This window comes from Curtobacterium sp. A7_M15, assembly GCF_030705415.1.
GTDB lineage: Bacteria > Actinomycetota > Actinomycetes > Actinomycetales > Microbacteriaceae > Curtobacterium.
Genome location: NZ_JAUZED010000009.1, coordinates 1 through 56,883, shown reverse-complemented (window position 1 = coordinate 56,883; position 56,883 = coordinate 1). Strand labels below are relative to the sequence as shown.

Genomic DNA, 56,883 nt, shown 5'->3' with positions numbered 1-56,883 from the left:
ACAGCCGTCGGGCGCTCGGCAGCACCTGCCGTTCGAGCGAGCCCACGAACCGGTTGTAGTCGACCACGGAGCCCCGGATCGACCGACCGAGCTTGTCGACGTGCCCGGCCATCGTCGACAGGCGCCCGTACAGCTCGCGCGACACCCGGAAGAGCTCCCGCGCCTCGGTCGTGACGACGTCCTGCTGCCACGAGAACGCCACGGTCTTCAGCACGGACCACAGCGTCACCGGCGAGGCGAGTGCGATGCGCTTGCGGAACGCGTGGTCGAGCAGCCCGGGATCGGCGGCGAGGGCACTCGACACGAGCGACTCGGACGGGATGAACGCCACGGTGAGCTCGGGTGAGGCGTCGTACCCGGTCCAGTACTCGCGTGCCGCGAGGGCGTCGACGTGCGCCCGCAGTGCCTTGACGTGCTGCGCCATGAGCGCATCGCGCCGGGCCCCCTCGGCGCCGGTCGCGGTCGCGGGGATCTCGGCAGCCTGCAAGTAGGCGCTGAAGGGGACCTTGGCGTCGACGGCGATGGTCTTGCCGCCCGGCAGGTGCACGACCATGTCGGGGCGTGCGGTGCCGGCGGTCGTGCTGACGGAGGACTGCACGTCGAAGTCGACGCGCTCGAGGAGTCCGGCCGCCTCGACCACGTTGCGCAGCTGCGTCTCGCCCCACACACCCCGCGTGCTGTTCGACGACAGGGCGCTCGCGAGCGTGTCGGCGGTGGCGCGCAGGCGTTCCTCGGACTCGGCAGCGGAGCGCAGCTGTGCGGAGAGGGCCCCGTACTGCTCGCTGCGGGACTGCTCGAGCTCGGCGATCTTGGCGCGCATGACGTCGAGCGTCTGGGCGACCGGGCTGAGCGCGGAGAGCACCTTCGATTCGCCCTGGGTCCGGGCGGCGTCGGCGCCGTGCATGCGCTGGACGAGGTGCTCGAGCTCGGCGGCGCGGCGTTCGAGCGAGTCGACCTGCCGCCGGTACTGCGCGTCCTGCGCGTCGAGGCGTTCCTCGGCGGCGGCCTGCACCGACGTGAGCTGCGAGCGGAGTGCGTCCGCGGTCGCTCGATCGGCTGCTGATGAGGCGCCGGCGCGGGACCGGGCGAGCGACCAGGCGACGACCGCCCCGACGGCGACGCCGATCACGAGACCGATGACCAGGGCGAGGATCTGCATGACGCGACCTTGGCAGGACCCACCGACACCGCGCCTCCTGGGACCGGTGGGCACCAGTCCGCCAATCCATGTCATGACATTAGGGCAAAGTGGGTGTACAGTCGTGATCGTCCGCCGATGAAGCCGCACGGAAGGTCCACCACGTCGCATGACGCACCGAGTTCCCCACGCCTACGACGTGATCACCATGGGTCGTGTGAGCGTCGACATCTACCCGCAGCAGACGGGTCCGCTCGAGGACGTCCCCACGTTCTCGAAGTCCGTCGGCGGCAGCGCGACGAACGTCGCGATCGCTGCTGCACGCCACGGTGCCGACGCGGCCGTCATCACCCGTACGGGCAACGACCCGTTCGGTCGCTACATCGCCCGCACCCTGCCCGAGTTCGGCGTCGCCAACGACTTCGTCGAGACCGTCGAGGGGCTGAACACCCCGGTCGCGTTCTGCGAGATCTTCCCGCCGGACGACTTCCCGCTGTACTTCTACCGGGCCCCGAAGGCGCCGGACCTCATGATCACGGCGAAGTCCCTGCCGCTGCACGAGATCGAGCGCGCGAAGGTCTTCTGGACGACGGTGACCGGCCTCAGCGAGGAGCCGAGCCGCAGCGCCCACCACACCGCCTTCGAGGCGCGGAGCGCGTCCACCAGCAGCACGAAGCTCCACACCGTGCTCGACCTCGACTACCGGTCCATGTTCTGGTCGTCGCCCGAGGCCGCGACCCGCGAGGTCGCCGTCGCCCTCGAGCACGCGACCGTCGCCGTCGGCAACCGCGAGGAGTGCGAGGTCGCCGTCGGTGAGACCGACCCCGTCCGCGCCGCCGACGCCCTGCTCGAGCGCGGCGTCGAGATCGCGATCGTGAAGCAGGGCCCCAAGGGCGTCCTGGCGAAGACCCGCGACGAGTTCGTCGAGTTCCGTCCGCACCACATCGACGTCGTGAACGGCCTCGGCTCGGGCGACGGGTTCGGCGGTGCGCTCACCCACGGTCTGCTGCAGGGCTGGAGTCTCGAGCGCATCCTCGCGTTCTGCAACGCAGCCGGCGCGATCGTCGCCACCCGTTTCGAGTGCTCCACGGCGATGCCGACGAGCGACGAGATCGAGCAGTTCATCCAGTCGAACCCCGCCGAGGGGCTCAGCCACACCGCCACCGACGACAGCACCGCCACCAACGACAGCACCGAGGAGAAGGTCGATGCCTGAGCTCAGCGCCGCTGACTTCCAGCGCCTCCGAGACGTCCGTGCCGCGCAGCCGGAGCTCGTCGCGAGCACCCTGGCCGCCCGCACGAGGCGGAGCCTGCTCGCCGACGACGGCAAGCTGTTCATCGTCGCGGCCGACCACCCCGCCCGAGGTGCCCTCGCGGTCCGCGACGACGAGTCGGCCATGGCGAACCGCTACGACCTGCTCGAGCGGCTCGTCGTCGCCCTCGGTCGCCCCGGCGTCGACGGGGTGCTCGGCACGCCGGACATCCTCGAGGACCTCGCTCTCCTCGGCGCCCTCGACGGCAAGGTCGTCGTCGGGTCGATGAACCGCGGCGGGCTGCGCGGCGCGACGTTCGAGATGGACGACCGTTACACCGCGTACTCGGCCGCGTCGATCAAGCAGGCCGGGCTCGACTTCGCCAAGCTCCTCGTCCGGGTGAACCTCGCCGACGCCGGCACCGCCCCGACGCTCGAGGCCACGGCGCGCGCCGTCACCGAGGCCGCCGAGCACCAGCTGCCGATCATGCTCGAGCCGTTCATGTCCCGGTGGAAGGACGACAAGATCGTCAACGACCTGACGGCCGACGCGGTGATCACCTCGATGGCCATCGCCGCCGGCCTCGGTGAGTCGAGCGCCTACAGCTGGCTGAAGGTGCCCGTCGTCGACGACATGGAGCGGGTGATGGCGGCGACGACGCTCCCGACGCTCCTCCTCGGCGGCGACCCGTCGAGCCGCCCGCTCGAGACGTACGCGAAGTGGGCCGACGCCCTCGCCCTGCCGGGAGTCCGCGGTCTCGTCGTGGGCCGCACGCTGCTCTACCCACCGGACGGCGACGTCGCCGCAGCGGTGGACGTGGCCGCGCGTCTCGTCCACTCCGGCAGCGAACTGCCCGCGATCGACAGCGAACAGCCCGCCCTCGACGGCGAACAGCCCGCCCTCGACAGCGAACAGCCCGTCAGCGCCTGAGACCCAGCGCGCCCGACGACCAGCAACGAAGACCTCCACCACACCGAAGGAAGCACGCATGACCATCACGGAGACGTCCACCACAACGGTCGGCCACTGGATCGACGGCGCGCGCGTCGAGTCCGCGTCCGGCAACACCGCTCCCGTGTTCGACCCGGCCCTCGGCGTCGCGACGAAGCAGGTCGCCCTCGCGAACGAGGACGAGATCCAGGCGGCGATCGCCAGCGCCAAGGCGGCGTTCCCGAAGTGGGCGAACATGTCCCTCGCGAAGCGCCAGGCGATCCTGTTCTCCTTCCGCGAGATCCTGAACCGCGACAAGGCGGAGCTCGCCGAGATCATCACGAGCGAGCACGGCAAGGTCATCGACGACGCCCTCGGCGAGATCGCCCGCGGACAGGAGGTCGTCGAGCTGGCCACGAACATCCCGAGCCTGCTCAAGGGCGAGTTCTCGGACCAGGTGTCGACCGGCATCGACGTGTACTCGATCCGCCAGCCGCTCGGCGTCGTGGGCCTCATCAGTCCCTTCAACTTCCCGGCGATGGTGCCGCTCTGGTTCCTCCCGATCGCGATCGCGGCCGGCAACACCGTCGTGCTGAAGCCGAGCGAGAAGGACCCGTCGGCGGCGATCTGGCTGGCCGAGAAGTTCACGGAGGCCGGCCTGCCCGACGGCGTGTTCAACGTCCTCAACGGCGACAAGCTGAGCGTCGACGGGCTCCTCACCAGCCCGGACGTCGAGTCGATCTCGTTCGTCGGGTCGACGCCGATCGCGCAGTACGTCTACGAGACGGGCACGAAGCACGGCAAGCGCGTGCAGGCCCTCGGCGGCGCGAAGAACCACATGCTCGTCCTGCCGGACGCCGACCTCGACCTCGTCGCGGACAACGCGATCAACGCGGGCTTCGGCTCGGCTGGCGAGCGCTGCATGGCGATCTCGGTCGTCGTCGCGGTCGAGCCGGTGGCGGACGAGCTCATCGAGAAGATCAAGGACCGCGCAGCGACCCTGCGCATCGGCGACGGCCGTCGCGGGTGCGACATGGGTCCGCTCGTCACGAAGCAGCACCGTGACAAGGTCGCCTCGTACATCGAGGTCGCAGAGCAGGACGGTGCGGTGGTTGTGGTGGACGGCCGCACCGTCCGACCCGACGGCGACGAGAACGGCTTCTGGCTGGGCCCGACGCTGATCGACCGGGTCCCCACCACGAGCCGCGTGTACACCGAGGAGATCTTCGGCCCGGTGCTGTCCGTCGTCCGGGTGCAGTCCTACGAGGAGGGCCTGGAGCTCATCAACTCCGGCGCGTTCGGCAACGGCACGGCCATCTTCACGAACGACGGCGGCGCCGCCCGTCGTTTCCAGCGCGACGTGCAGGTCGGCATGATCGGCATCAACGTCCCGATCCCGGTGCCGGTGGCCTACTACTCGTTCGGCGGCTGGAAGAACTCGCTGTTTGGCGACCACAAGGCGTACGGCGCCGACGGCGTGAGCTTCTTCACGCGGCAGAAGGCGATCACGAGCCGCTGGCTCGACCCGTCGCACGGCGGCATCAACCTCGGCTTCCCGTCGAACGGCTGACGCACCCGATGACGAACGACAACTGGTTCATCCCCGCGGGCTCCCGCCCCGAGGCGGGCTGGACGGACGTGGTGGACGGGCGGGTCCCGGGGTGGGCGCACACCGGTCTGCGGACCGGCGCCCTCCGCGACGGAGGCGAGCTGCGCCTCCCGTCCGATGCGGTGGAACGCATCGTCGTCCCGCTCGCCGGCAGCTTCACGGTGGCGTACGACGGCACCACGCAGGCCCTCGACGGACGCGCCAGCGTCTTCGAGGGTCCGACCGACGTCCTGTACCTCGGGTCCGGGACCGCAGCGACGATCACCGGAAGCGGCCGTGTCGCGGTGGCCGAAGCACCCACCGAGACCGTCGAGCCGACGACGTACATCGCGCGGCAGGACGTCCCGGTGGAGCTCCGCGGCGCCGGCCGGTCGAGCCGTCAGGTGCACAACTTCGGCACCCCGGCAGCGCTCGACGCGGCGAAGTTCATCGTGTGCGAGGTGATCACGCCGGCCGGCAACTGGTCGTCGTACCCGCCGCACAAGCACGACACGAACGTCCCCGGCGAGGAGTCGAACCTCGAGGAGATCTACTACTACGAGGCGGCTGTCGCCCGCGACGTCGTGTCGCGCGGGATCCCGGTCCCGGCCGAGGTGGACCCGTTCGCGCTGCATCGCACCTACGCCTCGGACGAGCGCGAGATCGACGAGTTCCGCGAGGTCCGGACCGGCGACATCGCCCTCGTCCCGCACGGCTGGCACGGCCCCGCCGTCGCCGCACCCGGCTACGACATGTACTACCTGAACGTGATGGCCGGGCCCGACCCGGAGCGCGTCTGGAACATCACCGACGACCCGGCACACGGCTGGGTCCGCCAGGCCTGGGAGAGCGAGCAGCTCGACCCGCGCCTGCCCTACGAAAGGAAGCTCGCGTGACCACCAACACGCGGAGGATGACCGTCGGCCAGGCCCTCGTCGAGTTCCTGGCCAACCAGTGGACCGTCGACGGCGACGTCCGCGAGCGCACCATCCCGGGGATCTTCGGCATCTTCGGGCACGGCAACGTCGCCGGCGTCGGCCAGGCCATCAAGCAGCTCCACGTCGAGCAGCCCGGCCTGCTGCCGTACCACCAGGCCCGCAACGAGCAGGCGATGGTGCACGAGGCCGTCGGCTTCGCCCGCATGCACCGTCGCCGTGCCACCTTCGCCAGCACGGCCTCGGTGGGCCCGGGTGCCGCGAACATGTTGACCGCCGCCGCCCTCGCGACGACGAACCGCCTGCCCGCGCTCCTGCTCCCGTCGGACACCTTCGCGACGCGCACCACGGACCCGGTGCTCCAGCAGATCGAGCTGCCGCACGACACGTCGCTGCAGGTCACCGACGCGTTCCGTCCGCTCTCGCGCTACTTCGACCGCGTCGAGCGTCCGGAGCAGCTGTTCTCGATCGCCCTCGCGGCCATGCGCGTCCTCACCGACCCGGCCGAGACCGGCGCCGTGACGATCGCCCTGCCGGAGGACGTGCAGGCCGAGGAGTTCGACGTCCCCGTCGCGTTCCTCCAGCCGCGCGAGTGGCACATCCGCCGACCGCTCCCCGAGCACGGCCCCCTGGCCCGCGCGGTGTCGGCGATCCGCGCCGCGAAGCGTCCGGTCATCGTCGCCGGCGGTGGCGTGCTCTACTCCGGTGCCGAGGACGAGCTCGCCGCCTTCGTCGAGGCGACCGGCATCCCCGTCGGCACCTCGCAGGCCGGCGGCGGCTCCCTCGTCTGGGACCACCCGCAGTACCTCGGTGGCATCGGCGCGACGGGCACCGCGGCCGCGAACGCCATCGCCGCGCGGGCGGACGTCGTGATCGGGATCGGGACGCGGTACAGCGACTTCACCACGGCGTCGCGCACGGCCTTCCAGGATCCGGACGTGACGTTCGTCAACGTCAACGTCGCGGCCTTCGACGCCTACAAGCACGGCTCGCAGCTGCCGCTGGTCGCGGACGCCCGGGAGGCGCTGGTCGCCCTCACGGAGCAGCTCACGTCGTACTCGGTGCCGGACCACTACGCGTCGGAGATCGCGGACCGCAAGCGTTCCTGGGACGAGACGGTCGACGCCGCGTTCGCGCCGTCCGGGCTCGCGCTGCCCGGCCAGCCGGAGATCATCGGTGCGGTGCAGGCCGCGACCGACCCGCGGGACGTCGTCATCCAGGCTGCGGGCTCGCTGCCTGGCGACCTGCACAAGCTGTGGCGTGTGCGCGACGCCCTCGGGTACCACGTCGAGTACGCGTTCTCGTGCATGGGCTACGAGATCGCGGGCGGCATCGGCGTCCGCCGGGGCGCCCCGGACCGCGACGCGATCGTCATGGTCGGCGACGGCTCGTACCTCATGCTCCACACCGAGCTCGTGACCGCGGTGGCCGAGGGCATCAAGATCGTCGTCGTCCTCATCCAGAACAACGGCTACGCGTCGATCGGCCACCTGTCCGAGACCGTCGGGTCCGAGCGGTACGGCACGAAGTACCGCTACCTCGACGAGACCGGTTCGTTCGAGGGCGACGACGTGCTCCCCGTCGACCTCGCCGCGAACGCCCGGTCCTACGGCGTGGACGTCATCGAGGTGCAGCCCGGGCCGAACGCCATCGAGGAACTCACGGCAGCGGTCCGCCAGGCGAAGGCGAACGACCACACCACGCTCGTCCACGTCCACTCCGACCCGCTGGTCTACGCACCCGACGGCGAGGGCTGGTGGGACGTCCCCGTCGCCCAGACCTCGACGCTGGAGAGCACCCAGCAGGCCCGTGCCGAGTACGAGCAGCAGGTCGCATCGCAGCGACCGCTGCTCGGCTGATCCGATCCGTCCACCACAGCAGAAAGCGACAGCGACGTCATGACCGACACCGCCACCCCGACCGGTAGCTCCGCAGCGGACACGCAGACCGCCCAGATCCGTATCGGCACGGCCCCCGACTCGTGGGGCGTCTGGTTCCCGGACGACCCGAAGCAGGTGCCGTGGCAGCGCTTCCTCGACGAGGTCGTCGCGGCCGGCTACACGTGGATCGAGCTCGGGCCGTACGGGTACCTGCCGACGGACCCTTCGCAACTCTCCGACGAACTCGAGTCGCGCGGCCTCAAGCTGTCCGCCGGCACCGTGTTCACCGGGTTCCACAAGGGCGACGACCAGTTCCAGCGCGCCTGGGACCAGGCCGTCGCGGTGGCGGGGCTCGCCTCGAAGCTCGGCGCCGAGCACCTCGTCACGATCCCGGACCTGTGGCGTTCGGACGCCACCGAAGAGGTCCTCGAGCCGCGCACGCTCACGGACGAGCAGTGGGAGCGCCTCGGCAAGGGGCACGACCAGCTCGGCAAGGCGCTGCTCGAGGAGTTCGGCGTCCACCAGCAGTTCCACACCCACGCGGACAGCCACGTCGGCACCTACAAGGAGACCGTGCGGTTCCTCGAGGTGACGAACCCCGAGTACACGAACCTCTGCCTCGACACCGGGCACTTCGCGTACTACGGCGGCGACAACCTCAAGCTCATCGCCGAGCACCCGGAGCGCGTCGGCTACCTGCACCTCAAGCAGGTCAACACCGACCTGCTGTTCGACGTGCTGAAGAACGACGTGCCGTTCGCCACCGCCGTGTCGCAGGGGATCATGGTCGAGCCGCCGTTCGGCACGCCCGACCTCGCACCGATCATCGAGGCCGTCGCGCGGATCAACCCGGACATCTTCGGCATCGTCGAGCAGGACATGTACGGCTGCTCGGTCGACACTCCCGGCCCCATCGCGGACCGTACCTTCAAGCACATCTTCGGTTCCACCTCCGCAGCCCGCGCGTCCTGACGTCGCCGTCCACGCAGCGCCACCCACCACAGGAGAAGCACATGAGCACCACCGGAAACCTCCGCGTCGCCGTCGTCGGCGCCGGCATGATGGGCGCCGACCACGTCCGCCGCATCACCGCCAAGATCTCGAACGCCGACGTCGTCGCGGTCGTCGAGCCGGACCAGGCGCGCGCCCAGGCGGCGGCCGCCCTCGCCCCGGGTGCGATCACCGCCGCGTCGTTCGACGAGGCCCTCGAGCAGACCGAGATCGACGGCGTCATCATCGCCACCCCGGGCTTCCTGCACGAGCCCATCCTGGTGACGGCGCTCGAGCACGGTCTCGCCGTGCTCTGCGAGAAGCCCCTCACGACGAGCGCCGAGGACAGCCTGCGCATCGTCGAGCTCGAGCAGGAGAAGGCCGACCGCCCGACGATCCAGGTCGGTTTCATGCGCCGCTTCGACGCCGGCTACCAGGAGCTCAAGGCGCTCCGGGAGTCCGGCGACAACGGCGCGCTGCTTGCCCTGCACCACGCGCACCGCAACCCGACCACCCCGCCGAACTTCAGCGAGTCGATGCTCATCCACGACTCGGTGATCCACGAGATCGACATCATCCCGTTCCTCACGGGCGAGAAGATCACGAACGTCGAGGTCAAGAAGCCGCGGAAGAACTCCCTGGCGCCGGCGGACCTGCCGGAGCCGCAGTTCGTGCTGTTCACCACCGAGTCGGGGATCCTCGCGATCGTCGAGATCAACGTGAACGCCCAGTTCGGCTACCAGGTCACGACCGACGCGGTGTTCGAGTCCGGTGTCGCGTACATCGGCCGCGAGACCTCGCAGACCATCGTGTCGGCCGGTGTCTCCGGCCAGGGCGTCACCCCGTCGTTCACGGAGCGCTTCGCTGCCGCCTACGACGAAGAGGTCCAGCGCTGGGTCGACGCCGCTCGCCTCGGTGGGATCGACGGGCCGAGCGCCTGGGACGGCTACACGGCGTCCGTCGTCGCCGAGGTCGCGGTCCGTGCGCAGCAGTCCGGCGCGGACGAGGCCGTCGAGTACGCGCTCGAGAAGCCCGCGTTCTACGACATCACCGCCGTCGACGAGCTCGCGGGGGCGTGACCGGTGCCGAAGATCGCACTCGACCCGACGCCGTTCCACCACGACCTGTCGCTGCTCGAGTTCCCGCGGAAGGTCGCCGACCTCGGGTACGAGTACCTGCAGCTGACCCCGCACAAGGACTTCATCCCCTTCTACACACACCCCAAGGCCGACGACGACCTCGTCGACGCCTTCGCCGCGGCGTCGAGGGACGCCGGCGTCCAGGTGGCGAGCATCCTGCCGGTCCTCCGCTGGTCGGGTCCCGACAGGGAGACCCGCGAGGCCGCGGTCAAGAAGTGGAAGCGCGTCATCGAGATCGCGAAGCGCCTCGGCGTCGACACGATCAACACGGAGTTCTCCGGCCGTCCCGAGCGCGCCGAGGAGTCCGAGGACCAGTTCTACTGGGCCATGGAGGAGCTCCTGCCGATCATCGAGGCGTCGGACATCCGCGTGCTCATCGACCCGCACCCCGACGACTTCGTCGAGGACGGCCTCGAGGCGCTCCGGGTGATCCGCGGGCTCAACTCGAAGCACGTCGGCTTCGTGTACGTCGCCTGCCACACGTTCCACTACGGCGGGAACATGGACGAGATCATCGACGCCGCGGGCGACTCGCTGCAGTTGATCCACGTCGCGGACGCCTACGACCACAAGCGGTCGCACGGCCTCCGGTACATCTCGAACCCGCCCGGCAACACGGCCCGCGTGCACCAGCACCTGCCGGTCGGCGCCGCCGACGTCGACTTCGACGCGTTCTGGGCCGCGCTCGACCGCGTCGGCTTCAGCGCCCGCGAGGACACCGTCGCCGTCTCGAGCGTGTTCGCCGAGGACGAGAACGCCGACGAGGTCTCCAAGTACCAGCTCGCCGAGATCACCAAGGGCCTCGGCCGGCAGTAGGACCCGACCGGGCCGGTGTGTTCCCGCACCGGCCCGGTGCACTTCCCCCGCACCACCAGCGAAACGCGGCAGTCCGACCCACACCACGGCGGACGCGAGAGATCGGAGAACCCATGACGACCACGTTGGAGACCCCGACGTCCACCGGCGTCGACACCCGCCCCGTCACCCTGCAGGCGGCGGAACAGACCGTGACCGCGCTCTGGAACGACTCAGCGGACCCGCGCGAGCTGTCCACCGCCATCCACGAGTACGGTGCCGTCGGCGCGACCTGCAACCCCGTGATCGCCTACACCTGCATCAAGCAGGACCCCGAGACCTGGGAGCCGCGCATCCGCGAGATCGCGGCCGAGAACCCGACCGCGGGGGAGTCCTGGATCGGCTGGAAGGCGGTCGAGGAGCTCTCCATCGCCGCCGCCGAGCAGCTGCTGCCGGCGTTCGAGGCGTCGGGCGGCCGCAACGGTCGCCTGTCGATGCAGACCGACCCGCGCTTCCACCGTGACCAGGACGCGCTCGTCGAGCAGGCCGTCCGGTTCTCCGAGCTCGCCCCGAACATCATCGTGAAGATCCCCGCCACGAAGGTCGGCATCGCCGCGATCGAGGAGGCCGCCTACCGCGGCGTCTCGATCAACGCCACCGTGTCGTTCACCGTGCCGCAGGTCATCGCCGTCGGCGAGGCCATCGAGCGTGCCCTCGACCGCCGCGCTGCGGAGGGGCTGCCGGAGCAGGAGTTCGGCCACGTCGTCACGCTCATGGCCGGCCGGTTCGACGACTGGCTCAAGACCGTCGTGAAGCGCGACCACGTCATGGTGGACCCGGGCATCCTCGAGTGGGCCGGCGTCGCCGCGGTGAAGAACGCCTACCGGGTCTTCCAGGAGCGCGGCTTCCGGTCTCGTGTGCTCGTCGCAGCCTTCCGGAACCCGCTGCAGTGGTCGGAGTTCCAGGGCGGGGACCTCGTGGTCTCGCCGCCGTTCCAGTGGTCGAAGGACATCAACGACAACGCGTTCCCGTGGCGTCCGGACGCGATCGACGACGAGGTGCCGGCCGAGGTCATCGCGGCGCTCCGTGCGGCGACACCCGAGTTCGCGCGCGGCTACGACGTCGACGGCATGACGATCGACGAGTTCGACCGCTTCGGTGCGACGGTGACGACCCTGCGCCAGTTCCTCGACGCGGACGCGAAGCTCGACGCCCTCGTGCGGGACATCATCGTCCCCGCCGTGTAGCGCGCAAGCCCTGCGACCTCACGCGCTGGGCGACAGTTCACGGGGCACGTCGCCCACGAACTGTCGTTCAGCGCGTGAAGTCGCTCCAGGTGCATGTGCTGACAAACGAGCGGCGCCGCGATAGACTCGTTGGCGCGCTCCAACCAGGGCGCCACGCGAACGAAGGAGTTCCCATGGACAGCATCGGCGTCGGCCTGATCTCGGTCGGCTGGATGGGCAGGCTGCACTCACGCGCCTACCGTGCCCTGCCCGACCACTTCCCGGAGCTCGGCATCCAACCGCGCCTCGTCGTCGCCGCCGACCCGATCGGCGCGGCACGCGAGCAGGCCACCACCCGGCTCGGGTACGAGCGCGCGGTCGCCGACCACCACGAGGTCCTCGCCGACCCGTCCGTCGACGTCGTCTCCATCTGCTCGCCGAACTTCCTGCACCGCGAGATGGCCGTCGCCGCAGCCGAGGCAGGCAAGCCGTTCTGGATCGAGAAGCCGATGGGGCGCTACGCCAGCGACTCCCGACAGATCCACGAGGCCGTTCAGCGCACGGGCGTCATCACCAGCGTCGGGTTCAACTACCGGCACGCGCCGGCCATCGAACGGGCACGCGAACTCGTGCGCACCGGTCGGCTCGGCCGGATCACGAACGTCCGCGGTGCACTGCTCGCCGACTACTCGTCCGACCCCGCCGCTCCGCTGACCTGGCGCTTCGAACGCGAGCGCGCCGGCTCCGGGGTCCTCGGCGACCTGCTCTCGCACGGCCTCGACCTCGCCCAGTACGTCGTCGGTCGGATCGCGAGTGTGACGGCGCTCGCCGAGACCTTCATCACCGACCGTCCGCTGCCGGGCGCCGGCATCGTCGACCGCAGTGCGGCCGCGACGGGGGAGCGGAAGCCCGTCGAGAACGAGGACTACGCGGCGCTGCTCTTCCGGTTCGAGGGCGGGGCGGTCGGCACGATGGACTCCAGTCGGGTGATGCGCGGCCCGCACGCCGAGTACGCGCTCGAGGTCTACGGCACGAAGGGTTCGGTCCGGTGGGACTTCCAGCGGCTGAACGAGCTCGAGGTGTACCTCGACGGCCAGGAGGTCGACGGCTACGCCACCCACTTCGTCGCACCCGGGGACGGCGAGTTCGCCCGCTTCCAGCCGGGGGCCGGCACCGCCATGGGCTACGACGACCTCAAGACGATCGAAGCGGCGCAGTTCGTCGCGAGCGTCCGTCGCGGGGAGCAGCTCGCACCCTCCGTGGCGGACGGGCTGGCGACCGCGTCGATCGTGGAAGCGGCGGAGGCCTCCCTCGCCGACGGGGCGTGGCACGACGTCGCGCGCGTCGACGGGACGCTCACCTACGACGCGGCGACCCCCGTGATCTAGACGCTCACCGGTTCGGACGGGAGGCGCGGTGCCAGCTGGCACCGCGCCTCCCGTCCGTCATATGGTGACTTCTGGGACGCCGCTTGTTAATATGTCCTTACAAATTCCCACACCAGCAGGAGGAACCATGCCGCTCGTCCGTATCGACCTCGCCACCGGCCGCACGCCCGAGGCGGTCCGTGCCATCGCCGACGCGATCCACACCGCCATCGTCGACGTGTACGGGATCCCCGTCCGCGACCGATTCCAGGTCATCACCGAGCACCCGGCGCAGCAGATCATCGCCGAGGATGCCGGCCTCGGCTTCGAGCGCACCGAAGGTGTCATCGTGATCCAGGTCTTCACGCAGCGCGGACGCTCGGACGAGGCGAAGACCACGCTCTACGCGGCGATCCACGACGCGCTCGCCGCGATCGGCGTGGCGTCCGAGGACGTCTTCATCGGGTACGTCGAGAACGGCCCGCAGGACTGGTCGTTCGGGTTCGGACGCGCGCAGTACGTGACGGGCGAGCTGGGGGTACCGGCGCTGGCGTGATCCCGAGCGGCGTCGGTCCGGCCTACTTGTCGACGAGGGTGACCTCGAACGAGTAGCGGTCGGGCCGGTAGCAGTGCACGCCGTACTCGACCGCTCGACCGGACGCGTCGTACGCCGTGCGGCTCATCGTCAGCACCGGGTCGCCGTCCTCGATCTCGAGCAGCGAGGCCTCCTCGTCGGTGACCGAGCGGGCGCCGATCCGCTGCTTCGCGACCCGCATCGTCACCCCGCGGCCACGGAGCAGCTGGTACAGGCCATGGGTCTGCAGGTCCTCGTCGGTGATCTCGAGGAACTCCGGCGGCAGGTAGTTCTCGAGGATCGCCATCGGCACGTCCTCGGCGAAGCGCACGCGGCGGATGTGGGCGACGGTGGTGCCCGGGGCGATGCCGAGCGCGTCGGCGACAGCGTCCGGAGCGGGGACGTCGTTGCGCTCCAGGAGCTTCGTCGCCGGAGCCTGCGACCCCTGCGCGAGGTCGTCGTACAGGCTCGTCAGCTCCACCTTGCGGGTCACCGGACCGTGCACGACCTGGGTCCCGATCCCGCGGCGACGGACGAGCAGCCCCTTGTCGACGAGGTCCTGGATCGCTCGACGGATCGTCGGCCGTGACAGCCCGAGGCGCTCGCCGAGCGCGATCTCGTTCTCGAGCCGGGCACCAGGGGGCATCGCGCCGGAGCGGATCGACTCCTCGATGCGCGAGGCGACCTGGAAGTACAGGGGCATCGGACCCGACCGGTCCAGGTCCAGGAACAGGTCGGACGGCAGCTGGCCTTCGTTGGTCATCGCGGTCCTTCAGCAGTAGGGATTGTCGTGACAATACCACCGGGGCTCGACCGGACCGGGCAGCGCCGCAGTGCGGCCGGCGTCGTCAGTCGGCGAAGATCATCGGGCGGTTCGACAGCCGGGGCTGCGGGGTCGATCGCGGCTTCTCGGCACGTGCCCGGACGGGAGCGATGGCGACCCGGACGGCCGCTCCGAGCGCCTCGACCGTGTCCGTCCCGTGGCGCCCCGCCGCGTGCACGACGATCGCCGCGCACGCCTCGGCATCGGCGGCGGCGTCGTGGTGCTGGAAGCCCTCGTACCCGGCGGCACGGGCAGCCATCGGCAGACGGTAGGAGTCGAGCGTGTAGGTCTTGCGGGCGACCTGCAGCGAGCAGAGCGAGTGGTGTTCCGCCAGGGCGATCCCCGTCGCCGAGCACCCGCCCGCGATCACGCCCATGTCGAACCGTGCGTTGTGGGCCACGAGGACGTCCCCCTCGGCGAACGCCACGATGTCCGGGTACTGCAGCTCCCACGACTTCGCCCCGACGACGTCCGACGCCACGATGCCGTGGATGCGGGTGTTCCACTCGAGGAAGGCGTCGTGCCCGACCGGCGGCCGGATCAACCACGACGCCCGGTCGACGACCCGGCCCGCGCGGACCTTGACGAGTCCGACCGAGCACGCGCTCGCGGGCGAGCTGTTCGCGGTCTCGAAGTCGATCGCGGTGAAGTTCAACGGCACGGTCCCGATCGTCGCACGCGGCGCCGACATCGCCGCCGAGCCGCCCCGGCGTTGCGGCCGGGTCGGCGGTGTCCGTCGTACGGTGGGCGCATGGGGAACCACGCTGACCGACCGCCGCTCGTCCTGGTGCTCGCCGGCTCCGGCTACGGGCAGCAGGCACCGCTGCTGTGGTGGTCCCGCGAGATCGCCGCGGCGGCGGGATGTGAGGTCGTCGCGCCCGGCTGGCTCGTCGACGACGGTGCCGCGGCCGACCCCGTCGGGTTCGTCGAGGCCGCGATCGAGGACGCGCTGGGTGACCGGCGGCCCGACCTCGTCGTCGCGAAGTCGTTCGGGTGCTTCGCCCTGCCCTGGGCGATCCGGAACGGGGTCGCCGGCACCTGGCTCACGCCGGTGCTCACCCACGACGAGGTCGCGCGGTCCCTCGCCGACGCGAGCGACGCGCACGTCGCGATCGGGGGTGGAGCAGACGCCATGTGGCGGCCCGAGCGTGCGTCGGGGACGGCTGCGCGCCTCCAGACCGTCGACGGTGCTGACCACTCGCTGCAGGTGCGCGGCGACTGGCGGCGCTCGCAACGGCTGCAGGCCGACGTCCTCGACATCGTGGAGCGCGAGATCACGCGCGTGGTCGGGCTGTCGGACTGGAGGCGCGGGTCGGCCCCGGCAGGCGGCCGCCGGTAGGCTGTCCTCCCGTGGCACTCACCATCGGAATCGTCGGTCTCCCGAACGTCGGCAAGTCGACCCTGTTCAACGCCCTGACCAAGAACCAGGTCCTCGCCGCGAACTACCCGTTCGCGACGATCGAGCCGAACGTCGGCGTGGTGAACCTGCCCGACCCGCGACTGGACCAGCTCGCGACGCTCTTCAACTCGGAGAAGACCGTGCCGGCCCCGGTGTCGTTCGTCGACATCGCCGGCATCGTCAAGGGTGCGAGCGAGGGCGAGGGGCTCGGCAACAAGTTCCTCGCCAACATCCGCGAGGCCGATGCCATCGCGCAGGTCGTCCGCGGCTTCACCGACGACGACGTCGTGCACGTCGCGAACAAGGTGTCCCCGAAGGACGACCTCGAGGTCATCAACACCGAGCTGATCCTCGCCGACCTCGAGACCATCGAGAAGGCGCTGCCGCGGTACGAGAAGACCGTGAAGCTCAAGCAGGCCGAGCCCGCCGTGCTCGCCGCTGCGCAGGAGGCCAAGGCCGAGCTCGAGAAGGGCGTGCTGCTCTCCGCCACCTCGGTCGACCTCGACCCGATCAAGGAGCTCGGGCTCCTGTCGGCCAAGCCGTTCATCTTCGTCTTCAACGTCGACGAGGCGATCCTCACCGACGAGTCGCGCAAGGCCGAGCTCGCAGCGCTCGTCGCTCCCGCCCAGGCCGTCTTCCTCGACGCCCAGGTCGAGTCCGAGCTCATCGAGCTCGACCCTGCCGACGCCGCGGAGCTGCTCGAGTCGACCGGGCAGACCGAGTCCGGCCTCGACCAGCTCGCCCGCATCGGCTTCGACACCCTCGGCCTGCAGACCTACCTGACGGCCGGTCCCAAGGAAGCCCGCGCGTGGACGATCGGCAAGGGGTGGAAGGCTCCCCAGGCTGCCGGCGTGATCCACACCGACTTCGAGAAGGGCTTCATCAAGGCCGAGGTCATCTCGTTCGAGGACCTCATGGAGGCCGGCTCCATCGCCGAGGCACGTGCGCACGGCAAGGCCCGGATCGAGGGCAAGGACTACGTCATGCAGGACGGCGACGTGGTGGAGTTCCGCTTTTCGAACTAGCCGCCCGACATCCCGAGGTCGGGTAGCGTCGCCCCCGTGGACACTTTATTCCAGCTCGTTGTCGGAGCGATCCTTCTGCTCTGGGGTGCTTTCGTGGTCGCCTTCCCGCGAGTTGTGATCAAACTCGCGTTGGCGGCCGAGAAGGCGGGCCTTGCGTGGAATCCGCAAGCTCGATGGGGCACTGCTTGGGTGCGGCTCTTGGGGGCGATGCTCGGCATCGGAGGTGTGATCACGATCGTGACCGCGCTGTTCGGGCTCCCTTCGCGCTGAGGTCGAGACGCGACGGAACGTGGTGGAGTTCCGCTTCAACAACTGAGCTCGGCTACTGACAAATAGATCGGCGTCTGCCGATGGGCCGGGCTCTCGACCCCATCATTAGCTCGCTGTACGCGTGTTCCTGTTCGTCGGAAGCGGTTTAGGCCGCTGGGGAGGGATTGGGCGTCGCGATGCACGAAATCGAGAACGACCACGCGACGTCTCTTCAAGTCAGGTTCGACGTGCGTTACATCGATCAGTGGACGATCTTCGGCGACGCGCTCCGAAACATCGTGATCAGCGATCGAGCAGGGTCGGTGGGAAAGCGTCCGAGAACAAACAGGCGCGCTCGTGCGTTTGGTCACGGCGCTGGCCGGAGACGCGACGATACTCGAGGACCGTACTCGCGGGTGTGCGGTGGCCAGGCATAGGGGAGTCGGTCGATCGCAGTAGCCTGCGAGGTGTGGACGTGAACTGGGCGCTCGAACAACTGGAGAACTACCTGACATTGATGGAGCGCGTGCCGTTGCCTCCCGAGGAGCGACGCAGCAACAAGAAGTCCAGGACCCGGGGGACAGAGCGCGAGATCAAGGAAGCGGAGCACGTTGTTTCCGCCATCGGGCAGGCTGTGTACGCCGAACCACCACGGTGGGTCAGCCGCGACCTGGTGATGCGTCTGCGATGGGAACTTACGCAGGGCGATGAGGTTCGGCGACGCCTTGGCCTGGATGGTCCGCCGCCTGCTTACTCGGGCGAGAGCATGCATCCGTGGGTGTGGGACGCCGCGAGCCCACATTGGTCTAGCGGGAACTTTGACGCGGCGGTCTGGGCCGCAGGGGTCAACGTGAACAGCAGACTGCAGAAGAAGACGGGGCGCAAAGACCTCGGTGAAGCGAAGCTCCTCGCCGAATCATTCAGCACTGAGGATCCCGTGCCTGGCCGGCCCCGCCTCCGACTCGTCGATCAATCGAACCCGGACCTCTTTAAGGACGTCCACGTTGGTGCGTCGCTGCTCGGACGCGGCCTGTACTCGGCAGTCCGGAACACGATCAATCACGTGGGCGCAGAGGTCCACGGTTTTGGGGAGACAGAGTCAATGGAGGCTCTGGCGGGCTTCAGCCTCCTTTCTCGATGGATCGAACGAGCCGATCTCGAGGAAGGATCCCTCGAGCCGTGACGCGCCCGGCGGAATCTTGTTCAATGTCCGTGGGATTTGAGGTGTCATAGTGCTTTGCTTTGCCGCCAGTGTCTGACGAAAGCGCCTCTGTGGACCCAGGGGTGAGCGTGCGGGTTCGATCTCGAAGCGCTTCGCGGACGAGGTAGGGTCACTGTGTGTTGAAGCGGGTATTGCTCGTAGCCGGTGCGGTCGCGGTCCTAGGGGTCTGGCTCAGCGGGAAACCCGTTTTTAGACGTTCCCGAGACAAGGTGCCTCAGGACATCCCGAACGCCGTTCGGCCCGGAGGGTCTGCAGGCACGTTCACAGGGTTGCGTGTCATCTTCGCAGTGATTGCGATCATTGGCGGGCTAGCTCTTTGGCCTGGATTTGGCAGCTTCTTACCGCAGCATGACCCTTCTGGCGGACTTCTGTTCGCTCGATCGGCGACAGGGGAGGCGGCTGGCATACAAGCGCCGACCGCAAGCGTAGACATACAAACATGGGATGCTGGCGCGCCGGGGATCACAATGCTGTCAATTGTGCTCGAGTTCGATCACCAGACCCCAGCGGGGAATGGTACGTCATAGCGTCAGGGGACTTCGCTGTAGCGCCTGGACTCGACCTCCCGCTTTACTGTAAATATGGACAAGGTAGGCGTGAATTGCACGGCGTTTCCTGCCCCGCCGTGTTGGACAATCAAAGAATGTCGTTCTCGTTTGATGAGGCCTTGACGAATGCCTACACGCGGGATGGTTCGCTTTATGGTGTGCGGAACCTCGACGGGTATGATTCACGATCTGTGACTGTCGTGCGAGGGTCAAATCCAACGGTCGATCGTGCAGGACACGGCCAAATCGAGGTGTTCCTGCCGGTGGCGCGCATCCCCATCGCCTCGGTTGGTGACGATCGACGCATTAGTCTACCTACGATCGGATTCGACTCGCTCACACAGTGGGCGCAAGGAGATCGTGTTTCCAATAGGTGTTCCGCCGAGGATCCGGAGTACAAGTTTGTCTTGGCGAGGAGTTGCAAGTATATAACACCGATCCGAACGACCTCTATTGACCTGACAGTCGGTCACGACATTGGTACTGGATATATCGAGGCGGCGTCGCCCGACACGTTGACCGATGATGAGCTTCACTGGCGGGCGGTTGCTTCGTTGCATCACCCGCAGGCCATCGTTGCAGATCCCTATTCACGTCATGATGAATCGATTCGTGCCTTCTTCGCTGCACTGATACTAAGTCTCGCGGCGCCTGTGGTTAGTCCTTTGGGTGGCAGGCTTCTGCACCGAATCAGCGAGTTTCTAAATTCAGCACGCGGCGCTAAGAAGAAACCTTCCTGATGCGATCGGGTTGCACAATTGAAAAACTGTTACCTGATTTCTCGCAGACGGATCGCTGTTTCGTGACATGCGCGGTTGTAGGACTATTGCTGCTCCAGTTGGGCGCGACTCTCCCGCCGATATCGCGGTCCGTGGCGGAGCTCTGCCCCAACTACTGAGGCAGTCGCGCCGGCGACCGGTCCCGGCAACCCCACGGAGCTCGCGCGCGCGATCAACGCCCAAGCGGCGCTCAGCTACCGACTGCACACGATCACCACGTTGTAGTCGGGGAGCGCGGGTTTGTCGGTGGTGAACGGATGCGAACGACGATTGTCTCTGAGATGCGGAGTTGGCACTTCGTCTGCTCGCGTAGCCACGCTAGGTTGGCGCTGACCGGTCAGTACTGAGGAGCAAGCAATGTCGTACGTCGTCGACTTCGAGCACGTGTCCACCGTCGGTCTGGAGTCCTCGCCGGTCGCCGACGCCCTCGCAGGGCTCCGAGCGAACGAGGCCCGATACTTCAAGAACAAGTACGACCACGTCTTCACCACCCACCCCGCCGCGGACGTGCCGGACCTGGTCGACTACGTCGCGAAGGTTTTGCAGGACGAGCGCGGGCTGGTCATCGCCTCGAAGCCACTCGAGGCCACCGAGGCCTTCGTCGACGGCATCCGCTGGACGCACGTGTTCTACGAGTCGGGGCTCGCGGTGAACGTCCTCTACACACTGGAGCCGGGCGGCAAGCGTGCGGTCGGGTTGAAGCTGTCCGACGGCATGGAGGTGCCGGAGGAGCTGGCGGACAAGTTCAAGTTCGCCCGGCAGAAGTCCAAGCTGGCGGGGACGATCCGCGGGTCGTACTTCGTCGTCAAGGGCGAGTACTGAGGCCGGTGCGCCCATCCGGGGGCAACGGGTGGTCAGTCGACGAGCGCGAGGATCACCGACGGGATCCGCTGCTCGATGACATCCCACACGATGTCCTTCCGCGCCTTGCGGTAGTCGTGCGAGAGGATGTTCCGCGTTCGGCGCACGGCGGCGAGGGACAGCCCGGCGGGGAGCCTGTCCGAGCGTGCCCCCGGCAGGCGACCCAGCAGATCGTCGAAGTGGATGATCACCGCTTCTGCTGCTCGGTACGTGAGGCTGCGCTGCGCTTCGAACTCCTCGCGGCCGTGCTCGACGATCATCGAGCACTCTGCGAGCAAGTCGAGCAGAGCGGCTTCGAGAGACGCCCACCGTTCACCCCCCGGCTCCGGAGACGTCGGGCGGCGCGGTAGCGGAGCGAAGCGATCCAGCGATGTCACAGCGGTATTGCCTCATCGAGTACGTGTCGGAAGTGGTCGTCGTCTTCCAGATCGTCCGTGAGGAGGTCGACCGAGAAACCGGTGATGTTCTCGACGGCATCGGCGAAGCCGCCGAGGTCGAACAGGGACGCCTCGGGGCCGAGGGAGATCAGGAGGTCGATGTCGCTTTCTTCAGTGTCCTGGCCTCTGACCGCCGACCCGAACACGCGCACGTTCTCGAGGTGGAAGCGTGCGGCCTCGACGAGGATGTCGTCGGCGTAGACCGCGAGCGGGATGCTCGGACGAGTGTGCGCCGCTGCCATGATCCGCTCGAGCGACTCGGGCCGTGGCCGCTTCTTGCCGCTCTCGTATGCCGAGATCGTCGGCTGCTGCATCTGGGCCGCCACGGCGAGGTCCGTCTGTGACAGACCCACGTCCTCTCGCGCGGCGCGGATGAGCTCTGCAGCGCGTTCGACTCGCATGATGTCCTCCTATAGTTCACGACTATACAGTCGCTACTGGCCACAGAACGCGTTCGTTGTGCCCACGCGCAAGGTGCCCTCCTACCGTCGACAGACGAGGAGGAATCGTGAAGTACATCCACTACGACGGCAGCCAGATCCTCACGGGGGACGCGATCGCCGATGCGGTCGTGGACTACGCGGCGGTCCTCGGCGCCAACAGCAGGACCGACACCGTGGCGATCCCGGCGGTCGCCGACGACGGGGCGGTGACCAAGACGACGGTGCTCATCGGCCCCGCGAGCGAGCTGACGGTGAGTGCCGCGCCGGACGACGAACTCGAACCGGAGGACCACGGGTTCATCCGACGCCTCCGCGATGCCGCTGAGCGTGCGGGAACGGAACGGCCCGTCGACGTCGACGGCGGGAACCGCTTCGTCGGCGCCGACCTCGACGAGACCGACTGACTCGGCAGGACCGGCCGAGAGCCGACGTCGACGGCAACACGACGAAGGCCGCCGAGCACTGCTCGACGGCCTTCGTGTGTGGTGCCCGGGTGTCAGGCGGCGAGTGCCAGCTCGCCGGCACGGACGGACCGTGCCTGCACGAGCGTGCGGCTCGCCTCGCCGCGCCACGAGCGACCGGGCACGGTCCAGCCGGCCTCGCCGTCGACGTCGACGCGGGCGCCACGGGTGATGAAGAGACCGAGGTCGTCGGCCGGGATGCGGACGAGGTACTCGCGCTGCGAGCGCTCGTCGCGCACACCGAACTCGGCGATGCGGTCGGGGGAGACGGTCGGCGCCGCGAGGGCGGTGCCGGTGATGGTGATTCGTTCGTTGCTGGTCATGGTGTTGCGGTACTTCCTGGTCGTTCGGCGCCCAGGGCGACCCGGTGTCGGCGGACGGCTGAGTCCGGCGCGACGCATCGAGTGCGGGGCGCGCACGTCGAGCTTCGACGTGCAGCTCGTCCGTTCGGATCGAGCGGTGGTCCCGTGGGAATGCGACTCGGGTGAGTCGGCTTCGAGACGGTTCGGTGTGCGCGAGTCAGATGGGTTCGCAGCAGTGCACCAAATGGGTACTCTACTCGCCCAGTGTCCGATTGTCCAGGAACGATGTCCATCGCGCCCCACCGGCGGCGACGTTGCCCGAGCCGTCGAGCCTGGCTGCGGACGAGGAGGGCTTGCGACCGGCCTGCTCGTGGATGAGCCCGTCGAACGCCTCGGAGAAGTCGAGGCGGGGGACCGCCTCGGTGACGGTACGGAGAGCGGCCGGGTCCCACCGCGAGAAGCCGACGCCGGACACATCGAGCGAGGTCGCGACCTCGAGCAGGTGCCCCTCGGCGTCGAGCGCGGGGTCGACCGACGTCCACATGTGGCGCTCGATCACCTCACCGACCCGGCGGGCACGAGCGCCGTCCCACCCGGCCCCGAGGGCGAACACGCTCCCGACCGCACCGCCGGCGTCCTCGAACGGCACGGCGTGGGCGTCGAAGGACGGCGTCACACCGAGGTCGTGCAGCATCGTCGCGACGAACAGCAGCTCGCGGTCCGGGGCGAGGTCGATCGTCGGCGCGAGCAGGGACGCCCAGGCCCACGAGCGCAGGCAGTGGTTGACCAGCGCCGGCGAGGACCAGGCACGGACGACGTCGAGCGCCCTTGCGGCCACGGGGGAGGGCGGTGCGAGCAGCGCGTCGACGTCCAGGGTCACGGCACGACGCTACCGGAGGTGACCGCTCCGGGCCTGGAGGCGCGGTGCCGGCTGACACCGCGCCTCCAGGCCCGCACCGCCGTCAGTTCAGGGCCGGGGTGTCCTCCGGCACGACGCCACCGCCGTACAGGTCGGTCGCCAGGTCGCGGAGCGCGCGCAGCGCGACGCGTTGCGTGAGCGGCCCGTACGAGATGCGGGCGACCCCGAGGGCCTCGTACTCGGCGGCGGGCAGCGCGCCCGGCAGTCCGATCACCGAGAGCTTGCCGCGGCCGAGCCCGTCCACGAGCTGCTCCACGACGTCGCGCTGGATCGCTCCCGGCACGAACACCAGCGCGGCGCCGTTGTCGAGGAACGCCTTGCCACGGGCGATCGCGTCGGCGATGCTCTCCTCGATCGGGCGGTCCCCACCGCGGGCGATGGCGTCGGTGCGGGCGTTGAGCTGGAAGTCGATGCCCTCGGCGCGGGCGGCGGCGGTGATGGCGGCGACACGGGCGACGGCCTCGTCGAACGGGCGGAGGCGGTCCTCGACGTTCGCGCCCACGATCCCTGCAGCGATCGCGCGGCGGACGGTCTCGGCGGGGTCCTCGTAGCCGTCGTCGAGGTCCGCCGTGACGGGCAGGTCCGTGGCGGCGGCGACGGTCGCGGCACCCGCCAGTGCGAGGTCGAGCGGCATCCCGCCGTCCTCGTACCCGTGGGAGGCGGCGATGGAGTGCCCGGCGGTGGCGATCGCCTTCGTCTCGGGCAGGTCGCTGACGACCTTCGCGGTGATCGCGTCCCAGACGTTCACGACGCGGAGGATCTCCGGTGCTTCGTGCAGCTGCTTGAGGGTGGTCGCCTTGTCGGCGGTGCTCGTGCTCATGCGACTGACAGTAGGCGGGGTGACGCCCCGCGTCCCAGGGTGACCGCAACACGACGCGGGATGACGGCCGGACTCGCGCCGCGCCTCCAGTCCGATGCATGCTGGGAGGCATGGCGCACGACGAGGAGGACCCGGTCGGCACGCTGCGTGGGGTCCGCACGAGCATCAAGTGGACGCGGTACGCGCCCGACGTGCTGCCCCTGTTCGTCGCCGAGATGGACCACGAGGTCGCTCCCGAGATCCGGCAGGCGCTCATCGAGCGGGTGCAGCAGTCCGACCTCGGGTACCTCGACGGGCCGGGCCCGCTCGCACCGGCCTTCGCGCAGTTCGCGGCGGATCGCTGGGGGTGGCACGTCGACCCCGCCCGGGTGTACCTCGCCACGGACGTGAGCGTCGGAATCGTCGAGTCGCTCCGGCTCGCGCTGCCGGACGGCGGCCGCGTGGCGATCACCCCGCCCGTGTACCCGCCGTTCTTCGAGCTCGTCGAAGAGGCCCGATGTCAGGTCGAGGAGGTCCCCCTGCTGGAGCAGTGGGGCGTGTACCGGCTCGACATCGAGGGCCTCGAGCGTGCCTTCGCCGACGGTGTCCGCGTCTTCCTGCTGTGCAACCCGCACAACCCGGTCGGCCTCGTGCACGACCACGACGACCTCGTGGCGCTCGCCGAACTGGCCGCCCGGTACGACGTCCTCGTCATCAGCGACGAGATCCACGCACCGCTGACGCACCCGGGCGTCCGCTTCACCCCGTTCGCCGCGGTCGCGGAACCCGCCGGTGCGCGCAGCATCTGCGTCACGAGCGCCAGCAAGGGGTGGAACCTCGCCGGGGTGAAGTGCTCGATCATCGTCGCGGGGGACGCACGGACGGCAGCGCTGCTCGACACCCTCTGGGAGGAGGTCGCCTGCCGCACGAGCATCCTCGGGTTGCACGCGAACCTCGCGGCGTTCAGCCTGGCGACGGACTGGCTCGACGACGTCGTCGCCCGGATCGTCGCGAACGAACGGCTGCTGGGGTCCCTGCTCGCCGAGCACCTGCCCGGCGTCGTGTACACCCGGCCGCGTGCCGGCTACCTGGCATGGCTCGACTTCCGCGGCATCGGGCTCGGGGACGACCCGGCCGTGCCGCTCCGGGAGCACGCCTACGTGGCCTTGAACTCCGGCCTCGGGTTCGGTTCGCAGGGGCGAGGGTTCGCCCGACTCAACCTGGCCTGTTCGCCGGACACCCTGCGCGAGGCGGTGCTGCGGATCGCTGCGGCCTACCCGTCGAGTGCGCAGGAAGGGTTGGTCTGGCACGTCGCGTGAAGGGGGCGGCCCGGGAGGCGCGGGTCGGCTCCAAGAGGCGGGCGTCAGGCCACGTACTGGTTGCGTCCGACCACGCGGATGGTCAGGTCGACCTCGCGCGCGGGCACTTCTTCGGTGAGCGCGATCCACTCGCGGGCGACGAACGCGACGGACGGCCACCGCGTGACCTCGGTCACCAGGAACCCGTCGATGAACACCTGCCACGCGCCGCGTTCGCGGACGGCCTGCACCTCGTGTGTCGCCATGCCGTGAGCGTACCGGCTGCCCGGTCGCGCCGGTCGGCCCGGTCATGCCCGTCGGGCACGTCGGGCCCGTCGGCGGGTCAGAGGTCGAGCGTCATGTGCACGTCAGCGCGCGCGTAGGGACTCGGGGCGATCTCGTCGTGGCCGAGGTGCCGGAAGCCGAACGCCTCGTACAGGTGCACTGCGCTCGTCAACTGTGCGTTGCTCTCGAGCACCACGCGGTGGGCGCCGAGGCTCCGGGCACGCTCAAGGGCCACGGCGATGAGCTTCCGGCCGGTACCGTGCCCCTGGTGCTCGGGCGAGACAGCCATCTTGACCAGCTCGAACACGCCTGGTTCGACGGGCGCGATGCCGACACAGCCGATCACCGGCCCGTCCGAGCCGAGCCGCGCGACGAAGGCAGCGCCGCCGGGTTCGACGATCTGGCCGAACGGATCGCCGAGGAGCTTGCGGTCCTCGTCCTCGAGCGTGAAGAACCGGCTGATCCACGCCTCGTTGAGGACGCGGAACGCCTCGGCGTCGGCGGCGGAGGCGATGTCGGTGATGAGGACGGTGTCAGTGGTGGTCGCATCGGGCATGGGTCCATCCTCGGACCCGGTGCCGAGTGGCGTCCAATACTCGTTCGCGCGGATCGATACGCTGGATGCATGGATCGCGAGTACGACGTCGACCTCCGGCACCTCCGTGCGTTCCTCGCCGTGGCGGACGAGCTGCACTTCGGTCGCGCTGCCGAGGTGCTCCGGATCGCCCAGCCGGCGCTCTCCCAGCAGATCCGTCGGACGGAGCGTGAGCTCGGGGTGGACCTCTTCGTCCGGACGAGTCGCAGCGTCGCGCTGACGCCGGCCGGCCGTGTCCTGCAGGGCCGCGCGAGGTCACTCCTGCAGCAGGCACGCCGGGACCTCGACGAGACCGTCCGGGTCGGACGCGGCGAGGCCGGTCGGCTCGACGTCGGGTTCGTCGTCTCGGCGCTGCCGCTCGGGCCGATCGAACGCGTCCAGGTGTTCCGGGAGCGCTACCCGTTGGTCCGCGTGGAGCTCACCGAGGGGTACTCGTCGACACTGCTCGCGCGGATCGTCCGGGGGGAGCTCGACCTGGCGATCGTGCGGGACCCCGACCCCGACCCGGCCGTGCGCTTCCTGCCGTTCCGCAGCGAGCGGTTCGTGGCGGCGGTCCCTCGGGAGCACCGGCTCGCGGCGCGGGCCTCGATCCGGGGACCGGAACTGCTCGACGACCCATTCGTGTTCTTCCCGCCGGAGGCCGGCGCGATCGCGACCGAACGCAACCTCGCCCCGGTGGTGTCCGGCGCACGTCGGCCCGTGATCGTGCAGGAGGCGACGACCTGGGCCACGGTGCTGCACCTGGTGGGTGCTGGCCTCGGGGTCACCGTCGCACCGGAGAGCGCCACACTCGCCGCGCCGGACACCGTCGTGCTGCTCCCGCTCGACGCGGACGAACACCGGAGCGAGCTCGTGTGGGCAGCCCGCGCCGACGACGACCGCGAGATTCTGCGGAACTTCGTCGCCGCGACGGAGTGACGTCGCGGCGCGGCGACGATCACGCCGTCGGCAGCACCGGTGCCCGCTGGTCGCCGAGCTCGTCCACTCGCCAGGGGCGCGCGCCGCGGAGCGTCACGCCGAGTTGCGCGAGCACGAAGTCCACGTGCGGCTCGACGTCCGGGTCCCACGGCCCCTCGACACCGAGTCTGAACGCGCCGAGTTCGTCATCGGCCTCGTCGCGCAGTGTCAGCCGCCAGCGACCGTCCCCGAGTTCCTCGACCACGGCCCAGCGCGCGGTGCTGAACCGGCTCACGCGGTCTTCGCCACGTCCTCGGTGAAGTTCCGCACCCGCTGCAGGAGCGCCTCACCGCGCATCGCGATCGTCGCCGGCGGATTGAGGTGCGGCGGCGCCGTGCGGATCAGCATCGGACACCCGAGGTCCTCGCAGATGTACGAGCCGATGGTGTTGCCGTTGCGTCCTGACTCGCCGGCACGGGCAGCCGAGAACAGGCGGACCTGCGTCGCCGGCTGCGGGGAGTGGCAGAACGAGCACATCGCGGCGATACCGGGTCGGAGGGACCCGCCGGCGGAGCGCACGACGATCCCGACGGGGCGGTCATCGATCCACGAGACGATGTAGCCGCGGCGGGCGGCCTGCGGGTCGCGCCAACCGAGGAACTCGCGCTCGTCCCACAGCGTCTCGTGCAGGCCGGGGACGGGGAGCTGGGCGAGTTCGTCCGGGGTGGCGTTGACGAACGACGAACGGATGTCTGCTTCGGTCAGTGGCTTCACGGTGCCATCACCATATGCCCCGCCACCGACACGCGTCAGGACCCCAGCCTGGAGGCGCGGATCGCCCCGAGCGCACTCGTCCCGTCGGCCACCAGGACGGCTCGCCGCAGCGCGTCACGTCCGACGCGCCTGGCGGCCGCGTCGTCGGCGGCGAACTCCACGAGGACGCGCGTCGAGCGCGCCATGGCGCGCGCACCGGGGACCCACGGGACCGCACGCTCGATCGACTCGGCGATCCCGACCGCGACCGCGTGGCGCTGGGTCAGGTGGGCGCGTTCGTGGGCGACCACCGCCTCCAGTTCGTCGACCCGCAACAGGTCCGCGAGCCCGGTGCTGACGAGCACCCCGCCGGACCGGCCGGGGACGGCGCAGGCGAGCGCGTGGTCCGCCTCGACGACGGACACCGGCGTGCCGTCGATCTCACGGTGCGGTGCCGCGCCGGAGCGCATCGCCTCTCGCACGGCGTCGTGCTCGGGGCCGGGTCGGACCCGGACCGCGATGACGAACGCGAGCACCGCGAGCAGGGCGACCCCGACGTTGAGCCCGCGGGTGGGGGAGCCGCCGAAGCCCATCGGGTCGTTGATCGGGCGGTTCGCCACGACGAGGAGCGTGATGCCGGCGACGAAGCCGACGACGCCGAGGAGCACCGCCACCGACCAGCACACCAGCGCGGTGCGGGGCCGGTCGATCGTCCACGCGGAGCGGGTCAGGACCCGGGGTGCGACGACCACGACCGCCAGGGCGAGCGCGATGAGGACGACTCCGGTGACGACCACGGCAGCGGACCGGTCAGGAACGGGCTCGGGCGTCGAGGGCGCGGCGGATGACGTCGAGGTCGTCGGAGGCGAGGGACCCGGTGAACTGCAGCAGCGCGGCTTCGCGGTCGGTCGCGGCGGCGAGGGCGTTCGACATGAGCGAGGCGGTCTGCTCCTCCCTGCTGTTCGTCGCGCGGAACGTGAGCGGGGCGTCGTCGTGCTGCTGTCGCTCCACCCGGCCCTTGCGGCCGAGGCGGTCGAGCACGGTGAGCACGGTCGTCAGCGCGGGTCGGGGCTCGGGGAAGGCGTCGAGCACCTGGCGTGCACTGAGCCCGCCGTCCGCCGACCAGAGCGTGTCGAGCACCGCCTGCTCGAGCTGCCCACGGGGGCGTGATCGCTGACCTGCCATCCGGGCATTCTACGAGACGTCGAACGGCCGCGCCCGACACATGCCGGAAACGCGGGGTCGGTATGATCGGCCCGGACAACTGAAGACCGGCCGTTCATCCGTCGCGGGAGACGTCGTGCGGTGCCCAGGGCACCTCGTACGGCACCGAAGGAGCAATCCCCCCGACAATCTCTCAGGTCCCACACCGCAGCGGACAGGCCACTCTGAAAAGCAGCCACGATGCCCCCAACCGGGTCGGTCCGCGGCTCGCCCACGGTGAAAGCCGCCGGACCTCACGGGCCGCGGTGAAACTCTCAGGCCCATGACAGAGGGGGAGTTCCGCCCGACGACGGTCGTCGGGTCCTGCCGACGCCAGGAGAACTCCGCCCATGCCAACGTCCCCACTGCGCTCGTCGCCGCTCGAGCCCGCCCACGAGGCCGCGGGCGCCACCTTCACCGACTTCGCCGGGTACCGGATGCCCGTCCGGTACTCGTCCGACCTCGCCGAGCACCACGCCGTGCGCCGGGCCGCCGGCGTCTTCGACCTCTCGCACATGGCCGAGATCGGCGTCACCGGTCCCGGGGCCGTCGCCTTCCTGGACCACGCCCTCGCGGGAGCGTTCGGAGCGATGACGGTCGGACGCGCGAAGTACTCGCTGCTCCTCGCCGAGGACGGCGGGATCCTCGACGACCTCGTGGTCTACCGCACCGGCGAGGACGTCTTCCTCGTCGTCGCGAACGCGTCGAACCGGCAGACCGCCGTGGACGCCCTGACGGCACGTGCCGACGGCTTCGACGTCCGGGTGTCGGACGACTCGGACACCACCGCACTCGTCGCGATCCAGGGGCCGGCCGCCGCAGGCACCCTCGACGCGCTCGTCGTGGCCGACCGCCTGCAGCCGGAGAGCCCCCTCGACGAACTCGGGTACTACCGGGCGCTGCACGCGGTGTTCGACGGCGCCGAGGTCCTCGTCGCCCGCACCGGCTACACCGGCGAGGACGGCTTCGAGGTGTACACCGACCCGTCGGTCGCCGGAGCGCTCTGGGACGCCCTGCTCGAGGCCGGCGCCGACCGCGGGGTGGTCCCCGCCGGCCTCGCCGCCCGCGACACCCTCCGACTCGAGGCCGGCATGCCGTTGTACGGGCACGAGCTCGGTACCGACGTCCGTCCCGCACAGGCCGGTCTCGGCCGGGTCGTGGCGACCTCGGGCTCGTTCGTCGGCGACGCCGGCGTCCAGCCCGCCGAGGGCGCCCGTGTGCTCGTCGGGCTCGTCACGGAGGGCCGCCGAGCTCCGCGTGCCGGGTACGACGTGGTGCACGACGGCGTCGTCGTCGGCACCGTCACGTCCGGAGCGCTCTCGCCGACCCTCGGCCACCCCGTCGCGATGGCGTTCGTCGACCCGACGCTCGCCACCGAGGGACAGCTCCTCCACATCGACGTCCGCGGAACGGCCATCCCCAGCACCGTGACCGCGTTCCCCTTCTACCGCCGCGCCTCGAAAGGCTGATGCAATGACCGACCAGACCGCACTCCAGTACACGGCCGACCACGAGTGGCTGCTCGTCGAGGGCGACACCGTCACCGTCGGCATCACCGACCACGCCGCCGAACAGCTCGGCGACGTCGTCTACGTCGAGCTCCCCACCGTCGGCACGGCCACCACCGCGGGCGAGCAGATCGGGGAGATCGAGTCGACCAAGAGCGTCGGCGAGCTCTTCGCCCCGATCGAGGGCGAGGTCGTGGCGATCAACGACGCCGTCGTCGACGCCCCCGACACCGTCAACCAGGACCCGTTCGGCGCCGGCTGGCTCGTCAAGATCAAGGTGGACGGCACCTCCTTCCCCGAGGACCTCATGGACCACGACGCGTACCGGGCGTCCATCGCATGACCGGCGACCTGCGGAACCTCCAGACGTCCTTCGCCGACCGGCACATCGGGACGACCCCGGCCGACCAGCAGACGATGCTCGACGCCGTCGGGCACGCGTCCCTCGACGCGCTCGTCCGCGCCGCCATCCCCGAGTCGATCCACGCGGCGCCGAACGTCCACTCGGGCATCCCCGCCGCGATCGGCGAGACCGAGGCGCTCGCCGAACTCCGCGCGAAGGCCGCCCGCAACACGGTCCGTCGCGCCATGATCGGGCTCGGGTACCACGGCACCCACACGCCCGCGGTGATCCAGCGCAACGTGCTCGAGAACCCGAGCTGGTACACGGCCTACACGCCGTACCAGCCGGAGATCTCGCAGGGCCGTCTCGAAGCGCTCATCAACTTCCAGACGATGGTGTCCGACCTCACCGGCATGGCCACCGCCGGTGCCTCGATGCTCGACGAGGGCACCGCCGTGGTAGAGGGCATGCTCCTCGCCCGCCGCGCGTCCAAGGTGAAGGGCGACGCGTTCCTCGTCGACGCCGACCTGCTGCCGCAGACACGTGCGCTGCTCGACCACCGGGCCGGGGCCGTCGGCATCGCGCTGCGCGAGTTCGACGCCGTGGCCGGGCCGAGCGACGAGCAGCTCGACGGCGCGTTCGGCGTCATCGTGCAGTACCCGGGGGCCTCCGGCCGCATCGTCGACCCCTCCTCGGTCATCGAGCGTGTGCACGCCGGCGGCGGCATCGCCGTCGTCGCGGCGGACCTCCTCGCCATGACGCTCCTCGCCAGCCCCGGTGACCTCGGAGCCGACGTCGCCGTGGGGACGAGCCAGCGCTTCGGCGTGCCGCTCGGCTTCGGGGGCCCGCACGCCGGGTACCTCGCCGTCCGGGCCGGTCTCGAACGGCAGCTGCCCGGCCGACTCGTCGGGGTGTCCTTCGACGCCGACGGGCAGATGGCCTACCGTCTCAGCCTGCAGACCCGCGAGCAGCACATCCGCCGCGAGAAGGCGACGAGCAACATCTGCACCGCGCAGGTCCTGCTCGCCGTCATGGCCTCGATGTACGCCGTCTACCACGGTCCCGAGGGGCTCCGCTTCATCGCGGACCGCGTCGCGAGGACCGCTTCGGCGCTCGCCGCGGTCGCCCGCGACGCCGGGCTCGAGGTCGTGCACGACGCCTTCTTCGACACGCTCACGCTCCGCGCCCCCGGACGCGCCGAGGCACTCGTCGACGCCGCACGCGACGCGGACCGCCTGCTGCACCTCGTCGACGCCGACACCTTCCAGCTGTCCGTCGACGAGACGACGACGCCGGACGACGTGACGGCGCTCGCCCTGGTGTTCGGCGCGGCGGAGGCGACCGTCCCGGCGACGGAGACCGCCGTGCGGGACGCGGCCACGCGCCTCCCGGCCGCCCTCGAGCGCTCCAGTGAGTACCTCACGCACCCGGTGTTCAGCGCCCACCGCAGCGAGACCCGGATGATGCGGTACCTGAAGCACCTCGCCGACAAGGACTACGCGCTCGACCGCGGCATGATCCCGCTCGGCAGCTGCACGATGAAGCTCAACGCCGCGACGGAGATGGCAGCGGTGACGTGGCCGGAGTTCGCGAACGTGCACCCGTTCGCCCCGCGCGAGGACGTCGTGGGCTACCTCGACATGATCGACGACCTCGAGTCCTGGCTGGCCGAGGTCACGGGGTACGACACGGTCTCGCTGCAGCCGAACGCCGGCAGCCAGGGCGAGCTCGCCGGACTGCTGGCGATCCGCGGGTACCACCGGTCCCGCGGTGACGAGTCCCGCACCGTCTGCCTGATCCCGTCGAGTGCGCACGGCACCAATGCCGCGTCGGCGGTCCTCGCCGGCATGCGGGTCGTCGTGGTGGCCTGCGACGAGAACGGCAACGTCGACCTCGACGACCTCCGCGCGAAGACCGTGCAGCACGGCGGAGAGCTCGCCGCGCTGATGATCACCTACCCGTCCACGCACGGCGTCTACGAGCACGACATCCGCGAGATCTGCGCTGCCGTGCACGACGCCGGCGGACAGGTCTACGTCGACGGCGCGAACCTCAACGCGCTGCTCGGCCACGCCAGGTTCGGCGACTTCGGCGGGGACGTCTCCCACCTCAACCTGCACAAGACGTTCTGCATCCCGCACGGCGGTGGCGGACCCGGCGTCGGACCGGTCGCGGCGAAGTCGCACCTCGCGCCCTTCCTGCCCGGACACCCGTTCGCGCAGGACGCCGACCGCCGCACGGGATCGTCCCCGTCGTCGTCTCCGGACGGTCGCCTGGCCCACGCCGGCGGCCCGGTCAGCGCGGCGCCGTACGGCAGCCCGAGCATCCTGCCGATCACGTGGACGTACGTCCGGATGATGGGGCTCGAGGGGCTCACCCGCGCGACCGAGGCCGCGGTGCTCGGGGCGAACTACATCGCGGCACGCCTCCGCGACGCCTACCCGGTGCTGTACACGGGTGAGTCGGGTCTGGTCGCGCACGAGTGCATCCTCGACCTCCGTCCGCTGCGCGACACGACCGGCATCACGGTGGACGACGTCGCGAAGCGCCTGGTCGACTACGGCTTCCACGCGCCGACCATGTCGTTCCCCGTCGCCGGCACGCTCATGGTCGAGCCGACCGAGAGCGAGGACCTGGCCGAGCTGGACCGCTTCGTCGACGCGATGCTCGCCATCCGCGCCGAGGCCTCGGCCGTCGAGCGTGGCGAGTGGCCGGCGGACGACAACCCGCTCGTGCACGCCCCGCACACGGCGTCGTCGGTCATCTCGGGGGAGTGGGCGCACGCCTACACCCGCGAGCAGGCGGTCTACCCGCTGCCGGGCATCAGCGCCCGGAAGTACTGGCCGCCGGTGCGCCGCATCGACCAGGCGTACGGCGACCGGAACCTCGTGTGCGCCTGCCCGCCGGTCGAGGCGTTCGCCTGAGTCCCGACCCGAGTAGCGTGTGCCCCGTCCGGTGATCCGGGCGGGGCACCGTGCTGTGCGGTAGCGGGCAGGCGGCTTGCACAGAGTTGTGCGTCGATGCAAGCAATTCGATGCAGTTGCAACAATCTCGCCCGCGCCTCTGAGATCCGCCCGAATCTTGCATCCTCTCGCAAGGATCGTGCAACTTGGTTTCCGATTTGTAACCGATCTCCCCTGGGCTTGGTGAGCGCTCCCCGCACTGCCTACAGTGCAAAGGTCAAACGTGGCGAGTGGGCACCCGTGCGCCCGCCGCGTCCCATGCACCAGGAGGAATCTTGATCAAGAAGCGCGCTGGGCTCGCAGCCCTCGCCGTGGTCGGGGCCACAGCAATCGCCCTGGCCGGCTGCTCGAGCAACAGCAGCAGCGGAGGTGACAAGTCGGGCTCGACGAACGCGTCCGGCATCGTCACCACCAACGGCAACGAGCCCCAGAACCCGCTCATCCCCTCGAACACCACCGAGGTCGGCGGCGGCAAGATCATCGACTCGATCTTCGAAGGCCTGGTGTCGTACGACGCCAAGGGCAAGCCGGTGAACGAGGTCGCGAAGAGCATCGACACCGATGACTCGAAGACGTTCGACATCAAGCTCAACACGAACTACACCTTCACCAACGGCGAGAAGGTCACGGCCGAGTCGTTCACCAAGGCGTGGGACTGGGCGGCCAAGTACTCGAACAAGCAGAGCGCGAGCTACTTCTTCGAGAACATCGAGGGCTACGACGCCACGAAGGACTCCGACCTCACCGGCCTCAAGGTCGTCAGCGACGACGAGTTCACCGTGACGCTCAAGTCGGCGCAGTCGGACTTCCCGCTGTCCCTCGGCTACTCGGCGTTCGTGCCGCTGCCCTCGGAGTTCTACAAGGACACCAAGGCCTTCGGCGAGAACCCGATCGGCAACGGCCCGTACAAGCTCGACGGCAAGGGTGCGTGGACGCACAACCAGTCGATCAAGCTCGTCACCAACAAGGACTACGAGGGCAAGCGCAAGCCGAAGAACGGTGGTCTGACGATCACGTTCTACACCTCGCAGGACACCGCGTACTCCGACGCCCAGGGCGGCAACCTCGACGTCCTCGACGCCGTGCCGGACAGCGCCTTCGCGACCTACAAGTCCGACTTCCCGGACTCGAACGTCAACCAGGCCGCCGCGATCTTCCAGGCGATCTACCTGCCCTACTACCTCGACCACTGGAAGGGTGAAGAGGGCAAGCTCCGCCGCGAGGCGATCTCGATGGCGATCAACCGCAAGCAGATCACCGACAAGATCTTCGACGGCACCCGCACCCCGGCCAAGGACTTCACCTCCCCGGTGATCGCCGGCTGGAACGACGACCTCGAGGGCTCGGACGTCCTGACCTACGACAAGTCGAAGGCCAAGGAGCTGTGGGCCGAGGCCGATAAGATCTCGCCCTACAACGACACCCTGACCGTCGCGTACAACGCTGACGGTGGCCACCAGGCCTGGGTGACGGCGGTCACGAACTCGATCTCGAGCACGCTCGGCATCAAGGCCGAGGGCAAGGCCTACCCGACCTTCGCCGAGGCGCTCGCGGTCCAGACGGACAACAAGCTCACCGGTGCGAGCCGCACCGGTTGGCAGGCCGACTACCCGTCGCTGTACAACTTCCTCGGCCCGACCATGGGCGACGGCTCGTCGAGCAACTACTCGCGCTACGACTCGGCCGAGTACAACGAGCTCCTCCAGAAGGGCCGTTCGGCCGCGACCGTCGAAGAGGGCAACAAGTACTTCGACCAGGCGCAGGAACTCCTCTTCAAGGACCTGCCGGAGATCCCGCTGTGGTACTCCAACGTCACCGGTGTCTGGAACGCGGACAACGTCTCGAACGTGAAGTTCGGGTGGAACTCGGTGCCGCTGTACTACGACGTCGAGGTCAAGAAGTAACCACAGTCTCCTCGTGAGACACATCGCGGACGGGTATCCTGCTCCGCGACCACCGGACGGGGGTTCGGGAGCCCACCAGGCTCCCGAGCCCCCGTACCACGGCGGCAACACCTTCCCCCACCACAGCGGGCGCCGCCGCCCGCACCGGACTCCCGTGCCGACCCGCGGACCGTCCACCCCTCACGACATGAACCTGAACGACATGCGCGTCCCGAACCAGGCAGGGATCTGATGGCCTGGTACCTCGGCAAGCGCCTCCTGCAACTCATCCCCGTGTTCTTCGGGGCCACGTTCCTCATCTACTTCATGGTGTTCTCCCTGCCGGGTGACCCGATCGCCGCACTGTTCGGCGACCGTCAGCCGTCCCCGCAGGTCATCGAGCAGCTGCGCCAGCAGTACAACCTCGACAAGCCGTTCATCATCCAGTACCTCCTCTGGATCGGCGGCGTGTTCCGCGGCGACCTCGGTCTGACCTACTCGGGTCTGCCGGTCAGCTCGCAGCTCGCGCAGGCCTTCCCGATCACGGCCCGCCTCGCGATCCTCGCCCTGCTGTTCGAGTCGATCGCCGGCATCGTCGTCGGTGTCGTCGCCGGGCTCCGCAAGGGCAAGATCTTCGACGCGACCGCCCTGGTCGTGAGCCTCCTGCTCATCTCGGTGCCCACCTTCGTGGTCGGCTTCCTGCTGCAGTACGTCTTCGGCATCAACCTCGGGTTGTTCCGCGTGACGGTGTCGAGCGATGCGCCGTGGTCCGAGCTGGTGCTGCCGGCGATCGTGCTCGCGACGGTCTCGTTCGCGTACATCGTCCGACTCACCCGTGCGAGCGTCGCCGAGAACGTGTCGGCCGACTTCGTCCGCACCGCCACGGCGAAGGGACTCCCGCGCCGCCGCGTCGTCGGCGTGCACATCTTCCGCAACTCGCTCATCCCCGTGGTGACCTACCTGGGCGTCGACATCGGCAACCTGATGGTCGGCGCGGTCGTCACCGAGGGCATCTTCAACATCCACGGTGTGGGTGGCACGGTGTTCCAGGCCGTCAAGCTCGGCGAGGGCCCGACCGTCGTGTCGTTCGTCGCCGTGATGGTCATCATCTTCATGCTCGCCAACCTCCTGGTCGACCTGCTCTACGCCGTCCTGGACCCGAGGATCCGCTATGCCAAGTAACACCGAACCCCGCTCGGCGACGCACTACGTCGCCCCGATCGAGGAGACCCCGCTCCAGGCGGTCGACCAGGTCAACGAGGACGAGAAGACCCGTTCGACCTGGAGCGACGCCTGGGACGCGATGCGGGTCCGCCCGATGTTCTGGGTGTCCTCCGTCCTGATCCTGCTGATCATCCTCGTGGCGCTCTTCCCGGGTCTTTTCGCCCACGTCGACCCGCGTGCCGCGAACCTGGCGAAGAGCAACGAGGGGTCCGAGCCCGGCCACATCCTCGGGTTCAACCGCCAGGGCAACGACGTGTACGCCCGCACCATCTGGGGTACGCGCAACTCGCTCATCGTCGGCGTCGTCGCGACGGTCCTGGTGTCGATCGTCGGCATCGTCATCGGCGCCCTGGCCGGTTTCTTCGGCGGATGGCTCGACACCATCGTGTCCCGCATCGGTGACATCTTCTTCTCGATCCCGACCGTCCTCGGCGCGATCGTGATCATGTCGGTGCTCCCCGCGCGGAACGCCCTGACGGTGTCGCTCGTCCTCGCGGCGTTCGCCTGGCCGCAGATCGCCCGCATCATGCGCGGCGCGGTGCTCAGCGCGAAGCAGTCCGACTACGTGACCGCCTCGGCGGCGCTCGGCGTGAGCCGGTTCACGACGCTGGTCCGGCACGTGGTGCCGAACTCGCTCGCGCCGGTCATCGTCGTGGCCACGGTGTCGCTCGGCACGTTCATCGTCGCCGAGGCGACGCTGTCCTTCCTCGGCATCGGTCTGCCCGACTCGGCGCTCAGCTGGGGTCAGGACATCGGCAACGCCCAGGCGTCGATCCGCACCGCGCCCTCGACGATCTTCTGGCCGTCGGCCGCACTGTCCATCACCGTGCTCTCGTTCCTCCTCCTCGGTGACGTGGTCCGCGACGCACTCGACCCGAAGGCGAGGGCCCGCCGATGAGCGAGACTCTGACCCAGCCGAACGCCAGCCGCACCGGCGGCACCGGCGCGCCCCTGCTCGAGATCACCGATCTCGAGGTCGGCTTCAAGACCCAGAACGGCTTCGTCCAGGCGGTCCGCGGCGCGAGCTTCACCCTCGAGCAGGGCGAACGGCTCGCGATCGTCGGTGAGTCCGGCTCCGGCAAGTCGACGAGCGCCCAGTCGATCATCAAGCTGCTGCCCGGCACCGGTCAGGTCACCGGCGGTTCGATCAAGTTCAACGGGCGTGAGCTCGTCGGGCTGAGCGACAAGGAGATGTCGGAGATCCGCGGGAAGGAGATCGGCTACGTCCCGCAGGACCCGATGTCGAACCTCAACCCGCTGTGGTCGGTCGGCTTCCAGGTGGAAGAAGCCATCAAGGCCAACGGCATCGCGACCGGCAAGCACGACATCCGCGCCCGCGCGATCGAGGTCCTGCAGGAGGCCGGCCTCGGCGACGCGTCGACCCGCCTCAAGCAGTTCCCGCACGAGTTCTCCGGCGGCATGCGGCAGCGCGTGCTCATCGGCATCGGTCTGTCGAGCCGCCCGAAGCTGCTCATCGCCGACGAGCCGACGAGTGCGCTCGACGTCACCGTGCAGCGCGTCATCCTCGACCACCTCGAGACCCTCACCCGGGACTTCGGCACCTCCGTCCTGTTCATCACGCACGACCTCGGCCTCGCCGCCGAGCGCGCCGAGAAGCTCGTCGTGATGTACAAGGGCCAGGTGGTGGAGGCCGGGCCCTCGAAGGAGATCCTGGCGAACCCGCGGCACCCGTACACGCAGCGCCTCGTCGCCGCCGCCCCCTCACTCGCGAGCCGTCGCATCCAGTCGAAGGTGCAGCACCAGCGCGTCGACATCGCGGACGTCGGCAGCGACGACGCCGAGCTCCTCGCCCGTGCGCAGGAGCGCGAGCACGCACCGGCGGAGGACCTCATCGTGGTGAAGAACCTCGAGAAGGTCTACAAGCTGCGCGGCAAGAACCTCGCCACCCGCGAGCTGAAGGCCGTCGACGACGTCTCGTTCTCGATCCCGAAGGGCACCACCACGGCACTCGTCGGCGAGTCCGGCTCGGGCAAGTCGACCGTCGCGAAGCTCGTCCTGCAGCTCGAGGACATCACCCGCGGCACGGTCCAGTTCGACGGCATTGACATCGGCGCGCTGAAGGGCAAGGACCTCTTCGACTTCCGTCGCCGGGTGCAGCCGGTCTTCCAGGACCCGTACGGTTCGCTCGACCCGATGTACAACGTCGGGAACACGATCGCCGAGCCGCTGAAGACGCACAAGGTCGGCGACAAGGACTCGCGCCGTGCGCGTGTGCTCGAGCTGCTCGACCAGGTCGCACTGCCGAAGTCGATGGTCAACCGCTACCCGAACGAGCTCTCGGGCGGGCAGCGGCAGCGCATCGCCGTCGCACGGGCGCTCGCGCTCAAGCCCGAGGTCATCGTGCTCGACGAGGCGGTCTCCGCGCTCGACGTGCTCGTGCAGGGCCAGATCCTCGACCTGCTCACCGAGCTGCAGTCCGAGCTGGGACTGACCTACCTGTTCATCACGCACGACCTGGCAGTCGTCCGCCTGGTGGCGGACAACGTCTGCGTCATGCGCAAGGGGCAGATCGTCGAGAAGGCGACCACCGACGAGGTCTTCGCCAACCCGCGCGAGCAGTACACGAAGGACCTGCTCGACGCCATCCCGGGCGCCGGGTTCGAGTTCGGACGCTGATCCCGCTGGACACGAACGAGGCCGGACGCACCGTCGTCCTCCGCGCGGGCCGCGGAGGGGCGGTCGCGTCCGGCCTCGTCGCGTTCCTGGCGCTGTTCATGCTCGGCGACGCCGCGGTGCGGGGGAGCTGGGACGTCGTCCTCCACGCGGTCGGCCCCCTCGCCGCGCTCGTCTGGGTGCTCTGGGTGCTGACCTTCCGCCCGCACGTGCGGCTCGCCGACGACGCGGTCACGGTCGTGAACCCGCTCCGGTCCACGACCGTCCCGTGGGGCGCCGTCGAGGACGTCAGGATGCGCTGGCAGATCGTGCTCGACCTCTCCGACGGCCGTCGGCTCACCTGCTGGGGCGGACCGTCGTTGCCGCGGCCGAAGCCGGCCCGACGCGGGGAGCCGCGCGTGCTGCGGCAGCCCGACGAGTTCGTCGCGGTCCGCAACCGCTGGTCCGAGCGACACGGGGTCACGCCCGACGCCCCCGTCGTCCGGGGCTGGGACGCACCCGCCCTCGCGTCCGGCATCGTCGTGCTGGCGTGCTGCGTGCTCGCCGTGCTCGTCTGACGCGAGCGCACCCACGGCTGCCACAGCAGCGTGCGAGGTTCCGTGCACCGTGCCGGGTCATCGCGCCCCCACAGCGAGCGGAACCTCGCACGCTGTGGACGTGGGGAGCGGACGGACGGGAGGCGCGGTGCCAGCTGGCACCGCGCCTCCCGTCCGTCAGGTGGTGGCGTCCTGTCAGGCCGCCGCCGACACGCGCTCGGTGAGGAGCGGGTTCTGGTCGGTCTGGATGCAGGCGACGCCGCGGCCGTGCACGTCCTGCAGCCGGGGGTCCACGGAACGGCACTGCTGCTGACGGCCCTCGTCGAGGAGCTGGTACAGCGGGCAGCGGGTGCGGAAGCGGCAGCCCTCGATCCGCTCGGTGGGGGAGGGGAGGTCGCCGTCGAGCAGGATGCGTCCGCGCGCGGCCTCGGCGAACGGGTCCGGCACCGGGACCGCGGACAGCAGCGCCCGGGTGTACGGGTGCTGCGGGTCGTCGAAGACCCGGTCGCCCTCGCCGTACTCGACGATCCGACCGAGGTACATCACCGCCACGTCGTCCGCGATGTGCCGGACGACGGACAGGTCGTGCGCCACGAACAGGTAGGACAGGCCCAGGCGGTGCTTCAGGTCCTCGAGCAGGTTGATGACACCGGCCTGCACGGACACGTCCAGAGCGGACACGGGCTCGTCGAGCACGAGGATCTTCGGTTCGACGATGAGCGCGCGGGCGATGCCGATGCGCTGGCGCTGCCCGCCGGAGAACTCGTGCGGGTACCGGTCGATGTAGCTCGGTTCGAGGCCGACGAGCTCGAGGGAGTCCCGGACGCGACGGCGGATCTCGTCCTTCGGCACGCCCTGCACCGTGAGCGGCTCGCCGATGACGGAGCCGATGTCGAGTCGGGGGTCGATGGAGGCCATCGGGTCCTGGAAGACGACCTGGATGTCGCTCCGGAGTGCCCGGCGGTCCGCTTTCGAGAGCGTTCCGGTGTCGACGCCGTTGACCTTGATCGTGCCCTGCTGCGCCCCGGCGAGCTCGAGGATCTCCATGATCGTCGTGGTCTTGCCGCAGCCGGACTCCCCGACGAGTCCGAGGACCTGTCCGCGCTTCAGCGTGAGGGAGATACCGTCGACCGCGTGCACCTCGCCGATGCGTCGGCGGAAGACGGCGCCCTTCGTGAGCGGGAAGGTCTTGACGACGTCGTCGAGCTGCAGGACCACGTCGTCGCCGTGGTCGGTCTCGGACTCGGGGACGTCCTCGGGGCGCGGGAAGATCTCGGACCGCGCGAGCGTACCGGCGGCGATCTCGTCGCGGCGGATGCACGCGGCGGTGTGCTCGTCGTCGAAGGCGCCGTTCGTGATGGTCGGCGTCGCACCCGTGAGGACCGGGTTGTCGTCGCTCGGTGCGACCGAGGGTGCGATGAGCGCCGGCTCGGCCTCGCGGCAGGCGTCGAGGACCGCGGGGCAGCGGTCGGCGAACGGGCAGCCGGTCGGCTTCTGGGTGAGCAGCGGCGGTCGACCCTCGAGCGGGACGAGCCGTTCGGAGCGGGCCGACGCCATGTTCGGCATCGAGCGGAGCAGACCGATCGTGTACGGCATGACCGGTTCGCGGAAGAGCGGCTCGACCGGAGCCGTCTCGACGATCCGCCCGGCGTACATCACGGCCACGCGGTCCGCGTTGCCGGCGACCACGCCGAGGTCGTGGGTGATGAGCACGACGGCGGCGCCGGTCATGTCCTTGGCGGTCTGCAGGACGTCGAGGATCTGTGCCTGGATCGTCACGTCGAGCGCGGTGGTCGGCTCGTCCGCGATGATCAGCTTCGGGTCGTTCGCGATGGCGATCGCGATCATCGCCCGCTGTCGCATGCCACCGGAGAACTCGTGCGGGAAGGCGTCGAGCCGACGCGTCGGGTTCGGGATGCCGACGACGCGCAGGAGTTCCTCGGCGCGGGTCCGGGCGGCGTGCGCGGTGAGGTTCCGGTCGTGCAGCCGCAGCCCCTCGATGATCTGCTGGCCGATCGTGTACACGGGCGTCAGCGCCGAGAGGGGGTCCTGGAAGACCATCGCGATGTCGCCGCCGCGCAGCTTCGACATCTCGCGGTCGTTCAGGCCGAGCAGCTCGCGGCCGTCGAACCGGATGCTGCCCTCGACCTTCGCCGACGACGGGAGCAGGCCCATCACGGCCATCGAGGACACCGACTTGCCCGACCCGGACTCGCCGACGATGCCGAGGAACTCGCCCTGGTTCACGGAGTAGTCCACGCCGCGGACGGCGTACACGGGCTTCGAGCCCGGGTTGAACGTGACGGCGAGGTCGGAGACGGTGAGCAGCGGCTCAGTCACGGTTGGCTCCCGAGGTGGGGTCGATGGCGTCGCGCAGGGCGTCGCCGAGCAGGCTGGTGGAGAGGACGGTGGCCACGAGCGTCGCGGCCGGCAGGACGAACAGCCACGGCCGTGTGACCGCGGACTGGCTGCCGGCGGCGAGCAGCGTGCCGAGCGACACGTCCGGCACCTGGATGCCGAAGCCGAAGTAGCTCAGGGCGCTCTCGGACAGGATCATTGCGCCGACCCCGAGCGTGGCGTCGATGATGAGCAGCGAGGCGACGTTCGGCAGGATGTGCCGGCGGATGATCGTGAACGACGGCACACCCATGAAGCGGGCGGCCTTGACGTAGTCGCGCTCCCGGAGGGACATCGTCTGACCGCGGATCACGCGGGCCATGATCATCCACCCGAAGATCGCCAGACCCACGATGAGCGCCAGCCAGCTGAGGTTCTTGAACAGCGGGCTGAGGAGGACGAGCGCGTAGAACGACGGGATGACCAGGAGCAGGTCGATGCCCCACACCAGCGCCCGGTCGACGAACCCGCCGAAGTACCCGGCGATCGCACCGACGATGCCGGCGATGAGGGTCGCGGCGGGACCGGCGATGAGCCCGATCAACAGCGACTTCTGCAGGCCGACGAGCGTCTGCGCGTAGATGTCCTGGCCGATGTCGTTCGTCCCGAACCAGTGGGACGCGCTCGGCGGCATGCCGAAGGCGAGCCCGTCGGAGTCGACGGCGTTCCAGTGGTAGAGGTAGGGGCCGACGAAGGCCCACAGCAGGATGAGGAGCAGTGCGCCGCCGCCGATGCGGGCACGCCAGGTGCCGAACACCTTGCGCCACAGCGGGGTGCGCCCGCCCTTCACCTCGACGACGTGCGCCGGCTGCCCGGCGTTGCCGTCGCCGGGGTCACCGGCGGTGGTCGTGGTCGTGGGGTCGAGAACAGACACGGGTCACACCCTCACTCGCGGGTCGAGCGCGGCGTAGAGCAGGTCCGCGAGGGTGCCTGCGATGAGCACGAGGATCGCCGTGAAGAGGATCGTGCCCGCTGCCGCGTTGATGTCGTTGTTCGTGATGCTCTGGATGAAGTACTCACCCATGCCGTGCCAGCTGAAGACCAGTTCGGTGATGCTCGCACCCGTCAGGATGAGGCCGAACGAGTACGCGAAGAACGTCGACATCGGGATGAGGGCGACGCGCACACCGTGGCGCATGATGGCCGATCCACGCGTCCGGCCCTTCGAACGGGCCGTGCGGATGAAGTCGTTCGAGAGCACGTCGAGCATCGCGGAGCGCTGGTACCGCGAGTACGACGCGACCGCGCCGACCGTCAGCGAGATCGTCGGTAACAGCAGGTGCACCAACCGGTCGCCGAGGACGGGGAAGAACCCGCTGACCCCGGGCGTGTACTCACCGGTGAAGCTGATCACCTGCGTGCCGACGAGGTTGTTCAGGTTCGTGGCGAGGATCATCAGGACCACTGCGATGACGAACGGCGGGGTCGCCAGCACCGTGAACGACGCGTACGTCGACACCTGGTCGGACGTCCGGTACTGCCGGACCGCGTTCCACACGCCGAGCAGCACACCGAGGACCGCACCGAGCAGGGTGCCGATCACGAGCAGCCGCAGGCTCGTCCCGGAGCGGGCGAAGATGTCCGCGGTGACCTCGGTGCCGCGGGCGCTGATGCCCAGCGAGCCGTGCGTGACCAGGTTGACCCACCAGTTCCAGGTACGAACCAGGAGCGGCGTGTTCGGGTCGGCGCCGAGCTTCTGCAGCGCGGCGTCGATCGAGCTCTGCGGAACCGGTGGGTTCTTGCCGAGGTACCGGGCCATCGGGTTGAGCGTCGCGCTGGCGAGGATGTAGCCGAGCGTCGTCGCGACGATCGTCAGGATCACGTAGTTGACGATCCGCTTCGCGAGGAAAGCAAGCATGTACTGGGACCTCAGTGGGGTGCGGCCGTCCGTCCGGACGGCGTTATTCGGTGGCGACAGGTTAGCCGCTCCCGAGCCGGGGTGGGTGATCCCTGTTGACGCTATGCAACATTCGTTACGAGCATGTTTCGATTCGGTACAGCAGCCCTTGTGCGACCTTCGGATGTGACTAGGGTTCTCAACCAACAGGCGCGGCGACGGGGGTCGACGCGTCCCGGCGCTCCGGCGCGAACCACAACGAAAGGGAATCCTCGCCATGCGAATGAGGATCAAGACGACGGCCGTGCTCGCCACAGCAGCCGCCGCGGCACTCGTGCTCGCGGGCTGCTCCGGCGGCGGGTCCGCCGGACAGAGCAGCTCGGCCGTCGCCACGTCGTCGCTGAAGTCGACGGGCTGGACGGTCGCCGACCGCGACTCGATCAAGGACGGCGGCTCGCTCACCCTGCCGATCGACTCCGCACCGGCGAACTGGCAGCTGTCGAACCTCGACTCCGGGACGGTCGACGACAACACGATCGCAGGCACCTACCTGCCCGGGTTCATCCAGTTCAAGGCGAACGGCGAGTGGGAGGCGAACAAGGACTACGTCGACTCGATCGAGCTGACGAAGGACTCGCCCCAGACCGTCGAGATCAAGATCAACCCCAAGGCGGTCTGGTCCGACGGCACCCCGATCACCGAGAAGGACGTCGAGGCGAACTGGAAGGCGCTGAACGGGACGAACAAGGCGTTCGCACCGCTCGCCACCAACGTCTGGGAGGACGTCGACTCGGTCAAGCAGGGTTCGGACGAGCGCGACGTCATCGTGACGTTCTCGAAGACGAACGCCGACTGGCCGAGCGTCTTCACCGCGATCTACCCGTACTGGGCCGTTGACACCCCCGACCACTTCAACAAGTCGTGGGCAACGGGCCCGTACGCGGCCGACGGCAAGACCTACGTCTCCGGTGGTCCGTACATCCTCAAGTCCTTCGACGCGAACGGCGGCGTCGTGACGTTCGAGAAGAACTCGAAGTGGTGGGGTGACGCACCGAAGCTCGACACGATCGTCTTCAAGACGGTGTCCCGCGACGGTGTCGCCCAGGCGTACGCGAACAAGGAGTTCGACGCCTTCAACCTGAACGGCAGCGCGGACAACTTCAAGACCGCGAACACCCGCTCGGACTCGAAGATCGAGCGCTCGCTCGGCACGACCCAGCGTCAGATCACCCTGAACGGCACGTCGGACGTCTTCAAGGACCAGACGGTCCGCCAGGCGTTCGCGCAGGCGATCAACCGCCAGGTCGTCGCGCAGGCGATCCTCTCGCCGGTGAAGAGCCCGGTGCAGGTCCTCAACAACCTCGTCTACCTGCCCGGTCAGAAGGGCTACCAGGACAACGTCTCGTCGGTCTACGGCTACAGCACCGACAAGGCGAAGAAGAAGCTCGAGGACGCCGGCTACACGATCGGCTCGGACGGCTACGCGACGAAGGACGGCAAGACGCTCGACGTCCGCTTCGTCATCCCGTCGGACAACCAGAACTCGGCGAACGTCGCGCAGCTCGTGCAGCAGCAGACGAAGCTCGCCGGCTTCAAGGTGACGATCGACACCGTCCCGACCGACGACTTCTTCACGAAGTACATCACCACCGACGGCCGTGACTTCGACGCGACGTACTTCGCCTGGCAGGGCACGCCCTTCCCGGTGTCGTCGCTGAAGTCGATCTACTACCCCGCCGACGCCGGCCAGAACTACACCGGCGTGACCGACGACTCGCTCGGCGCGGCATGGGACAAGGCGAACGCCGAACTCGACGCCGACAAGCGCATCGAGGACGCGGACGCGATCGACAAGAAGATCGTCAAGGTCGCGGGCACCATCCCGCTGTTCCCGGAGCCCTACGCCTGGGGCGTGCGCAAGGACCTCGTGAACTACGGTCCGGCGCAGTTCCAGCAGTCCTCCGTCAAGTGGCAGGACGTGGGCTACAAGAAGTAGTCCGCAGCAGTCGCTGAACGAACGACATCCCCGACGTCGCACGACGTCGGGGATGTCGTTCTTCGTCGGGCCTCGGCGTTCGGGTCAGAGCTGCGCGGCCGCCAGGGTCGCGACGAAGCCGAGGACGATCATCGCGAGGACCGACCACCCGTGCGCACGGTGCGTGATCGGCGCAGCCGTCACGGTCGCCGGGGGCGGGCCGTCCTGGGCGGGCGGTTCGGGGACGAACGCGCGCATGCGCTCGGCCGCGGCTTCCACGTCGAGGCGATCCGCGCCTCCTGGACGACCGTCGACCACAGCGGCCAGTCGCGCCGACCTGCGGGTGGCGAGCCACGTCCGACGGACGCCCTCGCTCGTGACGATCTCGATGCCGTACTTGGTGCGCACCTCGGTGACGCGGCGCCAGGCGTAGGTGCTCGTGCGGCGGACGTCGACGATGCGGAGGTGCTCGTCGGTCAGCTCGAAGCGCGGACGCCAGAGGACCGCCCACGCGACGAAGGCGATGAACAGGCTGGGGACGGGGGCGAGCCAGGCGGCGCCGCCGGTGAGGAGCGCGAGCGGGACGAGCGCGGCGGCCGCGACCCACAGGACGACGGCGAGCAGGCGCATGCCGGGGGCGAGGATCGTGGTCACGCCGACGAGGCTACAAGGCGAGTGGTGACGAGATGCCTCCCCGGGGACGCCCGGGGAGCGGGTGTGACACACCAGCGCGTATCTCCGGACGACCCGATTCCCCGGGGAGGCGGATCCTTGCGGACCTCTCGTGTCGTCAATCGTGATCGACCCCCGTTCGGGTGTCAATACCCCAGGTTGTCGCATCTTCGGGGGACCGACACGCCGAGACGTGCCGACTCAGGCCACGAGCATCTCGATCTGTGCCCGGATCGCGGCCGCCTTGGGGAACCGGAGCCCCACGAGGCCCACGTGCCGCCAACGGACCACCCCGTCCGGCCCGATCACGAACACGGACCGCCGGAGCCCGATCCCCGGCGCCTGCACGCCGTAGGCACGGATGACGTCCCCGGCGGTGTCGCTCAGCAGCGGGAAGCTGAGCGAGGACCCGCGGGCGAACGCCTCGTGGGAGTCGAGGGCCTGCGGGCTGACCCCCCACACGACGGCGCCGAGGGCGCCGAAGTCGTCGAGCTCCTCTTGGTAGCTGCAGAGCTGTGCCGTGCAGACCGGTGTGGCGTCGCCCGGGTAGAACGCGAGCACGACCGTCCGGCCGATCTCGGCGGACAGGGTGTACTCGTCGTCGGTGCGGATGCCGTCCCGCACGATCATGCCGGGCAGGGTGAATCCGGGTGCGGGGTCGCCGACCTCGGGGATGCTCATGCGGCCACGGTAGGGGCGGGTCCTCGGTCCGGCGCGGCGCCGCGCTGTGGGTTCACTGTGGGATCGCCGGACCGGGGTCTGGTCGGTCCGCCGCATCGCCGACGCCCGAACGGGGGTCGTCTCAGCGGAACAGCTGCGGGAACGCGTGCGCGACCCAGGGGTACCCGACGAACACGGCGGCGTCGAGCAGGCAGTGGGTGATGACGAGGGGGAGGAGCCGTCCCCACTTCGTGTAGATCCAGCCGAACACGATGCCCATCACGGCGTTCCCGACGAACGCGCCGAAGCCCTGGTACAGGTGGTAGCTCCCGCGGAGGACCGCGGTGGAGAGGACGACCTGCCAGCGCCCCCAGCCGAGCGAGCCCAGTCGTTCGTAGAGGTACCCGACGACGATGACCTCCTCCTGCAGCCCGGAGCGGATCGCCGAGAGCAGCAGCACCGGGATCGTCCACCAGTACGAGTCGAGCGCCGCGGGGTTCACGTTGACGGTGAACCCGAGTGCCCGCCCGGTGAAGTACAGCGCCAGCCCGGGGATCCCGATGCCGAGGGCGATGAGCGCCGCGCCGCCGAGGTCGGGTCCCACACGGAACCGGTCGATGCCGAGGCGCCCGAGGTGCGGGCGCGTGGTGCTCCAGAGCAGGTAGCAGACGAGCGCGACCGGTGCGAGGTCGACCGCGATGCCCACGAGCTGGCGGGCGAGGTCGACGTACTGCACGGTCGTGGTCGAGGTGTTGAGCGCCGTGGACTGCTGTCCGAGGGGCGTCGTCTGGGACAGGTCGTCGATGATCTGCAGGATCGAGTAGAGCGCGCTGCCGCCCAGCGAGAGCATCAGCACGATCGTGATCTCGATCCACGTTCGCCGACGGCTCATGCGCTGTACTCCTCATGCTTGCGAACTACCGGTAGACTGGCGTGTCGGGCGTTCTGCCCGAGGGTGCCATGTGTCCACGACGACCGGCCGCCCGATCTTCTTCCGAACACCAAAGGATGTCCTGTATGGCGCTCGCCACCCGGTCCGACCTGCGCAACGTCGCCATCGTGGCACACGTCGACCACGGCAAGACCACCCTCGTCGACGCGATGCTCACGCAGACCAACTCGTTCGACGCCCACTTCGAGGGCGAAGACCGGATGATGGACTCGAACGACCTCGAGCGCGAGAAGGGCATCACCATCCTCGCGAAGAACACCTCGGTGCTCTACAACGGGAAGCACGCCGAGGAGTTCAACCCGGGCGGTCGCATCACGATCAACGTGATCGACACCCCCGGCCACGCCGACTTCGGTGGCGAGGTCGAGCGCGGCCTCTCCATGGTCGACGGTGTCGTGCTGCTCGTCGACGCGTCCGAGGGCCCGCTGCCCCAGACCCGGTTCGTGCTCCGCAAGGCGCTCGCCGCGAAGCTCCCGGTGATCCTGCTCGTCAACAAGACGGACCGCCCGGACTCCCGCATCGACGAGGTCGTGTCCGAGTCGCAGGACCTCCTGCTCGGCCTGGCCTCCGACCTGTCGGACGAGGTCGACGACCTCGACCTCGACGCCATCCTCGACGTCCCGGTGGTCTACGCCTCCGGCCGTGCCGGTGCTGCGTCGCGCAACAAGCCCGAGGACGGCACGCTGCCGGACAACGACGACCTCGAGCCGCTGTTCGAGGCGATCCTGCAGCACGTCCCCGCCCCGAAGTACGACGACGAGCACCCGCTGCAGGCGCACGTCACGAACCTCGACGCCTCGCCGTTCCTCGGCCGCCTCGCGCTGCTCCGCATCTTCCACGGCACCATGAAGAAGGGCCAGACGGTCGCGTGGGTCAAGCACGACGGCACCGTCCAGAACGCTCGCATCACCGAGCTGCTCATCACCAAGGCGCTCGACCGCTACCCGGCCGAGTCTGCGGGCCCCGGTGACATCGTCGCCGTCGCCGGCTTCGAGGACATCACCATCGGTGAGACCCTGACCGACCCGGACGACGTCCGTCCGCTGCCGACCATCACGGTCGACGACCCGGCGATCTCGATGACCATCGGGACCAACACGAGCCCGCTCGTCGGCAAGGTCAAGGGCCACAAGCTCACCGCCCGCATGGTCAAGGACCGCCTCGACCGCGAGCTCATCGGCAACGTGTCGCTCAAGGTCCTCGACATCGGCCGTCCCGACGCGTGGGAGGTCCAGGGCCGCGGCGAGCTCGCGCTGGCGATCCTCGTCGAGCAGATGCGCCGCGAGGGCTTCGAGCTCACCGTCGGCAAGCCGCAGGTGGTCACGAAGCGTGACGAGAACGGCAAGCTCCAGGAGCCCTACGAGCACATGACGATCGACACGCCGGAGGAGCACCTCGGCGCGATCACGCAGCTCATGGCCGCGCGCAAGGGTCGCATGGAGAACATGACGAACCACGGCACCGGCTGGATCCGCATGGAGTTCATCGTGCCGTCGCGTGGTCTCATCGGCTTCCGCACCGCGTTCCTCACCGAGACCCGCGGCACCGGCATCGCCAACGCGATCTCGCACGGGTACGCCGAGTGGGCCGGCCCGATCCAGACCCGCGTCAACGGCTCGATCGTCTCGGACCGCTCGGGTGTCGTCACGCCGTTCGCCATCACGAACCTCCAGGAGCGGATGACGTTCTTCGTCAACCCCACCGAAGAGGTCTACGAGGGCATGGTCATCGGCGAGAACTCGCGCGCCGACGACATGGACGTCAACATCACGAAGGAGAAGAAGCTCACCAACATGCGTTCGGCGAACGCTGACTCCTTCGAGTCGATGACGCCGTCGCGCCAGCTGTCGCTCGAGGAGTGCCTCGAGTTCGCGCGCGAGGACGAGTGCGTCGAGGTCACCCCCGACGCCGTCCGCATCCGCAAGGTCGAGCTCGACGCACAGGCCCGCCAGCGTGCCTACGCCCGTCTGAAGCGTCAGGACGCGTAAGCGGTCCACCCAGGAGGCGCGTCCTCCCTCCGACGGCCCGGTCACCTCGTCCGAGGTGGCCGGGCCGTCGTCGGATGTACCGTGGTGCGCGTGACTCTCGACCTCCTCTCGCTGTACCAGGACCTCCACGCCCACCCCGAGCTCGGCTTCCAGGAGCACCGCACGGCGGGCATCGTCGCCGACCGGCTCGCCGAGATCGGCGGGATCGAGGTCACGACGGGCGTCGGCGGCACGGGTGTCGTCGGCGTCCTGTCGAACGGCGAGGGGCCCGTCGTCTGGCTCCGAGCCGACATGGACGGGCTGCCGGTCCAGGAGCGCACCGGCCTGCCCTACGCCAGCGAGCACCACAGCACCGACGAGGACGGCAACGACGTCCCGACGATGCACGCGTGCGGCCACGACATCCACGTGACGTGGCTGCTCGGCACCCTCGAGCGTCTCGCGGCCACCACGGGCGACTGGCACGGTACCGTCGTTGCCGTCTTCCAGCCGGCGGAAGAGGTCATCTCGGGCGCGCGGGCGATGGTCGAGGACGGCCTCGTCGAGCGCTTCCCGAAGCCCGACGTCGTGCTCGGGCAGCACTCGGCGCCGGCGCCGGTCGGCATCGTCGCGGTCGGCAGCGGCCCGGTGATGGCGTCGAGCGACCGGCTGACCGTCACGTTCAACGGCCGCGGTGCGCACGGTTCCGCGCCGCAGGCGTCCCTCGATCCGGTCGTCACCGCAGCGTCGGCCGTCGTCCGCCTGCAGACGGTCGTCTCGCGCGAGGTCTCGCCGAGCGACGCCGGGGTCGTCACGGTGGGCAGCTTCCACGCCGGCACCCGCGCGAACATCATCCCCGACCAGGCCGTCATCGAGATCTCCACGCGGGCACGCAACGAGGAGACCCGCGAGCGCATCATCGCGTCGATCGAGCGCATCGTCCGCGCCGAGAGCGAGGCCGGCGGGCTGCCCGAGCCGACCATCGTGCGGTCGCCGGGCGCCGAGGTCACCGTGAACGACGCCGAGGCCGCCCAGACCGTGCTCGACGCGATCCGCGCCGAGGTCCCCGGTGCGCGTGACCTCGAGATCGGCCTGGCGATGGCGTCCGAGGACGTCGGTCAGCTCGCCACCGCTGCGGGGGCGCCGCTCGTCTACTGGTTCACCGGCATCACCGACCCGGAGCTGTTCCGTCGCGGCGAGGACATCCCGAGCAACCACTCGCCGTTCTACGCACCGCAGGCAGAGACGGCGATCCCGGTGGGCGTCGACGCCCTCGTGGCGGCGACGCGCGCCTACGTCGCCTGACGCGGGCGGCCCCGCAGGACCGACCAGGAGGCGCGGCGCGACCCCGCCACGCACGTGACGTTCCCAGGGGACTCACGCCGCGCCTCCCGTCTCGCCCCCTAGGGTGCTGGGCATGCGCACCCCGACCCGCACCCTGATCGCCGCCGTCGCCGCCGGCATCGCACTCGCCGGCCTCTCCGGCTGCTCGTCCGACGCCGTGCAGCAGGCGACCGATCTCGGTTCGTCGGTCGCGTCGAGCGTGGCCGAGGGTGTGCAGGGCATCGACGGCAAGGCGATCCAGGACGGCATGGCCTCTGTCGCCGGTGGCATCGACGGCGCTCTCGACACCGCGCTCAAGGGCGCGAACGTGACCTCCGACGGCAAGGTCCCGGACGGCTTCCCGACGAAGGACGTCCCGCTCGTCGACGGCACGGTGCTCGGCGGCGGCACCGGACCGAACGGATCCGGCTGGGTCGTGCAGGTCCGGGCCGCCTCGGTCGACGACTTCCAGACAGCCGCCCAGCAGCTGACGGACGCCGGGTTCACCGAGTCGGCCAAGCGGGCGGACTCGACCAGTGCCTTCGGGATGTTCCGCAGCGACGCCCACCGCGTGGTCCTGACCTTCTCCGACGGCGGTGAGGGCGTCACGGCGACCTACATCGTGACGTCCCGCTAGTCGCCGCTCGGTACGCTGGACCCGATGTCGAAGGCCCCAGCAACCCGCCCCGAGCGCGTCCTGTTCGTGCACGCCCACCCCGACGACGAGACGCTCGCGTCGGGAGGGACGATCGCCACCCTGCTCGAGCTCGGCGCCGAGGTGACCGTCCTCACCGCCACCCGGGGTGAGCGCGGGGAGATGCTGACGGCCGAGCTCGCGCCGCTCTTCGGCGACGGTCCGCGGATCGCCGCGCACCGCGAGACCGAGATCGCCGCGGCACTCGGCGCGCTCGGCGGACCGCGGCACCTCTGGCTCGGTGGCCCGGGTGCGCGTCCGACGGACCTGCCCGAGCGCCGTTACACCGACTCCGGCATGCAGTGGGGCGACGACGGTCGGGCCGTCGCCGCCGGGGACGCCCCGGCGGACTCGCTGACCGCGGCGGACCTCGGCGAGGTCGTCGACGACATCCGCGCCGCGATCCGGTCCACGGGCGCGGACGCCGTGGTGAGCTACGCCGATGACGGCGGGTACGGTCACCCCGACCACGTGCGGGTCCACCACGCCGCGCGGTACGCCGCCCGCGCCGAGGAAGTCCCGTTCTCGATGATCGTCGACCCCGACTCCGGGCAGGCCGACCTGACCGTCGACGTCGTGCCCGTGCGGGCGAAGGTGCGGGCGGCCGTCGAGCAGTACCGGTCCCAGGTGACCGTCGACCCTGCCGATCCCCGTGACCCGACCGCGCTGTCGTGGGTGATGCCGCACGGCGTCCGGCACGAGGCCCCGGCGGTCGAGGCCTTCCGCCACGACGCCGACCGTGTCCCGCAGGCGCCGCAGACCTTCGCCGAGTTCTCGCGCCAGGGGAAGGTCACCGCGGTCGTGGTCGCCCTCGTGCTCGGACTCGTCGCCGGGGGACTCGGGACGGTCACGCACCAGCAGGCCCTCGGGTCGTTCCCGATCGGCATCGTGCTCACCTCGCTCATCGTGATCGGGCTCACGGTCGGCATCCGGCTGCTGTACCGGTCGCGGGCGATGGTCGCCGCGGTCGGGATCGGGATCATCGCCGCGACCCAGGTGCTGTCGTCGGTGGGCGGGCAGAGCTCCCCGCTCGTGCTCGCCAACGTCGCGGGCTACGTGTGGACGTTCGGGCCGGCGGTCGTCACGGCGCTCGTGCTCGCCTGGCCGGACCTGTCCGGCATCCGGGCGTCGGCCGCCGGGCGGTCAGGTGCATCCGACCGGGCGTGACGGTCGCGCGGGCGGTCAGGTGCAGCCGGGCCGCGCGGGTAGACTCGATCTGCTCAGTCCGAAGGGAGCACCCCAACCGTGACGTACGTGATCGCCCAGCCCTGTGTCGACGTCAAGGACCGCGCCTGCATCGACGAATGCCCGGTCGACTGCATCTACGAGGGTGACCGGTCGCTGTACATCCACCCCGACGAGTGCGTCGACTGCGGCGCGTGCGAGCCGGTGTGCCCGGTCGAGGCGATCTACTACGAGGACGACCTCCCGGACGAGTGGGCGGACTACTACAAGGCCAACGTCGAGTTCTTCGAGGAGGTCGGTTCCCCCGGCGGTGCCGCGAAGGTCGGCGTGATCCACAAGGACCACCCGGTCGTGATGGCCGAACCGCCGCGCGGCTGAACCGGACCCGACCCGTGGCGCTCGACCTCCCCGACTTTCCCTGGGACCAGCTCGTCCCGTTCAAGCAGCAGGCCGCGTCGTACGAGGGCTGCATCGTCGACCTCAGCGTCGGCTCGCCCGTCGACCCGACGCCCGCGGTCGTCCGCACGGCACTGGCCGAGGCGACCGACGCACACGCCTACCCGCAGGTCGCCGGCACCCCGGCCCTGCGCGAGGCGATCGCGGACTGGTACGGCCGGCGCCAGGGCGTGACGCTCACGCCGGACCAGGTGCTCCCGACCATCGGGTCGAAGGAGTTCATCGCCGGGCTCGCGCTCTGGCTCGGCATCGGCCGCGGCGACACGGTGGTGTTCCCGGCCGCTGCGTACCCGACGTACGAGCTCGGTGCGGCCCTGGTCGGCGCCGATGCCCTCGCGTCCGACGACCCGGCCGCGTGGCCGTCCACCACGAAGCTCGTCTGGCTGAACTCGCCGGGCAACCCCGACGGCCGTGTGCTGTCGATCGACGAGCTGCGCGTCGCCGTCGAGCGCGCGCGGGAGCTCGGCGCCGTCATCGTCGGCGACGAGTGCTACGCCGAACTCGGGTGGGAGCCGCCGTACGACACGAGCCCGACCCCGACGATCCTCGACCCCCGGGTCGTGGGCGACTCGGTGGACGGGGTGCTCAGCGTGTACTCGCTGTCGAAGCAGTCGAACCTCGCCGGCTACCGGGCGGCCTTCGTCGCCGGCGACGCACGGGTGCTCGCCGAGGTGCTCGCGGTCCGCAAGCACACGGGCATGATGCCGCCCCTGCCGGTGCAGGAGGCGATGATCGTCGCCCTCGCCGACGAGACCCACGTGCAGGCGCAGAAAGCGCTCTACCGCGCACGGCGGAACATGCTCCGTCGGGCACTCGACGGCGCTGGCTTCCGGATCGACCACAGCGAGGCGGGCCTGTACCTCTGGGCCACCCGCGGCGAGCCCGCACTCGACACCGTCGCCTGGCTGGCGGAACGCGGGATCCTCGTGGCACCGGGCACGTTCTACGGTGCCGCGGGGGCCGAGCACGTGCGGGTCGCGCTCACCGCGACCGACGAGCGGATCGCCGCGGCCGCGCAGCGTCTGGCGAGTGGACGCCGACTGAACGGCGCCTGACGGGGCGGCACCGCGCCTCCAGGCAGCATTCCGCTCGCCGCGCAATCCGTGCTTCCCACCACATCCGGAGCCTTCGTGTGTGCACGACCGACAGCGGGCGCGATTAGGCTGTCACCGTGACTGACACTGCCAATGACGCTCAGAAGACGGCCACACCGCCCACCACGCCCGTCCCCGTGAGTCCCGCTGCCGAGCAGGCCGCGGCGACCGCGACGCTGACGTACCCGGGTGGCACGGCGGAGTTCCCGATCCTGCCGAGCGTCGACGGTGCGTCCACCATCGACATCTCGACCTTCAAGAAGCAGACCGGGATGAACACGCTCGACTACGGGTTCGTGAACACCGGGTCGACGAAGAGCGCGATCACCTACATCGACGGCGACCAGGGGATCCTGCGGTACCGCGGCTACCCGATCGACCAGGTCGCGTCGGAGCTGACCTTCCTCGAGGTCGCGTGGCTCCTCATCTACGGCGAGCTGCCGACTGAGTCCGAGCTGGCGGACTTCGACGCCCGCATCCGCCGGCACACCCTGCTGCACGAGGACCTGCGTCGGCTGTTCGACGCGCTGCCGCACTCGGCGCACCCGATGTCCGTCCTCTCGAGCGCCGTCAGCGCACTGTCGACCTACTACGAAGACGACATGGACGTCGACGACCCCGAGAAGGTCGAGCTCCAGACCGTCCGGCTCCTCGCGAAGCTGCCGGTGATCGCGGCGTACGCGCACAAGAAGTCGATCGGGCAGGCGTTCCTGTACCCGGACAACTCGCTCTCGTTCGTCGACAACTTCCTCCGGCTCAACTTCGGCACCATGGCCGAGACGTACGAGCCGAACCCGGTGCTCTCGAAGGCCCTCGAGCGGCTGCTCATCCTGCACGAGGACCACGAGCAGAACGCCTCCACTGCGACCGTGCGGCTCGTCGGCTCGACGAAGGCGAACATGTTCGCGTCGATCTCCGCCGGCATCAACGCGCTGTACGGCCCGCTGCACGGCGGTGCGAACGAAGCCGTGCTCGAGATGCTCCAGCAGATCAAGGACTCCGGCGAGCCGGTGACACGCTTCGTCGAGCGGGTGAAGAACAAGGAGCGCGGGGTGAAGCTCATGGGCTTCGGGCACCGCGTCTACAAGAACTACGACCCGCGCGCCAAGCTCGTGAAGGAGTCCGCACACGAGGTGCTCGAGGCCCTGGGCGTGCAGGACGACCTGCTCGACATCGCCATGGAGCTCGAGGGGATCGCGCTCGAGGACGAGTACTTCGTCAGCCGGAAGCTCTACCCGAACGTCGACTTCTACACGGGGATCATCTACAAGGCGATGGGCTTCCCGCCGCGGATGTTCACGGTCCTGTTCGCCATCGGGCGTCTGCCGGGGTGGATCGCGCAGTGGCGCGAGCTCAACAACGACCCGCTGAACAAGATCGGGCGCCCGCAGCAGCTCTACGTGGGGTACCCCGAGCGGGACCTGCCGGCGCGCTGACGCGGGGGCGCGGCGCGCGCGGCGCGGCGCC

Annotated in this window: 56 protein-coding genes and 1 riboswitch (1 of these 57 only partly in view); of the genes, 36 read left to right on the top strand and 20 right to left on the bottom strand. The window is 69.6% G+C overall.

What is annotated here, in order from left to right:
- On the bottom strand, positions 1-1,159 hold the 5' portion of the coding sequence (gene rmuC, locus Q7F20_RS03415) for a DNA recombination protein RmuC (RefSeq protein ID WP_305738706.1). 104 nt of this gene lie to the left of the window's left edge; only the first 1,159 of its 1,263 coding nucleotides appear in the window; it begins with the start codon at positions 1,157-1,159; its stop codon lies beyond the left edge, outside the window.
- Positions 1,160-1,307: 148 nt separating this feature from the next.
- Between rmuC and iolC the strand changes: the two genes are divergently transcribed.
- The 11 genes from iolC (at position 1,308) to Q7F20_RS03360 (ending at position 13,797) form a co-directional block, all read left to right on the top strand.
- On the top strand, positions 1,308-2,354 hold the full coding sequence (gene iolC, locus Q7F20_RS03410; protein WP_305738705.1) for a 5-dehydro-2-deoxygluconokinase: 1,047 nt from the start codon (positions 1,308-1,310) through the stop codon (positions 2,352-2,354).
- Entirely contained in the window at positions 2,347-3,321 is a 975-nt protein-coding gene (locus tag Q7F20_RS03405; protein WP_305738704.1) for a class I fructose-bisphosphate aldolase, read from the top strand. The genes iolC and Q7F20_RS03405 overlap by 8 nt, the downstream gene beginning before the upstream one ends.
- A gap of 58 nt (positions 3,322-3,379) precedes the next feature.
- Positions 3,380-4,891 (top strand): CoA-acylating methylmalonate-semialdehyde dehydrogenase, encoded by a 1,512-nt coding sequence (locus Q7F20_RS03400; RefSeq protein ID WP_305738703.1) that lies wholly within the window; start codon positions 3,380-3,382, stop codon positions 4,889-4,891.
- Between the two features lie 8 nt (positions 4,892-4,899).
- Complete coding sequence (iolB, locus tag Q7F20_RS03395) at positions 4,900-5,805, top strand: 5-deoxy-glucuronate isomerase (RefSeq protein WP_305738702.1); 906 nt, start codon at positions 4,900-4,902, stop codon at positions 5,803-5,805.
- 17 nt (positions 5,806-5,822) lie between these two features.
- The gene (gene iolD / locus Q7F20_RS03390; protein WP_305738708.1) at positions 5,823-7,703 is read left to right on the top strand and encodes a 3D-(3,5/4)-trihydroxycyclohexane-1,2-dione acylhydrolase (decyclizing); all 1,881 of its coding nucleotides are present in this window, start codon (positions 5,823-5,825) and stop codon (positions 7,701-7,703) included.
- Between the two features lie 39 nt (positions 7,704-7,742).
- A complete protein-coding gene (locus Q7F20_RS03385; protein WP_305738701.1) occupies positions 7,743-8,696 on the top strand; it encodes a sugar phosphate isomerase/epimerase in 954 nt (317 codons plus the stop codon).
- Between the two features lie 41 nt (positions 8,697-8,737).
- Positions 8,738-9,793: a Gfo/Idh/MocA family protein gene (locus Q7F20_RS03380; RefSeq protein WP_305738700.1), complete on the top strand. Its 1,056-nt coding sequence runs from the start codon at positions 8,738-8,740 to the stop codon at positions 9,791-9,793.
- A 3-nt stretch (positions 9,794-9,796) separates the two neighbouring features.
- Complete coding sequence (locus tag Q7F20_RS03375; RefSeq protein WP_305738699.1) at positions 9,797-10,669, top strand: sugar phosphate isomerase/epimerase family protein; 873 nt, start codon at positions 9,797-9,799, stop codon at positions 10,667-10,669.
- A 113-nt stretch (positions 10,670-10,782) separates the two neighbouring features.
- Positions 10,783-11,895 (top strand): transaldolase family protein, encoded by a 1,113-nt coding sequence (locus tag Q7F20_RS03370; RefSeq protein ID WP_305738698.1) that lies wholly within the window; start codon positions 10,783-10,785, stop codon positions 11,893-11,895.
- Positions 11,896-12,068: 173 nt separating this feature from the next.
- Positions 12,069-13,262 carry a Gfo/Idh/MocA family protein gene (locus Q7F20_RS03365; RefSeq protein WP_305738697.1) on the top strand — a complete coding sequence of 398 codons (1,194 nt, stop codon included), beginning with the start codon at positions 12,069-12,071 and terminating at the stop codon, positions 13,260-13,262.
- 127 nt (positions 13,263-13,389) lie between these two features.
- Positions 13,390-13,797 (top strand): tautomerase family protein, encoded by a 408-nt coding sequence (locus Q7F20_RS03360; protein WP_305738696.1) that lies wholly within the window; start codon positions 13,390-13,392, stop codon positions 13,795-13,797.
- Between the two features lie 22 nt (positions 13,798-13,819).
- On the opposite strand, the gene Q7F20_RS03355 is transcribed toward Q7F20_RS03360, so the two are convergent.
- A complete protein-coding gene (locus Q7F20_RS03355; RefSeq protein WP_305738695.1) occupies positions 13,820-14,578 on the bottom strand; it encodes a GntR family transcriptional regulator in 759 nt (252 codons plus the stop codon).
- A gap of 85 nt (positions 14,579-14,663) precedes the next feature.
- Entirely contained in the window at positions 14,664-15,299 is a 636-nt protein-coding gene (locus tag Q7F20_RS03350; protein WP_305738694.1) for an exonuclease domain-containing protein, read from the bottom strand.
- A gap of 90 nt (positions 15,300-15,389) precedes the next feature.
- On the opposite strand from Q7F20_RS03350, the gene Q7F20_RS03345 reads away from it, so the two are divergent.
- The 6 genes from Q7F20_RS03345 (at position 15,390) to Q7F20_RS03320 (ending at position 20,682) form a co-directional block, all read left to right on the top strand.
- Entirely contained in the window at positions 15,390-15,977 is a 588-nt protein-coding gene (locus Q7F20_RS03345; protein WP_305738693.1) for a hypothetical protein, read from the top strand.
- A gap of 11 nt (positions 15,978-15,988) precedes the next feature.
- Positions 15,989-17,062 carry a redox-regulated ATPase YchF gene (gene ychF, locus Q7F20_RS03340; RefSeq protein ID WP_305738692.1) on the top strand — a complete coding sequence of 358 codons (1,074 nt, stop codon included), beginning with the start codon at positions 15,989-15,991 and terminating at the stop codon, positions 17,060-17,062.
- A gap of 36 nt (positions 17,063-17,098) precedes the next feature.
- Positions 17,099-17,332: a hypothetical protein gene (locus Q7F20_RS03335; RefSeq protein ID WP_305738691.1), complete on the top strand. Its 234-nt coding sequence runs from the start codon at positions 17,099-17,101 to the stop codon at positions 17,330-17,332.
- 448 nt (positions 17,333-17,780) lie between these two features.
- A complete protein-coding gene (locus Q7F20_RS03330; protein ID WP_305738690.1) occupies positions 17,781-18,494 on the top strand; it encodes a TIGR02391 family protein in 714 nt (237 codons plus the stop codon).
- A gap of 682 nt (positions 18,495-19,176) precedes the next feature.
- The gene (locus Q7F20_RS03325; protein WP_305738689.1) at positions 19,177-19,821 is read left to right on the top strand and encodes a hypothetical protein; all 645 of its coding nucleotides are present in this window, start codon (positions 19,177-19,179) and stop codon (positions 19,819-19,821) included.
- Between the two features lie 396 nt (positions 19,822-20,217).
- Positions 20,218-20,682: a phage tail protein gene (locus Q7F20_RS03320; RefSeq protein WP_305738688.1), complete on the top strand. Its 465-nt coding sequence runs from the start codon at positions 20,218-20,220 to the stop codon at positions 20,680-20,682.
- 32 nt (positions 20,683-20,714) lie between these two features.
- Here the strand turns inward: Q7F20_RS03320 and Q7F20_RS03315 are convergent, their stop codons facing one another.
- Positions 20,715-20,981 carry a HepT-like ribonuclease domain-containing protein gene (locus Q7F20_RS03315; protein ID WP_305738687.1) on the bottom strand — a complete coding sequence of 89 codons (267 nt, stop codon included), beginning with the start codon at positions 20,979-20,981 and terminating at the stop codon, positions 20,715-20,717.
- 113 nt (positions 20,982-21,094) lie between these two features.
- The gene (locus Q7F20_RS03310) at positions 21,095-21,559 is read right to left on the bottom strand and encodes a helix-turn-helix domain-containing protein (RefSeq protein ID WP_305738686.1); all 465 of its coding nucleotides are present in this window, start codon (positions 21,557-21,559) and stop codon (positions 21,095-21,097) included.
- Between the two features lie 107 nt (positions 21,560-21,666).
- Here Q7F20_RS03310 and Q7F20_RS03305 point away from each other — a divergent pair, with 107 nt between their 5' ends.
- Positions 21,667-22,005 carry a hypothetical protein gene (locus Q7F20_RS03305; RefSeq protein WP_305738685.1) on the top strand — a complete coding sequence of 113 codons (339 nt, stop codon included), beginning with the start codon at positions 21,667-21,669 and terminating at the stop codon, positions 22,003-22,005.
- Positions 22,006-22,097: 92 nt separating this feature from the next.
- Here the strand turns inward: Q7F20_RS03305 and Q7F20_RS03300 are convergent, their stop codons facing one another.
- The 3 genes from Q7F20_RS03300 to Q7F20_RS03290 all read right to left on the bottom strand — a co-directional run bounded on the left by Q7F20_RS03300 (position 22,098) and on the right by Q7F20_RS03290 (position 24,103).
- Positions 22,098-22,385 (bottom strand): hypothetical protein, encoded by a 288-nt coding sequence (locus Q7F20_RS03300; RefSeq protein WP_305738684.1) that lies wholly within the window; start codon positions 22,383-22,385, stop codon positions 22,098-22,100.
- A 232-nt stretch (positions 22,386-22,617) separates the two neighbouring features.
- Entirely contained in the window at positions 22,618-23,244 is a 627-nt protein-coding gene (locus tag Q7F20_RS03295) for an HD domain-containing protein (RefSeq protein ID WP_305738683.1), read from the bottom strand.
- An 82-nt stretch (positions 23,245-23,326) separates the two neighbouring features.
- Positions 23,327-24,103, bottom strand: coding sequence for an isocitrate lyase/phosphoenolpyruvate mutase family protein (locus tag Q7F20_RS03290; protein ID WP_305738682.1), 777 nt, complete (start codon positions 24,101-24,103; stop codon positions 23,327-23,329).
- Positions 24,104-24,213: 110 nt separating this feature from the next.
- Here Q7F20_RS03290 and Q7F20_RS03285 point away from each other — a divergent pair, with 110 nt between their 5' ends.
- Positions 24,214-25,401 (top strand): MalY/PatB family protein, encoded by a 1,188-nt coding sequence (locus Q7F20_RS03285; protein ID WP_305738681.1) that lies wholly within the window; start codon positions 24,214-24,216, stop codon positions 25,399-25,401.
- Positions 25,402-25,445: 44 nt separating this feature from the next.
- Here the strand turns inward: Q7F20_RS03285 and Q7F20_RS03280 are convergent, their stop codons facing one another.
- Complete coding sequence (locus Q7F20_RS03280; protein ID WP_305738680.1) at positions 25,446-25,646, bottom strand: hypothetical protein; 201 nt, start codon at positions 25,644-25,646, stop codon at positions 25,446-25,448.
- Positions 25,647-25,723: 77 nt separating this feature from the next.
- On the bottom strand, positions 25,724-26,221 hold the full coding sequence (locus Q7F20_RS03275; RefSeq protein WP_305738679.1) for a GNAT family N-acetyltransferase: 498 nt from the start codon (positions 26,219-26,221) through the stop codon (positions 25,724-25,726).
- A 69-nt stretch (positions 26,222-26,290) separates the two neighbouring features.
- Here Q7F20_RS03275 and Q7F20_RS03270 point away from each other — a divergent pair, with 69 nt between their 5' ends.
- Positions 26,291-27,178, top strand: a complete 888-nt coding sequence (locus tag Q7F20_RS03270) for a LysR substrate-binding domain-containing protein (RefSeq protein WP_305738678.1) — start codon at positions 26,291-26,293, stop codon at positions 27,176-27,178.
- Positions 27,179-27,197: 19 nt separating this feature from the next.
- Here the strand turns inward: Q7F20_RS03270 and Q7F20_RS03265 are convergent, their stop codons facing one another.
- Genes Q7F20_RS03265 through Q7F20_RS03250 form a run of 4 tightly spaced genes read right to left on the bottom strand, consistent with a single transcriptional unit; the run spans position 27,198 to position 29,095 of the window.
- A complete protein-coding gene (locus Q7F20_RS03265) occupies positions 27,198-27,452 on the bottom strand; it encodes a hypothetical protein (RefSeq protein WP_305738677.1) in 255 nt (84 codons plus the stop codon).
- Complete coding sequence (locus tag Q7F20_RS03260; protein WP_305738676.1) at positions 27,449-27,931, bottom strand: FBP domain-containing protein; 483 nt, start codon at positions 27,929-27,931, stop codon at positions 27,449-27,451. Before Q7F20_RS03260 ends, Q7F20_RS03265 begins: the two co-directional genes overlap by 4 nt.
- 35 nt (positions 27,932-27,966) lie before the next feature.
- On the bottom strand, positions 27,967-28,707 hold the full coding sequence (locus tag Q7F20_RS03255; RefSeq protein ID WP_305738675.1) for a M56 family metallopeptidase: 741 nt from the start codon (positions 28,705-28,707) through the stop codon (positions 27,967-27,969).
- A gap of 13 nt (positions 28,708-28,720) precedes the next feature.
- Complete coding sequence (locus tag Q7F20_RS03250) at positions 28,721-29,095, bottom strand: BlaI/MecI/CopY family transcriptional regulator (RefSeq protein WP_305738674.1); 375 nt, start codon at positions 29,093-29,095, stop codon at positions 28,721-28,723.
- 94 nt (positions 29,096-29,189) lie between these two features.
- A riboswitch (glycine riboswitch) is annotated at positions 29,190-29,292 on the top strand.
- A 171-nt stretch (positions 29,293-29,463) separates the two neighbouring features.
- Here Q7F20_RS03250 and gcvT point away from each other — a divergent pair.
- From gcvT to Q7F20_RS03210, 8 genes are all read left to right on the top strand, one after another.
- Positions 29,464-30,582 (top strand): glycine cleavage system aminomethyltransferase GcvT, encoded by a 1,119-nt coding sequence (gene gcvT, locus Q7F20_RS03245; RefSeq protein WP_305738673.1) that lies wholly within the window; start codon positions 29,464-29,466, stop codon positions 30,580-30,582.
- Between the two features lie 4 nt (positions 30,583-30,586).
- Positions 30,587-30,964: a glycine cleavage system protein GcvH gene (gene gcvH / locus Q7F20_RS03240; protein ID WP_305738672.1), complete on the top strand. Its 378-nt coding sequence runs from the start codon at positions 30,587-30,589 to the stop codon at positions 30,962-30,964.
- Positions 30,961-33,888, top strand: coding sequence for an aminomethyl-transferring glycine dehydrogenase (gcvP, locus tag Q7F20_RS03235; protein WP_305738671.1), 2,928 nt, complete (start codon positions 30,961-30,963; stop codon positions 33,886-33,888). Before gcvH ends, gcvP begins: the two co-directional genes overlap by 4 nt.
- A gap of 314 nt (positions 33,889-34,202) precedes the next feature.
- Positions 34,203-35,831, top strand: coding sequence for an ABC transporter substrate-binding protein (locus Q7F20_RS03230; RefSeq protein ID WP_305738670.1), 1,629 nt, complete (start codon positions 34,203-34,205; stop codon positions 35,829-35,831).
- 231 nt (positions 35,832-36,062) lie between these two features.
- Complete coding sequence (locus Q7F20_RS03225; RefSeq protein ID WP_305738669.1) at positions 36,063-36,992, top strand: ABC transporter permease; 930 nt, start codon at positions 36,063-36,065, stop codon at positions 36,990-36,992.
- Entirely contained in the window at positions 36,982-37,932 is a 951-nt protein-coding gene (locus Q7F20_RS03220) for an ABC transporter permease (RefSeq protein ID WP_305738668.1), read from the top strand. Before Q7F20_RS03225 ends, Q7F20_RS03220 begins: the two co-directional genes overlap by 11 nt.
- Positions 37,929-39,671, top strand: a complete 1,743-nt coding sequence (locus Q7F20_RS03215; protein WP_305738667.1) for an ABC transporter ATP-binding protein — start codon at positions 37,929-37,931, stop codon at positions 39,669-39,671. The genes Q7F20_RS03220 and Q7F20_RS03215 overlap by 4 nt, the downstream gene beginning before the upstream one ends.
- A 98-nt stretch (positions 39,672-39,769) precedes the next feature.
- A complete protein-coding gene (locus tag Q7F20_RS03210; protein ID WP_305738666.1) occupies positions 39,770-40,225 on the top strand; it encodes a PH domain-containing protein in 456 nt (151 codons plus the stop codon).
- Positions 40,226-40,399: 174 nt separating this feature from the next.
- Here Q7F20_RS03210 and Q7F20_RS03205 read toward each other — a convergent pair whose 3' ends face one another.
- Genes Q7F20_RS03205 through Q7F20_RS03195 form a run of 3 tightly spaced genes read right to left on the bottom strand, consistent with a single transcriptional unit; the run spans position 40,400 to position 44,459 of the window.
- Complete coding sequence (locus Q7F20_RS03205) at positions 40,400-42,544, bottom strand: ABC transporter ATP-binding protein (protein ID WP_305738665.1); 2,145 nt, start codon at positions 42,542-42,544, stop codon at positions 40,400-40,402.
- Positions 42,537-43,475: an ABC transporter permease gene (locus Q7F20_RS03200; RefSeq protein WP_305738664.1), complete on the bottom strand. Its 939-nt coding sequence runs from the start codon at positions 43,473-43,475 to the stop codon at positions 42,537-42,539. The genes Q7F20_RS03205 and Q7F20_RS03200 overlap by 8 nt, the downstream gene beginning before the upstream one ends.
- A gap of 3 nt (positions 43,476-43,478) precedes the next feature.
- Positions 43,479-44,459, bottom strand: coding sequence for an ABC transporter permease (locus Q7F20_RS03195; protein WP_305738663.1), 981 nt, complete (start codon positions 44,457-44,459; stop codon positions 43,479-43,481).
- A gap of 256 nt (positions 44,460-44,715) precedes the next feature.
- Between Q7F20_RS03195 and Q7F20_RS03190 the strand changes: the two genes are divergently transcribed.
- Positions 44,716-46,434: an ABC transporter family substrate-binding protein gene (locus Q7F20_RS03190; RefSeq protein WP_305738662.1), complete on the top strand. Its 1,719-nt coding sequence runs from the start codon at positions 44,716-44,718 to the stop codon at positions 46,432-46,434.
- A gap of 84 nt (positions 46,435-46,518) precedes the next feature.
- Here Q7F20_RS03190 and Q7F20_RS03185 read toward each other — a convergent pair whose 3' ends face one another.
- The 3 genes from Q7F20_RS03185 to Q7F20_RS03175 all read right to left on the bottom strand — a co-directional run bounded on the left by Q7F20_RS03185 (position 46,519) and on the right by Q7F20_RS03175 (position 48,637).
- Positions 46,519-47,067, bottom strand: coding sequence for a hypothetical protein (locus Q7F20_RS03185; RefSeq protein ID WP_305738661.1), 549 nt, complete (start codon positions 47,065-47,067; stop codon positions 46,519-46,521).
- Between the two features lie 219 nt (positions 47,068-47,286).
- Positions 47,287-47,766, bottom strand: a complete 480-nt coding sequence (locus Q7F20_RS03180; protein WP_305738660.1) for a peroxiredoxin — start codon at positions 47,764-47,766, stop codon at positions 47,287-47,289.
- Between the two features lie 121 nt (positions 47,767-47,887).
- Entirely contained in the window at positions 47,888-48,637 is a 750-nt protein-coding gene (locus tag Q7F20_RS03175) for a CPBP family intramembrane glutamic endopeptidase (RefSeq protein ID WP_305738659.1), read from the bottom strand.
- A 125-nt stretch (positions 48,638-48,762) separates the two neighbouring features.
- Here Q7F20_RS03175 and typA point away from each other — a divergent pair, with 125 nt between their 5' ends.
- From typA to Q7F20_RS03140, 7 genes are all read left to right on the top strand, one after another.
- A complete protein-coding gene (typA, locus tag Q7F20_RS03170; protein ID WP_305738658.1) occupies positions 48,763-50,685 on the top strand; it encodes a translational GTPase TypA in 1,923 nt (640 codons plus the stop codon).
- 90 nt (positions 50,686-50,775) lie between these two features.
- On the top strand, positions 50,776-51,969 hold the full coding sequence (locus Q7F20_RS03165; protein WP_305738657.1) for an amidohydrolase: 1,194 nt from the start codon (positions 50,776-50,778) through the stop codon (positions 51,967-51,969).
- A gap of 112 nt (positions 51,970-52,081) precedes the next feature.
- A complete protein-coding gene (locus tag Q7F20_RS03160) occupies positions 52,082-52,624 on the top strand; it encodes a hypothetical protein (protein WP_305738656.1) in 543 nt (180 codons plus the stop codon).
- A 24-nt stretch (positions 52,625-52,648) separates the two neighbouring features.
- Complete coding sequence (locus tag Q7F20_RS03155) at positions 52,649-53,848, top strand: PIG-L family deacetylase (RefSeq protein ID WP_305738655.1); 1,200 nt, start codon at positions 52,649-52,651, stop codon at positions 53,846-53,848.
- 78 nt (positions 53,849-53,926) lie between these two features.
- Positions 53,927-54,244 (top strand): ferredoxin, encoded by a 318-nt coding sequence (gene fdxA, locus Q7F20_RS03150; RefSeq protein WP_058728223.1) that lies wholly within the window; start codon positions 53,927-53,929, stop codon positions 54,242-54,244.
- 14 nt (positions 54,245-54,258) lie between these two features.
- Positions 54,259-55,377: a succinyldiaminopimelate transaminase gene (dapC, locus tag Q7F20_RS03145; protein WP_305738654.1), complete on the top strand. Its 1,119-nt coding sequence runs from the start codon at positions 54,259-54,261 to the stop codon at positions 55,375-55,377.
- Positions 55,378-55,553: 176 nt separating this feature from the next.
- The gene (locus tag Q7F20_RS03140; protein WP_305738707.1) at positions 55,554-56,852 is read left to right on the top strand and encodes a citrate synthase; all 1,299 of its coding nucleotides are present in this window, start codon (positions 55,554-55,556) and stop codon (positions 56,850-56,852) included.
- The last annotated feature ends 31 nt before the right edge of the window (positions 56,853-56,883 follow it).

Bases quoted from the DNA above. Each gene is read 5' to 3' on its own strand.
- gcvT (WP_305738673.1), top strand. From the start codon at position 29,464: ATGCCAACGTCCCCACTGCGCTCGTCGCCGCTCGAGCCCGCCCACGAG.
- Q7F20_RS03250 (WP_305738674.1), bottom strand. From the start codon at position 29,095: ATGGCAGGTCAGCGATCACGCCCCCGTGGGCAGCTCGAGCAGGCGGTG.
- Q7F20_RS03325 (WP_305738689.1), top strand. From the start codon at position 19,177: ATGTCGTTCTCGTTTGATGAGGCCTTGACGAATGCCTACACGCGGGAT.
- Q7F20_RS03300 (WP_305738684.1), bottom strand. From the start codon at position 22,385: ATGACCAGCAACGAACGAATCACCATCACCGGCACCGCCCTCGCGGCG.
- Q7F20_RS03275 (WP_305738679.1), bottom strand. From the start codon at position 26,221: ATGCCCGATGCGACCACCACTGACACCGTCCTCATCACCGACATCGCC.
- Q7F20_RS03360 (WP_305738696.1), top strand. From the start codon at position 13,390: ATGCCGCTCGTCCGTATCGACCTCGCCACCGGCCGCACGCCCGAGGCG.
- Q7F20_RS03155 (WP_305738655.1), top strand. From the start codon at position 52,649: ATGTCGAAGGCCCCAGCAACCCGCCCCGAGCGCGTCCTGTTCGTGCAC.
- Q7F20_RS03280 (WP_305738680.1), bottom strand. From the start codon at position 25,646: ATGGCGACACACGAGGTGCAGGCCGTCCGCGAACGCGGCGCGTGGCAG.
- Q7F20_RS03210 (WP_305738666.1), top strand. From the start codon at position 39,770: ATGCTCGGCGACGCCGCGGTGCGGGGGAGCTGGGACGTCGTCCTCCAC.
- Q7F20_RS03405 (WP_305738704.1), top strand. From the start codon at position 2,347: ATGCCTGAGCTCAGCGCCGCTGACTTCCAGCGCCTCCGAGACGTCCGT.
- Q7F20_RS03195 (WP_305738663.1), bottom strand. From the start codon at position 44,459: ATGCTTGCTTTCCTCGCGAAGCGGATCGTCAACTACGTGATCCTGACG.
- Q7F20_RS03345 (WP_305738693.1), top strand. From the start codon at position 15,390: ATGGGGAACCACGCTGACCGACCGCCGCTCGTCCTGGTGCTCGCCGGC.
- iolC (WP_305738705.1), top strand. From the start codon at position 1,308: ATGACGCACCGAGTTCCCCACGCCTACGACGTGATCACCATGGGTCGT.
- Q7F20_RS03270 (WP_305738678.1), top strand. From the start codon at position 26,291: ATGGATCGCGAGTACGACGTCGACCTCCGGCACCTCCGTGCGTTCCTC.
- Q7F20_RS03370 (WP_305738698.1), top strand. From the start codon at position 10,783: ATGACGACCACGTTGGAGACCCCGACGTCCACCGGCGTCGACACCCGC.
- Q7F20_RS03285 (WP_305738681.1), top strand. From the start codon at position 24,214: ATGGCGCACGACGAGGAGGACCCGGTCGGCACGCTGCGTGGGGTCCGC.
- Q7F20_RS03290 (WP_305738682.1), bottom strand. From the start codon at position 24,103: ATGAGCACGAGCACCGCCGACAAGGCGACCACCCTCAAGCAGCTGCAC.
- Q7F20_RS03180 (WP_305738660.1), bottom strand. From the start codon at position 47,766: ATGAGCATCCCCGAGGTCGGCGACCCCGCACCCGGATTCACCCTGCCC.
- Q7F20_RS03320 (WP_305738688.1), top strand. From the start codon at position 20,218: ATGTCGTACGTCGTCGACTTCGAGCACGTGTCCACCGTCGGTCTGGAG.
- Q7F20_RS03190 (WP_305738662.1), top strand. From the start codon at position 44,716: ATGCGAATGAGGATCAAGACGACGGCCGTGCTCGCCACAGCAGCCGCC.
- iolD (WP_305738708.1), top strand. From the start codon at position 5,823: ATGACCGTCGGCCAGGCCCTCGTCGAGTTCCTGGCCAACCAGTGGACC.
- Q7F20_RS03310 (WP_305738686.1), bottom strand. From the start codon at position 21,559: ATGCGAGTCGAACGCGCTGCAGAGCTCATCCGCGCCGCGCGAGAGGAC.
- gcvP (WP_305738671.1), top strand. From the start codon at position 30,961: ATGACCGGCGACCTGCGGAACCTCCAGACGTCCTTCGCCGACCGGCAC.
- Q7F20_RS03315 (WP_305738687.1), bottom strand. From the start codon at position 20,981: ATGATCGTCGAGCACGGCCGCGAGGAGTTCGAAGCGCAGCGCAGCCTC.
- iolB (WP_305738702.1), top strand. From the start codon at position 4,900: ATGACGAACGACAACTGGTTCATCCCCGCGGGCTCCCGCCCCGAGGCG.
- Q7F20_RS03380 (WP_305738700.1), top strand. From the start codon at position 8,738: ATGAGCACCACCGGAAACCTCCGCGTCGCCGTCGTCGGCGCCGGCATG.
- Q7F20_RS03160 (WP_305738656.1), top strand. From the start codon at position 52,082: ATGCGCACCCCGACCCGCACCCTGATCGCCGCCGTCGCCGCCGGCATC.
- Q7F20_RS03175 (WP_305738659.1), bottom strand. From the start codon at position 48,637: ATGAGCCGTCGGCGAACGTGGATCGAGATCACGATCGTGCTGATGCTC.
- gcvH (WP_305738672.1), top strand. From the start codon at position 30,587: ATGACCGACCAGACCGCACTCCAGTACACGGCCGACCACGAGTGGCTG.
- Q7F20_RS03220 (WP_305738668.1), top strand. From the start codon at position 36,982: ATGCCAAGTAACACCGAACCCCGCTCGGCGACGCACTACGTCGCCCCG.
- Q7F20_RS03385 (WP_305738701.1), top strand. From the start codon at position 7,743: ATGACCGACACCGCCACCCCGACCGGTAGCTCCGCAGCGGACACGCAG.
- Q7F20_RS03400 (WP_305738703.1), top strand. From the start codon at position 3,380: ATGACCATCACGGAGACGTCCACCACAACGGTCGGCCACTGGATCGAC.
- Q7F20_RS03225 (WP_305738669.1), top strand. From the start codon at position 36,063: ATGGCCTGGTACCTCGGCAAGCGCCTCCTGCAACTCATCCCCGTGTTC.
- Q7F20_RS03365 (WP_305738697.1), top strand. From the start codon at position 12,069: ATGGACAGCATCGGCGTCGGCCTGATCTCGGTCGGCTGGATGGGCAGG.
- typA (WP_305738658.1), top strand. From the start codon at position 48,763: ATGGCGCTCGCCACCCGGTCCGACCTGCGCAACGTCGCCATCGTGGCA.
- Q7F20_RS03355 (WP_305738695.1), bottom strand. From the start codon at position 14,578: ATGACCAACGAAGGCCAGCTGCCGTCCGACCTGTTCCTGGACCTGGAC.
- Q7F20_RS03215 (WP_305738667.1), top strand. From the start codon at position 37,929: ATGAGCGAGACTCTGACCCAGCCGAACGCCAGCCGCACCGGCGGCACC.